Origin of the sequence: Stenotrophomonas sp. TWI700 (assembly GCF_039673645.1) — a bacterium.
Taxonomy (GTDB): domain Bacteria; phylum Pseudomonadota; class Gammaproteobacteria; order Xanthomonadales; family Xanthomonadaceae; genus Stenotrophomonas; species Stenotrophomonas maltophilia_AA.
This window is the reverse complement of sequence record NZ_JBDJMB010000012.1, coordinates 1-57,242: the sequence shown is the minus strand read 5'-3', so window position 1 is coordinate 57,242 and position 57,242 is coordinate 1. Positions and strand designations below refer to the sequence as shown.

At 65.0% G+C, this 57,242-nt stretch carries 51 protein-coding genes and 1 pseudogene (1 of these 52 running past the window's edge); 36 read left to right on the top strand and 16 right to left on the bottom strand.

The features are described from left to right. Together ABE473_RS10920 and ABE473_RS10915 are read right to left on the bottom strand one after the other, a co-directional pair. A protein-coding gene (locus tag ABE473_RS10920; protein WP_179458624.1) for a response regulator crosses the window boundary here: on the bottom strand, positions 1-283 show its 5' portion. The gene continues 191 nt to the left of window position 1, outside the view; only the first 283 of its 474 coding nucleotides appear in the window; it begins with the start codon at positions 281-283; its stop codon lies beyond the left edge, outside the window. Beyond that, complete coding sequence (locus ABE473_RS10915; protein ID WP_346489474.1) at positions 280-2,517, bottom strand: ATP-binding protein; 2,238 nt, start codon at positions 2,515-2,517, stop codon at positions 280-282. The genes ABE473_RS10920 and ABE473_RS10915 overlap by 4 nt, the downstream gene beginning before the upstream one ends. A gap of 327 nt (positions 2,518-2,844) precedes the next feature. Between ABE473_RS10915 and ABE473_RS10910 the strand changes: the two genes are divergently transcribed. The 9 genes from ABE473_RS10910 to ABE473_RS10870 all read left to right on the top strand — a co-directional run bounded on the left by ABE473_RS10910 (position 2,845) and on the right by ABE473_RS10870 (position 11,256). Further along, positions 2,845-3,453 (top strand): hypothetical protein, encoded by a 609-nt coding sequence (locus ABE473_RS10910; RefSeq protein WP_346489473.1) that lies wholly within the window; start codon positions 2,845-2,847, stop codon positions 3,451-3,453. A gap of 136 nt (positions 3,454-3,589) precedes the next feature. After that, complete coding sequence (locus ABE473_RS10905) at positions 3,590-4,630, top strand: hypothetical protein (RefSeq protein WP_346489472.1); 1,041 nt, start codon at positions 3,590-3,592, stop codon at positions 4,628-4,630. Between the two features lie 356 nt (positions 4,631-4,986). Next, complete coding sequence (locus tag ABE473_RS10900; RefSeq protein ID WP_346489471.1) at positions 4,987-5,847, top strand: STAS domain-containing protein; 861 nt, start codon at positions 4,987-4,989, stop codon at positions 5,845-5,847. A gap of 1 nt (position 5,848) precedes the next feature. Next, positions 5,849-6,220, top strand: coding sequence for an STAS domain-containing protein (locus ABE473_RS10895; protein WP_319207024.1), 372 nt, complete (start codon positions 5,849-5,851; stop codon positions 6,218-6,220). Next, positions 6,217-6,618, top strand: coding sequence for an anti-sigma regulatory factor (locus tag ABE473_RS10890; protein ID WP_176988606.1), 402 nt, complete (start codon positions 6,217-6,219; stop codon positions 6,616-6,618). The genes ABE473_RS10895 and ABE473_RS10890 overlap by 4 nt, the downstream gene beginning before the upstream one ends. Continuing rightward, the gene (locus tag ABE473_RS10885; RefSeq protein WP_346489470.1) at positions 6,609-7,625 is read left to right on the top strand and encodes an ATP-binding protein; all 1,017 of its coding nucleotides are present in this window, start codon (positions 6,609-6,611) and stop codon (positions 7,623-7,625) included. Before ABE473_RS10890 ends, ABE473_RS10885 begins: the two co-directional genes overlap by 10 nt. Beyond that, positions 7,622-8,482: an ATP-binding protein gene (locus ABE473_RS10880; protein WP_319207029.1), complete on the top strand. Its 861-nt coding sequence runs from the start codon at positions 7,622-7,624 to the stop codon at positions 8,480-8,482. The genes ABE473_RS10885 and ABE473_RS10880 overlap by 4 nt, the downstream gene beginning before the upstream one ends. Next, positions 8,469-10,412 (top strand): response regulator, encoded by a 1,944-nt coding sequence (locus ABE473_RS10875; RefSeq protein WP_346489469.1) that lies wholly within the window; start codon positions 8,469-8,471, stop codon positions 10,410-10,412. The genes ABE473_RS10880 and ABE473_RS10875 overlap by 14 nt, the downstream gene beginning before the upstream one ends. A 55-nt stretch (positions 10,413-10,467) precedes the next feature. Next, positions 10,468-11,256: a CHAD domain-containing protein gene (locus tag ABE473_RS10870; protein ID WP_346489468.1), complete on the top strand. Its 789-nt coding sequence runs from the start codon at positions 10,468-10,470 to the stop codon at positions 11,254-11,256. Between the two features lie 17 nt (positions 11,257-11,273). On the opposite strand, the gene ABE473_RS10865 is transcribed toward ABE473_RS10870, so the two are convergent. Both ABE473_RS10865 and ABE473_RS10860 read right to left on the bottom strand, forming a co-directional pair. Beyond that, entirely contained in the window at positions 11,274-14,021 is a 2,748-nt protein-coding gene (locus ABE473_RS10865) for a UvrD-helicase domain-containing protein (protein WP_346489467.1), read from the bottom strand. A gap of 106 nt (positions 14,022-14,127) precedes the next feature. Then, a complete protein-coding gene (locus ABE473_RS10860) occupies positions 14,128-15,342 on the bottom strand; it encodes an MFS transporter (protein ID WP_346489466.1) in 1,215 nt (404 codons plus the stop codon). Between the two features lie 385 nt (positions 15,343-15,727). Between ABE473_RS10860 and ABE473_RS10855 the strand changes: the two genes are divergently transcribed. From ABE473_RS10855 to ABE473_RS10780, 16 genes and pseudogenes are all read left to right on the top strand, one after another. Further along, positions 15,728-17,404, top strand: coding sequence for a type IV secretory system conjugative DNA transfer family protein (locus ABE473_RS10855; RefSeq protein ID WP_346489465.1), 1,677 nt, complete (start codon positions 15,728-15,730; stop codon positions 17,402-17,404). Positions 17,405-17,847: 443 nt separating this feature from the next. After that, positions 17,848-18,291 (top strand): hypothetical protein, encoded by a 444-nt coding sequence (locus tag ABE473_RS10850; RefSeq protein ID WP_176988614.1) that lies wholly within the window; start codon positions 17,848-17,850, stop codon positions 18,289-18,291. Positions 18,292-18,380: 89 nt separating this feature from the next. After that, a complete protein-coding gene (locus tag ABE473_RS10845; protein WP_346489464.1) occupies positions 18,381-19,472 on the top strand; it encodes a VirB8/TrbF family protein in 1,092 nt (363 codons plus the stop codon). Continuing rightward, the gene (locus ABE473_RS10840; protein ID WP_176988616.1) at positions 19,469-20,245 is read left to right on the top strand and encodes a TrbG/VirB9 family P-type conjugative transfer protein; all 777 of its coding nucleotides are present in this window, start codon (positions 19,469-19,471) and stop codon (positions 20,243-20,245) included. The genes ABE473_RS10845 and ABE473_RS10840 overlap by 4 nt, the downstream gene beginning before the upstream one ends. Beyond that, a complete protein-coding gene (locus tag ABE473_RS10835; RefSeq protein WP_346489463.1) occupies positions 20,242-21,495 on the top strand; it encodes a TrbI/VirB10 family protein in 1,254 nt (417 codons plus the stop codon). Before ABE473_RS10840 ends, ABE473_RS10835 begins: the two co-directional genes overlap by 4 nt. A gap of 15 nt (positions 21,496-21,510) precedes the next feature. Continuing rightward, on the top strand, positions 21,511-22,554 hold the full coding sequence (gene virB11 / locus ABE473_RS10830) for a P-type DNA transfer ATPase VirB11 (protein ID WP_176988618.1): 1,044 nt from the start codon (positions 21,511-21,513) through the stop codon (positions 22,552-22,554). 126 nt (positions 22,555-22,680) lie between these two features. Continuing rightward, the gene (locus ABE473_RS10825; RefSeq protein WP_176989119.1) at positions 22,681-23,601 is read left to right on the top strand and encodes a lytic transglycosylase domain-containing protein; all 921 of its coding nucleotides are present in this window, start codon (positions 22,681-22,683) and stop codon (positions 23,599-23,601) included. A gap of 71 nt (positions 23,602-23,672) precedes the next feature. Further along, positions 23,673-24,074 (top strand): TrbC/VirB2 family protein, encoded by a 402-nt coding sequence (locus ABE473_RS10820; protein ID WP_176988619.1) that lies wholly within the window; start codon positions 23,673-23,675, stop codon positions 24,072-24,074. After that, a complete protein-coding gene (locus ABE473_RS10815) occupies positions 24,067-24,375 on the top strand; it encodes a VirB3 family type IV secretion system protein (protein ID WP_346489462.1) in 309 nt (102 codons plus the stop codon). The genes ABE473_RS10820 and ABE473_RS10815 overlap by 8 nt, the downstream gene beginning before the upstream one ends. Positions 24,376-24,467: 92 nt before the next feature. Beyond that, complete coding sequence (locus ABE473_RS10810; RefSeq protein ID WP_346489461.1) at positions 24,468-26,912, top strand: VirB4 family type IV secretion/conjugal transfer ATPase; 2,445 nt, start codon at positions 24,468-24,470, stop codon at positions 26,910-26,912. A gap of 48 nt (positions 26,913-26,960) precedes the next feature. Then, the gene (locus ABE473_RS10805) at positions 26,961-27,746 is read left to right on the top strand and encodes a hypothetical protein (RefSeq protein ID WP_241696412.1); all 786 of its coding nucleotides are present in this window, start codon (positions 26,961-26,963) and stop codon (positions 27,744-27,746) included. Positions 27,747-27,824: 78 nt separating this feature from the next. Next, positions 27,825-28,982 carry a type IV secretion system protein gene (locus ABE473_RS10800; RefSeq protein ID WP_346489460.1) on the top strand — a complete coding sequence of 386 codons (1,158 nt, stop codon included), beginning with the start codon at positions 27,825-27,827 and terminating at the stop codon, positions 28,980-28,982. Between the two features lie 11 nt (positions 28,983-28,993). Then, positions 28,994-29,542 carry a DUF4189 domain-containing protein gene (locus ABE473_RS10795; protein WP_346489459.1) on the top strand — a complete coding sequence of 183 codons (549 nt, stop codon included), beginning with the start codon at positions 28,994-28,996 and terminating at the stop codon, positions 29,540-29,542. Positions 29,543-29,694: 152 nt separating this feature from the next. Further along, positions 29,695-30,246, top strand: a pseudogene (locus tag ABE473_RS10790) (type IV secretion system protein); the annotation flags it as partial. Between the two features lie 33 nt (positions 30,247-30,279). Further along, the gene (locus ABE473_RS10785; protein ID WP_346489458.1) at positions 30,280-30,807 is read left to right on the top strand and encodes a DUF4189 domain-containing protein; all 528 of its coding nucleotides are present in this window, start codon (positions 30,280-30,282) and stop codon (positions 30,805-30,807) included. Between the two features lie 488 nt (positions 30,808-31,295). Further along, on the top strand, positions 31,296-31,880 hold the full coding sequence (locus ABE473_RS10780) for a DUF4189 domain-containing protein (RefSeq protein ID WP_346489457.1): 585 nt from the start codon (positions 31,296-31,298) through the stop codon (positions 31,878-31,880). An 829-nt stretch (positions 31,881-32,709) separates the two neighbouring features. Here the strand turns inward: ABE473_RS10780 and ABE473_RS10775 are convergent. The 5 genes from ABE473_RS10775 to ABE473_RS10755 all read right to left on the bottom strand — a co-directional run bounded on the left by ABE473_RS10775 (position 32,710) and on the right by ABE473_RS10755 (position 37,974). After that, the gene (locus ABE473_RS10775; protein WP_346489456.1) at positions 32,710-34,077 is read right to left on the bottom strand and encodes an XVIPCD domain-containing protein; all 1,368 of its coding nucleotides are present in this window, start codon (positions 34,075-34,077) and stop codon (positions 32,710-32,712) included. Further along, a complete protein-coding gene (locus ABE473_RS10770; RefSeq protein ID WP_346489455.1) occupies positions 34,074-34,850 on the bottom strand; it encodes a hypothetical protein in 777 nt (258 codons plus the stop codon). The genes ABE473_RS10775 and ABE473_RS10770 overlap by 4 nt, the downstream gene beginning before the upstream one ends. 432 nt (positions 34,851-35,282) lie before the next feature. After that, the gene (locus tag ABE473_RS10765; protein ID WP_346489454.1) at positions 35,283-36,602 is read right to left on the bottom strand and encodes an XVIPCD domain-containing protein; all 1,320 of its coding nucleotides are present in this window, start codon (positions 36,600-36,602) and stop codon (positions 35,283-35,285) included. Continuing rightward, entirely contained in the window at positions 36,599-37,219 is a 621-nt protein-coding gene (locus ABE473_RS10760; protein ID WP_346489507.1) for a hypothetical protein, read from the bottom strand. Before ABE473_RS10760 ends, ABE473_RS10765 begins: the two co-directional genes overlap by 4 nt. Positions 37,220-37,674: 455 nt before the next feature. Next, positions 37,675-37,974, bottom strand: coding sequence for a hypothetical protein (locus ABE473_RS10755; RefSeq protein ID WP_346489453.1), 300 nt, complete (start codon positions 37,972-37,974; stop codon positions 37,675-37,677). Between the two features lie 155 nt (positions 37,975-38,129). On the opposite strand from ABE473_RS10755, the gene ABE473_RS10750 reads away from it, so the two are divergent. Then, positions 38,130-39,125: a GAF domain-containing protein gene (locus tag ABE473_RS10750; RefSeq protein ID WP_346489452.1), complete on the top strand. Its 996-nt coding sequence runs from the start codon at positions 38,130-38,132 to the stop codon at positions 39,123-39,125. Between the two features lie 44 nt (positions 39,126-39,169). Here the strand turns inward: ABE473_RS10750 and ABE473_RS10745 are convergent, their stop codons facing one another. From ABE473_RS10745 to ABE473_RS10730, 4 genes are all read right to left on the bottom strand, one after another. After that, positions 39,170-39,400 (bottom strand): DUF1653 domain-containing protein, encoded by a 231-nt coding sequence (locus tag ABE473_RS10745; protein ID WP_346489506.1) that lies wholly within the window; start codon positions 39,398-39,400, stop codon positions 39,170-39,172. A 69-nt stretch (positions 39,401-39,469) separates the two neighbouring features. Beyond that, positions 39,470-41,254 carry an EAL domain-containing protein gene (locus tag ABE473_RS10740; RefSeq protein ID WP_346489451.1) on the bottom strand — a complete coding sequence of 595 codons (1,785 nt, stop codon included), beginning with the start codon at positions 41,252-41,254 and terminating at the stop codon, positions 39,470-39,472. A gap of 110 nt (positions 41,255-41,364) precedes the next feature. Next, positions 41,365-41,733: a response regulator gene (locus ABE473_RS10735; protein WP_121037386.1), complete on the bottom strand. Its 369-nt coding sequence runs from the start codon at positions 41,731-41,733 to the stop codon at positions 41,365-41,367. Then, complete coding sequence (locus tag ABE473_RS10730; RefSeq protein ID WP_346489450.1) at positions 41,726-42,883, bottom strand: ATP-binding protein; 1,158 nt, start codon at positions 42,881-42,883, stop codon at positions 41,726-41,728. The genes ABE473_RS10735 and ABE473_RS10730 overlap by 8 nt, the downstream gene beginning before the upstream one ends. A 158-nt stretch (positions 42,884-43,041) precedes the next feature. Here ABE473_RS10730 and ABE473_RS10725 point away from each other — a divergent pair, with 158 nt between their 5' ends. Genes ABE473_RS10725 through ABE473_RS10710 form a run of 4 tightly spaced genes read left to right on the top strand, consistent with a single transcriptional unit; the run spans position 43,042 to position 48,672 of the window. Next, the gene (locus ABE473_RS10725) at positions 43,042-46,152 is read left to right on the top strand and encodes a response regulator (protein WP_346489449.1); all 3,111 of its coding nucleotides are present in this window, start codon (positions 43,042-43,044) and stop codon (positions 46,150-46,152) included. After that, a complete protein-coding gene (locus ABE473_RS10720; protein ID WP_346489448.1) occupies positions 46,125-46,973 on the top strand; it encodes a CheR family methyltransferase in 849 nt (282 codons plus the stop codon). Before ABE473_RS10725 ends, ABE473_RS10720 begins: the two co-directional genes overlap by 28 nt. Continuing rightward, positions 46,973-47,557: a chemotaxis protein CheB gene (locus ABE473_RS10715; protein ID WP_346489447.1), complete on the top strand. Its 585-nt coding sequence runs from the start codon at positions 46,973-46,975 to the stop codon at positions 47,555-47,557. Before ABE473_RS10720 ends, ABE473_RS10715 begins: the two co-directional genes overlap by 1 nt. Continuing rightward, complete coding sequence (locus ABE473_RS10710; protein WP_346489446.1) at positions 47,554-48,672, top strand: hybrid sensor histidine kinase/response regulator; 1,119 nt, start codon at positions 47,554-47,556, stop codon at positions 48,670-48,672. Before ABE473_RS10715 ends, ABE473_RS10710 begins: the two co-directional genes overlap by 4 nt. A gap of 48 nt (positions 48,673-48,720) precedes the next feature. Here ABE473_RS10710 and ABE473_RS10705 read toward each other — a convergent pair whose 3' ends face one another. Next, entirely contained in the window at positions 48,721-48,900 is a 180-nt protein-coding gene (locus ABE473_RS10705) for a hypothetical protein (RefSeq protein ID WP_346489445.1), read from the bottom strand. 132 nt (positions 48,901-49,032) lie between these two features. Continuing rightward, complete coding sequence (locus tag ABE473_RS10700) at positions 49,033-49,647, bottom strand: TlpA disulfide reductase family protein (RefSeq protein WP_346489444.1); 615 nt, start codon at positions 49,645-49,647, stop codon at positions 49,033-49,035. Positions 49,648-49,837: 190 nt separating this feature from the next. Here ABE473_RS10700 and mntR point away from each other — a divergent pair, with 190 nt between their 5' ends. The 5 genes from mntR (at position 49,838) to ABE473_RS10675 (ending at position 53,657) form a co-directional block, all read left to right on the top strand. After that, on the top strand, positions 49,838-50,296 hold the full coding sequence (mntR, locus tag ABE473_RS10695) for a manganese-binding transcriptional regulator MntR (protein ID WP_176988641.1): 459 nt from the start codon (positions 49,838-49,840) through the stop codon (positions 50,294-50,296). Next, complete coding sequence (gene tadA / locus ABE473_RS10690) at positions 50,289-50,813, top strand: tRNA adenosine(34) deaminase TadA (RefSeq protein WP_179458660.1); 525 nt, start codon at positions 50,289-50,291, stop codon at positions 50,811-50,813. The genes mntR and tadA overlap by 8 nt, the downstream gene beginning before the upstream one ends. Positions 50,814-50,913: 100 nt before the next feature. Beyond that, positions 50,914-51,483 carry an oligoribonuclease gene (orn, locus tag ABE473_RS10685; protein ID WP_346489443.1) on the top strand — a complete coding sequence of 190 codons (570 nt, stop codon included), beginning with the start codon at positions 50,914-50,916 and terminating at the stop codon, positions 51,481-51,483. 73 nt (positions 51,484-51,556) lie between these two features. Beyond that, positions 51,557-52,426 (top strand): EcsC family protein, encoded by an 870-nt coding sequence (locus ABE473_RS10680; RefSeq protein WP_346489442.1) that lies wholly within the window; start codon positions 51,557-51,559, stop codon positions 52,424-52,426. Between the two features lie 118 nt (positions 52,427-52,544). Then, positions 52,545-53,657 (top strand): alkene reductase, encoded by a 1,113-nt coding sequence (locus ABE473_RS10675; protein ID WP_346489441.1) that lies wholly within the window; start codon positions 52,545-52,547, stop codon positions 53,655-53,657. A 146-nt stretch (positions 53,658-53,803) separates the two neighbouring features. Here ABE473_RS10675 and ppsA read toward each other — a convergent pair whose 3' ends face one another. Continuing rightward, on the bottom strand, positions 53,804-56,182 hold the full coding sequence (ppsA, locus tag ABE473_RS10670; protein WP_346477531.1) for a phosphoenolpyruvate synthase: 2,379 nt from the start codon (positions 56,180-56,182) through the stop codon (positions 53,804-53,806). Positions 56,183-56,325: 143 nt separating this feature from the next. Between ppsA and ABE473_RS10665 the strand changes: the two genes are divergently transcribed. Beyond that, positions 56,326-57,147, top strand: a complete 822-nt coding sequence (locus ABE473_RS10665) for a pyruvate, water dikinase regulatory protein (protein WP_019184148.1) — start codon at positions 56,326-56,328, stop codon at positions 57,145-57,147. The last annotated feature ends 95 nt before the right edge of the window (positions 57,148-57,242 follow it).

Here is a 57,242-nt window from a genome sequence, read left to right as displayed (position 1 = left end):
GCATCACCACCGGGGTGCTGCTCAGGGCGCGGTCGGTGCGGATTTCCTTCAGCACTTCCAGGCCGTTGAGCTTGGGCAGCTTGAGGTCCAGCAGCACAACCACGGGCCCGCCGTGCATGGCCCCTTCGTAACGTCCCTGGCAGCGCAGATACTCCAGCGCTTCCACGCCGTCGCGCACATGGGTCACGTCGTTGAGCAGCTGGCAGCGCGCAAGCGCCGCCATCGTCAGTTCGGCGTCTTTCGGGTTGTCTTCTACGAGCAGGATCGGTCGCAGATCTCTCATAGGTGGTCTCCAGCAGTAAAGGGGATGGTGAAAAAGAAGGTCGCGCCGGCGCCAACCTGGCCCTGGGCCCAGGTGCGGCCGCCATGGCGGGTGATGATGCGGTGGACGTTGGCCAGGCCGATGCCGGTGCCTTCGTACTCATCGACGTGGTGCAGCCGCTGGAACACGCCGAACAGCTTGTCCACGTAGCGCATGTCGAAACCGCAGCCGTTGTCCTTCACGAAGAAGACATCCTCGGTGTCCGTGCGTTCGTGCCCGATTTCGATGCGGGGTTCGGGCGTGTCGCGGGTGAACTTGATCGCGTTGGCCAGCAGGTTCTGCCAGACCAGCCGCAGCATGCCGGGGTCGGCCAGCACCTTGGGCAGTGGTGCGATCTGCCAGTCGATGGCGCGGCCGGTGTATTCCATGTCGAGCTTGTGGCGCACGTCATCCACCAAGGCCGTCATCTCCATCGCGATCTGGCCCATGGTCGAGCGGCCCATCTGCGAAAAGCTGAGCAGGTCATCCACCAGCGTCCCGGCCGATTTTGCCGACTCCACGATGGTCTCGAGGAATCTCTTTTCTGAATCGTTCAATCGCTCGCCGGCCGAGGACCACAGCAGTTCCGAGTAGCCCACGATGTGGCGGAACGGCGCGCGCAGGTCATGGCTGACCGAATAGGAGAATGCTTCGAGCTCCTTGTTGCTGCGCAGCAGCTGCTCGTTCAACGCGGCCATTTCCTCGGCCTTGCGCAGCACGATGTCGACGATCGCGGCGCGCAGTTCCAGCGCGGCATCGCGATCCACCTCGTTCCAGGGCAGCGACTGCTCGCGCACGGTCTGCTTCCAGCCCTCGAACGAGGTGCGCGGCGACAGCGGCTGGCCGGTCTCTTCCTTGCGCGGATCGCCGCCCCAGCGTACGGTGCGGACCACCTCCGGCCGGAACCAGATCACGAAGCTGTCGTGGAGCTGCGAGATGGAGATGGCCAGCACGCCACTGGCGACGTCGGCGAAGGCCTGTGCCTCCTTCCATCGCTGCGGCAGCGTGTCGGTGCAGAAGATATCGCCCTCGATCTGCTGCGCCGTCAGCCACTGGACCAGCTGCATCACCTGGCGCTCGCTCGGGCAGTCGCCGTGCAGGATGCATTCGCCACGGTGCACGATCGCCGCGCCCGTGGATTGGGTCAGCGCGAGCAGGCTGTGCTGGTCGCGGCCGAGCGCGGCCATGAAATCGGTATCGCCGGCCATCCGCCCGAGCAGCCGGACCTGGATCGCCCGGCGCGCGATCCGCTCTTCGATCAGCACCGCGCGCTGCTTCAGCGCTATCTGCAGCGACAGGATCTGGCCGATGAACTCGCAGGCCGTGCGCACGTGGTACGGCACCCGGCGCGCGACCTGGTTGTGGCAGGAGATCAGGCCCCACAGCTCGCCCTCGCACAGCACCGAGACCGACATCGATGCACCGGTCCCCATGTTGCGCATGTACTGCAGGTGCACCGGCGAGACGCTGCGCAGCATCGCCGGGCCCAGGTCCGTGGGCGGCGCATCGGCGATGGCCGGCAGGCGCACCAGCGGCACGGGGGTGTACTGGCTGTCGGCGATGAGCCGGACCCGGTTCTGCCGGTACAACTCGCGTGCCTGCGCGGGGATGTCCGATTCCGGGAAGCGCAGGTCGAGGTAGGAGGGCAGCACGGTATTGCGGTCTTCGGCCACCACCGCGCCGTTCCAGTCCGGGTCGAACTGGTAGAGCATCGTGCGATCGAAGCCGGTCAAGGCGCGGATGTGCTCGGCGGCGAGCTCGCACAGCGCCTGGGTGGTGGGCGCACGCTCGATGGCGGCCATGAAGCGGCGGATCGAGGGGTACAGGTCCTCCAGCGAGCCCGGCTCACCCGGCACCGGCGCTTCCAGTTCGATGATGATCTCATCGCCGATCCGGTGCGCCACGGTGTGGTGATGTCCCGCGGTGCCCACCGGGTGCGTTCCCAGGAAATGCGAAGCGCCTTGCTCCAGCGCCTCCAGCAGCGGCCTGCAGTGGGCCAGGGTACCGCCGAGCACCGCCTCCAGAGAGTGCCCCAAGGGGTCGCCGAGCGCCTCGATCAGGTCCGGTTGCGCGACTGCACGGGCGTTGACCGTCAATGTCAGGTGATCGAGGACCAGGATCAATCCGTAAGGCTGGATTGCGCCGGGGGTACGGATCGGCTCACGCGCGCAGCTGGTCAGCTCCAAGGCGCTTGCGCCGGAATTCCTCGAGGACATTCATTGACTCCTGCTCGTTGCCAGTGGTGACCACCGCCCGAATGGCACGGTGTCGCCTGGTCGTCAGGAGCTCACACCGTCCACTGCGACGCGGTGTGCCACAGTTCCCTCATTTTTGCATAGGCGTGAGCCCCTATCTGTGAGGATGCGATGGCATTGTTCCGGACGCGACAATGGTAGGGCGATGCGGTTTTGATACCAGCGCCGGTTTGCCGCTGGCGCCGACATCGAAGACCATGGGGCAGGAAGCGCCCACTGGCCGGGCGCAAGGCCGGCCGCACGCCGCTCGATGCCGTCGCTGCGTGCCGATGGAGGAGGGAACCCAACATGAAACCCCTGCAGGGAATCCAGGTCTCGGTCTATACCCGCTGGCATCAACTGGCCGTGCCATTGGCCTTCGCACTGGCCGCCGGCAGTTTCATGTTCATCGTGCTCAATCGGGGACCGGTCGGCGTCGCGATCGTGGTCGCCCTGCTGTGCCTGGTGATTCCGCCCTTGCTCGCCTTCCAGGGATTTCCCACCCGCAACGAGGTGATGGTGATGCCCGACGGCCTGATGTTTTCCCGGCGCGATGCCGTGCGCTTTGCCGATCTGTCCCGCTGGGGAACCGACGACTACCTAACGCTGGTGCGCCCGGGCAGGCCGACACTATTGGTGAGCGCGGCGGACCTGCAGAGTCGCGACCGGCTGCTGCGCGAGTTCCAGCACGCACTGGACACCTGGCATCGGCAGCAGCCAGCGCTGACCGAGCCGATGCGACGCACCTGGTTTTATGGGTCCGTCCGTGCCCGCGCCATCGGTGCCTTGATCGTCGGGCTGGGAGCAATGTGTATTGTCATGGCGCTGCGGTTGCGTGAGCCGTCCATTGAGCTGGCCATTGTCGGGGCGCTGGGCGGAGTGTTCGGGGTTTTCATGCTGTTGGGCCGTCGCGTCTGAGCAGCGGGTGGGTGCCGCGACGATGCCATCGCGTCCACATCGTCTTGTTTTCAGCGTCTCGCGTATTTCACGACCGCAAGCGCAGCCTGCCGATGCGAGCTGCGTCCGCAGCGCATGAAAAGGAGTGCCATACGCTATGAATACCCGAGGCGATTACGCCCACCCAGAGCCCGTCGCTGCCGCGACCTTGGCCGTGGTCACCCCACCGCCGGTGGTGGATCTTCCGCGCGACAGCGCTGTGTCATGGGGTGCCATCCTGGCCGGTGCGATCGCTGCGGCGGCGCTCTCGCTGATTCTGGTGATACTCGGTGTAGGCCTCGGCCTGTCATCGGTGTCGCCGTGGTCGTTTGAAGGTGTGACCGCTGAAACGTTCGGCTGGTCCAGCATCGCCTGGCTGACCTTTACCGCCATCGCCGCGTCGGGTCTGGGTGGCTATCTGGCGGGGCGCCTGCGCACGAAGTGGAGCAACATCCACGGTGATGAGACCTATTTCCGCGACACCGCGCATGGTTTCGTCTCGTGGGCGGTGGCCACGCTGCTCACGGCCGCGCTGCTGACCTCGGCGATTGGCGGCATCCTCGGCGCGGGTGCCAAGGTGGCCGGTGCTACCGCAGGCGCCGCCGCCTCGACGGCAGGCGGTATCGCCGCAGCCGGCGCAGGTTCGGCTGCGATGGGCAACGACCAGGGTGACGTGCAGTACTGGGTGGATTCGCTGTTCCGTGCCAGCCCGACCGCTGCGCCGCCCGCGCCGCCGGCCGGTCCCGCCGATCCGGCCGCACCGCCCGCACCATCCGCAAACGGCGCAGTGCCGCCGCCGCATCCGATGCCCGGTGCCGACCGTCGCCCGGACAGCCGTGAGGTCCGTACCGAGGTCAACCGCATCATCGTCAACAGCCTGAAGTCCGACACAATGGATCCGGCCGATACGCAGTATCTGAGCCAGCTGGTGGCGGCGCAGACCGGCATGACCCAGGCCGAGGCACAGGCCCGCGTGACCGATGTCCAGACCCGCCTGCGTGCGGCGCTGGACAACGCCAAGGAGCAGGCCAAGCAGGCCGCAGACGATGCCCGCAAGGCCACCGCCTACGCCGCGCTCTGGCTGTTCATCACGCTGCTGATCGGTGCCTTCATCGCCAGCCTGAGTGCCACCTGGGGCGGCCGCCGCCGCGACCTGTGATCCTGACCACCTCAAGGGAGGAAACACCATGAAGTACATTCTGCTGTGGATGCTCGGCATTCCGATTCCGCTGCTGCTCCTGTTCGCGCTGCTGCGCTGACCGCTCCACCATCAGGCCGCCTCCGGGCGGCCTGATGCGTTGTGGCGGCGTGCCGTTGCGGGCTGCTGGACGCGCGCCGCACTGGCAGTATCTGAACGAGTCAGGGAGGTGCAGAGAGCCTTCACGCCGCTGGCATCCATTGTCATGCCCAATCTTCCTGAATTCATTTAAGCTTTGAAAATTGCGGCCCCCATTCATATCGGTGATGGGTCGCCAGCCCATCCGCGGGTTTCCCTTCTCTCTCAGGACCTTTTCCATGGCGGCTTTGCAGCAGCGCACGATCGATCTCATCCGCAGCCACCAGGAGCCCCTGCTTGCTGCATGGGCCGGTAATCTGGCCGGTTCCAGCCAGGCACAGGACGGCCGCCTTTCCTCGCGCGAGCTGGACAGCCAGGTCCGCGAGTTCTGGCGCCTGTTCCTGGACGCACTGTCGGCCACGGACGTCAGCTCCGTCGCGCGGGCAGAGTGGCAGGACATCCGCCGTTTCCTGGAGGAACTGTCGCGCGAGCGCGTCCTGAAGGGATTCAATTCCTCGGAAACCGCCAGCTTCATCTTCTCGCTGAAGCGCCCGCTGTTCGAGGTGATCCAGCAGGGCTACGCGAATGATCCGGCACTGCTGGGCGACCAGCTGTGGGCGATCTCCGAACTGATCGATCAGCTCGGGCTGCACACGGTCAGCGTGTTCCAGAAGACGCGCGAAGATGTGATCCAGCGCCAGCAGGAAGAAATGCTCGAACTGTCCACCCCCGTGGTGAAGCTGTGGGAGGGCGTGCTGGCGCTGCCGATGATCGGCACGCTGGATTCGCAGCGCACCCAGGTGGTGATGGAGTCGCTGCTGCAGCGCATCGTGGATACCGGGTCCGAAATCGCGATCATCGATATCACCGGCGTCCCCACCGTGGACACGCTGGTGGCCCAGCATCTGCTGAAGACCGTCACCGCCATCCGCCTGATGGGCGCCGATGCGATCATCAGCGGCGTGCGCCCGCAGATCGCCCAGACCATCGTGCACCTGGGGCTGGACCTCAATGGCATCGTGACCAAGGCCAATCTGGCCGACGCACTGGCGCTGGCGCTCAAGCGCACCGGCCAGACCGTCACCCGGACCGCCCGCTGAGATGGAGCGCATTCCGATCCTGCAGATGGGCGATCTGCTGCTGGTGACCATCCAGGTGGACATGCATGACCAGCTGGCGCTGACCCTGCAGGACGACCTCACCGAGAAGATCCGCAGTACCTCCGCGCGCGGTGTGCTGATCGACATTTCCGCACTGGACATCGTCGATTCGTTCATCGGGCGGATGATCGCCACCATTTCCTCGCTGGCCCGGATCATGGATGCCACCACGGTGGTGGTCGGCATGCAGCCGGCCGTGGCGATCACCCTGGTCGAGCTGGGCCTGACGCTCAGTGGCGTGCGCACCGCGCTCAATGTGGAGCGGGGCATGAAGCTGCTGCAGCGCACCGACGAAGACGAAGCCAGCTCATGACGGCGTCCAGTGGTTCGCTGCCGATCCGCATCGAGCAGGATGTGGTGCTGGCCCGCCAGGCCGCACGTCAGATCTGCGTGGCGTGCAAGCTGCGCTTGATCGACCAGACCAAGCTGGTGACCGCCGCCAGTGAACTGGCCCGCAATGCCGTCATCTACGGTGGCGGTGGGACCATGGACTGGGACGTGGTCGAGAAGGGACTGCGCAAGGGCGTACGGCTGGTCTTCGCCGACAACGGCCCGGGCATTCCGGATGTCGCACAGGCCCTGACCGACGGCTGGTCGTCCGGCTCCGGCATGGGCCTGGGCCTGTCCGGTTCGCGCCGGCTGGTGGATGAGTTCGAACTGGAGAGTGCACCGGGGCAGGGCACCCGTATCACGATCACCAAATGGAGCTGAACTTCGGCGGCCGGGTGACGCGGATCGTGGTGGTCGAGGAATCCTCACAGGTCGGCCAGGCCCGGCGCGAAGCGCTGGCGCTGGCCGATCTGATCGGGCTGGATGAAATGGACGCCGGCCGCGCGGCGTTGGTGGCCACGGAGATGGCCACCAATGTGCTCAAGCATGGGCGCGGTGGACGCATGTACCTGTCCGAGGTCTGTGGCCGCGGCGGCAAGGGTGTGGAGCTGTGCACCGTGGACACCGGTCCGGGCTTTTCCCTGGCCGAGTGCCTGCCGGACGGCTACTCGACCGGGGGCACGCAAGGGCTGGGGCTGGGGGCGATCCAGCGCCAGGCCACCGTGCTGGATGCCTGGTGCGACGGCAAAGGCGCGGTCGTGGTGGCGCGGATCTACGCCAGTCGTGCGCCTGGCGATATCGACGTGGCCTACGGTGCGCTGCGCATCCCCATGCGCCACGAGCTGGCCTGTGGCGATGCCTGGCATCTGCGCGCCGATGGACAGACCGTGGCGGTCACCGTGATCGATGGGCTGGGGCATGGATTGCCCGCCGCGGATGCAGCACAGGCCGGTGTGAATGCCGTCGCAGAATCGTCTGCGGTTGGCGCGCCGGCGTTGATCGGCGTCCTGCATTCAAGCATGTCGGGCACCCGCGGCGGTGCGGCGGCGGTGGCCTGCGTGGACGTGGCGAGTGCCCAGGTGGAGTTCGCCGGCATCGGCAACATCGCCGCCAGTCTGTGCGAGCCCACCGGCTCACGCGGGTTGGCCTCGCACCCGGGCATCGTCGGGGTGCAGTACCGCAAGGCACAACCATTCCATTTTCACGCGGCGGCAGGCACGCTGCTGGTCATGCACAGTGATGGACTGCAGGCGCGCTGGAGCCTGCGCGACTACCCCGGCCTGTTCCACCGCCACCCGGCCTTGATCGTGGCGGTGCTGCACCGTGATTTCGATCGTGGCCGGGATGACGCCGGCATCGTTGCCCTGCGTCTTGGAGACCTGCATTGAGCGCCACCCCCCACGACCAGGAGCTGCAACGGCTGCGCCTGGAAGCCGATGCGCTGCGCGCTGAGTTGGATGAAACCAACCAGGGTGTGCTGGCGCTGTATGCCGAGCTGGACGAGCAGGCCGAGCAGCTGCGCGAGGTGTCCGAGCTGAAAAGCCGGTTCCTGTCCTACATGAGCCATGAGTTCCGCACGCCGTTGGGCTCGATCCTGAGCATGACGCGGCTGCTGGAGGACGGCATGGATGGGCCGCTGACCGAGGAGCAGCGCCGGCAGGTCCGCTTCATCAGTACCTCGACCAGCGAACTGCGCGAGATGGTGGATGACCTGCTCGACCTGGCCAAGATCGAGGCGGGGCGGATCACCATCTCGCCCGCCTGGTTCGACCTGATGGACCTGTTCTCGGCGCTGCGCGGCATGTTCCGCCCCTTGGTGGAAGGCAACCAGGTGGACCTGCTGTTCGAGGATCCGCCGGTGATGCCGATGCTGTACACCGATGACAAGAAGCTGGCGCAGATCCTGCGCAACTTCATTTCCAATGCGCTGAAGTTCACCCCCAGCGGCCAGGTGGTGGTATCGACCCAACTGGAGGGGGAGAGCGCGGTGCGCTTCAGTGTCCGCGATACCGGCATCGGCATTCCGGCGGAGCTGCAGTCGACCCTGTTCGAGGATTTCGTGCAGGTCGATACCCCGCTGCAGAAGCGCCTGCGCGGCACCGGCCTCGGTCTGTCGCTGTGCAAACGCTTCGCCGAGCTGCTCGGTGGCCATGTCGGCGTGGAGAGCGAGATCGGCACCGGCTCGAATTTCTACGTGGTGCTGCCGCTGACCCTGGCCACGGAGACCGTGAATGCCGATTCCTGATCGCATCCTGGTGGTGGATGACAACGTGGCGACCCGTTACTCGGTGCGCCGCGTGCTCGAGCACCACGGGTTCCATGTGGAGGAGGCGGGTACCGGCGGTGAGGGCCTGGCGCGGCTGGCCGAGCATGATTTCGGCGCGCTGGTGCTGGATGTGAACCTGCCGGACATGAGCGGCTTCGATGTAGTCCGCCAACTACGCGAAGACCCCCGCCTGCAGTTGCTGCCCGTGGTGCATGTCTCCGCGGCGTCGATCGCCACCGGCGACATGATCACCGGCCTCAACGCTGGTGCGGATGGCTATCTGATCCATCCGGTCGATCCGGATGTGCTGCTGGCGACGCTGCGCAGCCTGCTGCGCGCCCGCCGCGCTGAAGAGGCGTTGCGCGAGACGGAAGCGCGCTTCCGGGAGATCTACCGTCACATCAATGCCCCGATCGCGGTCTTGGATGCGTCGCTCAACGCCCACGATGCCAACGATGCCTTCACCCGCCTGCTGGGCCAGCAGGCAGGACCTGGTCAACTCGAGCAGCTGCTGCAGGATCAGGTCGCTCCCCTCAGTGCGTTGAAAGTGGCGTTGGCCGAAGGTGAGCGCTGGCAGGGAACCTTCAGCCTTCGCGTCGGCGGGACGATCCGCATGACCGAATGGCGGGTGACGCCGTACCAGGCCGCCGGGCAGGGACTCGTCCACATCGAGGACACCACCGAACAGCATGCGCGTGCGAACGAGCAGCGGCAGGAACTGGAGAGTGCGACCTCCGAGCTCGCCTTCCAGATCGCCGAGCGCGAGCGCACCGAAATCGAGTTGATGCAGGCGCAGAAAATGGATGCGCTGGGCCAGCTCACCGGCGGTATCGCGCACGATTTCAACAATCTGCTGACCACGATCATCTCCGGGCTGGACATGATCGAGATCGCCGCGTCCAGCGGCAAATGGGACAAGGCCTCCCGCTACGTCGAGATCGCCACGGGCTCGGCACACCGCGCGGCCGCGCTGACCCAGCGCATGCTGGCGTTTGCCCGCAAGCAACCGCTCGATCCACAGACATTCGATGTCGTGGCGCGGGTGCGCTCGCTGGAAGACATGCTGCAGCGATCGATCGGTGAGAACATCGAACTCGAGCTGGAGCTTGGTCTTGAACCGCTGATCGCGGTCGCCGACCCGAACCAGTTCGAGAACGTGATCCTCAACCTGGTGATCAATGCCCGCGACGCGTTGGCCGGCCAAGGCCTGATCCGCATCCGCGCCGGGCGAGTCGAGATCGAGCGGGACCATGAGCTGGCGCCGGGTCACTACGTTACGGTGACCGTGCTCGACAACGGCGTCGGCATACCCGCAGAGCTGCTGACCAAGGTGTTCGAGCCGTTCTTCACCACCAAGCCGCAGGGCGAGGGAACCGGGCTGGGGCTGTCGATGACCTACGGGTTCGCACGCCAGTCCGGCGGCAGTGCGCGCATCGCCAGCGAGCGTGGCGAAGGCACCGAGATCGAACTCCTGCTGCCTGAGGGGCATCTCCAGCCTGCGGACCAGGCACCTGTCACCCAAGGGCAGCTGCCCCGTGGCAGCGCCGAGCGCATCCTGCTGGTCGACGATACCGACTCGGTGCGCATGATGGTGCGCGAGATGCTGGTCGAGGCCGGGTATCAGGTCGTCGAGGCCATCAACGCACAGCAGGCCCTGCTGGAGCTGCATTCGGACCGCGAGCTGGACCTGCTGCTGTCCGATGTGGGCCTGCCGGGCATGAACGGACGTGAGCTCGCCGATGCGGCACGCGTGCTGCGGCCCCATCTGCCGGTGCTGTTCGTGACCGGCTATACGGAGAGTGCAGCCGTCCGCAATGAGTTCCTGGGGCAGGGCATGTCATTGCTGCCCAAGCCGTTCAGCGTGAACGAGCTGCTTCGGGGCGTGCGGCAGATGTTCAACCCGGCCTGAGCCGGCGGCCCGCTGGCATGGGTACAATCCCCCGACGTCTCCGGGGGAAACCGCCATGTCGCCACCCGCCATCGGCCCTGCCGCCCGCGCACTGGCAGACCGTGAGTGCAGGGCCATCGCCGATGCGCTGGCGCTCCAGCCGGATGTCCACGACGCCGTGCATCGTGCACGCAAGACGATACGCCGCCTTCGCGCGCTGCTCGCGGTGCTGGCGAGCAGCGAACTTGAGACCGCCCGGACTGACGCGGCCCTGCGTCGGCTGGGGCAGGGATTGTCGGCATTGCGCGATGCCCATGTGGTGGTGGAGACCTGCCAGCACCTCGCCGCGCAGCATCCCGCCCGGCCGTGGAAGGACGTGTGCAGTCGGCTGACGGCGCGGCGCGACGTACTTCTCGCCCGGGCGCTGGCGCGGGACCCGGCGTTCGCACGCCGTCAGGCGGCACTGGTGCGTATCGCGGGTGACCTCCAGGCGCAGCCATGGGACGCGCTGAGAGCGCGTGATCTCCGCAAGGGTCTGGCGCGCAGCGAACGTCGTACCGTCAAGGCGGAGAAGCGCGCCGCCCATACCGGGGATCCGGAGGACCTGCATCGCTGGCGGCGCAGAGTGCGTCGCCTGCGGATGCAGTTGGAGGCGCTGCCCGCGCTGGACAGGGCGCTTGCGGCCTCGATCAAACGGAAAGGACCGGGTCACCAGGCGCGCGCCCTGCATGCGCTGGGTGATCAGCTTGGCAGGCAGCAGGACCAGCGGATGGTCCGCAATCTGGTGCGGGTGATGCCGGGCGTGCCGGAACGGCGTGCCTTGCTTGCGCAGATCGATGCCGCACTGGCCGCTTCACGCGGCTGAGCGGCACAGGCGCAGCGCTAGGCCCCCGCGACCGTACGCAGGCTGGCATGGCCGGCTGTCCTGGGCGGTTTGTACTCGCAGCGCGGATACCCCGAGCACGACTGGAACGCACCATACGGCCCGCTGCGCGGCACGATCACGCCCACCCTGCAGGCCGGGCACGCCTCCTCGTGGATCGTCTCGCCGGACATCGAGGTCACCCGCACCGCGCCGTCGTTGACCAGCTCGCTCAGGAAGGCGGAGCGGCGGCCCTGCACGGTGAACATCGCCACCGAGCGGCGCGCACGCGTCAGCGCGACATAGAACAGGCGGCGCTCCTCGCCGAGCGGATAGGGATCGCTGTCCGGCATCGCCAGGGTCAGGACCGGGTCATCGGCGCGGGTGTTGGGGAAGCGGCGATCCAGCATGCCGGGCAGGATCACGTAGTCCGCCTCGGCCCCCTTGGAGCGGTGCGCGGTGAGGAAGCTGACCTCCATGAGCTGCCCATGGCGTGCGCGCCACGTGGCCGGCAGCAGGGCGCGGTCGGCGTTGTAGCGGCCGAGCACGAAGACGGTGACCTTGCCATCGCGGCCCGGCGGAACCTGGCCGCTCAGCAGTTGCTGGTGCAGCTGCTGCAGATACTGCTCGACCGCGCCGGCCAGCCGGTCGCGCGAGGCTACCTGGAAGGCCTGCAGCACCGCGCCATACGCGGGCGTGACCGAGTGGACGTCCTTGGGGATCTGCGCCGGATTGCGTGACACGAAGGCACTGGAGACATCACACAGCGCCTGCGGGCAGCGGAAGGTCTGCTCGAGCTTGAGCACCTGGCCCTGCCCGAACCACGCCACGAAACCCGTCATCACCGACACGTCCGCACCGGCGAACCGGTTGATCGACTGCCAGTCATCGCCGACCGCGAACAGATGCCTGCCCGGTGCCTGCACCAGCGCACGGCACAGCCGCGCGCGGGCCCGCGAGGCATCCTGGAATTCGTCGGCCATCACCAGGTCGAACGGGGCCACGTAACGCCCCTGTTCCAGATGTTCGGCGGCCTGGTTGAGCATGTCCTCGAAGTCGATGCCGCCTTCGGCCACCAGCGCATCGTCCCAGCCCTCCAGGATCGGCAGGATCAGTTCGAGGAAGAGACGGTAACGGTGCTTGAAGTGATCGTCGGGCAGGCGGCGCAGGCGCTCGACCATGTCCTGCACGCCCAGCCCGTTGCTCTTGGCGTGGCTGATGAAGGTGCGCACCAGGCCGATCAGCTCGGTATCCGGCATCGGCGTCGCGCCGCCTTCGGGCAACGCGCGGTCCGGATTTGGATCGAGCACGACACCGTGCCGTGACAGCGCCTCGCCCAGCCGCACGAACAGTTCGCCGGTACGCAACTGGTGGGAGGTGGTTTCGATCCGCTCGTTGCCGTGACGGGTGCCTTGGCGGCCCTCATGATGCGCCGGCGCACGGCCGTGAACGTCCGGGGCGAGGTGATCGTGATGCAGCGCAATGCCTGGATAGTGGAAATCCGGGCGGTACTGGCGGTACTCGTCCGTCCCGGCATCGAATGTGTCGCGTCGTGCATAGACGTACTCCACGCCGCTGTAGAACAGCCAGTCGGCGATCACGCACTCCTCGATGCTGCGCGCGCGCTCGCCGCGCAGCGTACGCACGTACCCCTGGCCGTCCTTGTCCCATTCCTCGGCGTCCAGCGCACCGCCGATGACGGGCAGATCGCGGCCGAACACCAACCGGAACATGTCCCACTGCGTTCGGAAATGCAGGGAGCGGTCTTTCAGCGCATCGATGATCTCGGCCAGCCGATGGAAGCCCTGCGTCGGGTCGACCGCCCAGTCCGGCACCTGCGGCATCCGCCCGGTCGCCTGGGCGATGATGTGCCGGCCCAACGCATGGAACGTGCGTGCTTCCACCCGCACCCCATCCAGGCCGACGCGCGCGAAGGCCCGGTCGGCACGCGCCTGCAGTTCGGCCGCGGCGTCCTTGTTGAAGGCGAGCATGACGATACGTTCGGGTGCGACCAGGCCGCGTTCGATGGCGTAGGCCGCCTTGGCGACCATGGTCGAGGTCTTGCCCGAGCCGGCCGCGGCCACCACCTGGACGCGGTTGTCGAAGCAGATCACCGCGCGGGCCTGTTCATCGGTGAGGGGGCGGCTTTCGACACGGTCCAGCAGCGGGCGGCTGGCGATCCGCTCGCGCGCCTGATGGGCTTCATTGCGGCGCGCCCACATCGCTGGCCAATCGGCCAGCCACAGCATCAGCGCTTCCTCGATCACCGAGGGGTCGCCATCCAGTTCGCTGCGCAAGCCGGCGTCATCGAACACCGCCCACAGCGCTTCTTCATCGAGCGGCAGGGTGGGGCGCGCCTGCAGCAGGGCCTGCTGCTGCTCGTGGGTCAGCCACAGCGACTCCTCGTCGGCCAGACCGGTGGCGGTCTGCACCTGCGTGAGCCAGCGCTGGATCGCGGCGTGGGCCTGCCCGAACAAGGCGACATGGTCACGCTGGCGCTGCGCTCCACGCTGCGCGTCCAGTGCCGCCACCAAGCCGCGCGCGGACGCCGCTGAAAGGCCGCCGAGCGTCAACGGGGCGTGGCCCTCGCGGTGGAGGGTGAGGCGCGCCCAGGGCAGGCGCGGGTGCACCTGCAGCGCGTCCAGCGGCGCGTGATGCACCTGACCGTCGACGGTCAGGACCAGCTGTTCGTCTGCCAGGCGCAGCTGCCAGTGCGGCGATCGCGTCAGGCGTTGACCCCAGTGGCTCGGGGCCCATTCGTACGTCATCGGTGTTTCCAGGTGCGGCCCTCGTGGCGGCCGTGGCCGGGGCAGCACGAGTGGCGCGGTGTGAGCGGACACCCATGATAGGGGAAATAAAAAAATCCCCGCGCGCTTACGACTGCAGCACCGGCGCGCTGCGCGAGCGGCGGTCCACCAGCATCGCCACGCCCCACAGCAGCAGGCCACCCAGCGCGGTCGCCGCACCGACGTAGCCGGTCACGGCGGGGCTGAAGCCGGCGCCGATGGCCATGCCACCGAACCACGGGCCGAGCGCATTGGCGGTATTGAAGGCCGCATGGTTGGAGGCCGCGGCCAGCGTCTGCGCTTCACCGGCGACATCCATCAGGCGGGTCTGCAATACGGCCGCCAGTGCGCCCATGGTGCCGACCGCGATGATCATCGGGAACACGCTCCACACCGACTGCGCGGCGATCGGGAAAGCCAGCAGCACGAGGATCGACCAGACCAGCACCACCGCTGCGGCGCGGAACTGGAAGCGGTCCACCAGCCAGCCACCGGCCACGTTGCCGATGATCGCGCCGATGCCGAAGATGCCCACGGCCAGCGGCATCCACGATTCGGCCAGGCCGGTGACCTGCACCAGGGTCGGGGCGAGGTAGGTGAACACGCAGAACATGCCGGCAAAGCCGACCGAGCCGATCGCCAGTGCCAGCCACACCTGGGTGCGGTTGAAAGCACGCAGCTCGCGCATCGGCGAGGTCCGGACTTCATCCGGATCGGGCAGCAGGAAGCGCGCGATCATCGCCACGGTGGCGATCGCCAGCACGCTGACCAGGGCGAACGCGGTGCGCCAGCTGACCTGCTGGCCGAGCCAGGTGGTCAGCGGATTGCCGACCAGGATCGCGACCGACAGGCCGAGCAGCACCTTCGATACCGCCGCGCCGCGCTGGGCGGGCGGACTGATCGCGGCGGCCACCAGCATCGCCACGCCGAAGTAGGCGCCGTGCGGCAGGCCGGCGACGAAGCGCGCGAGCAGCATCGTGCCGTAGTTCGGCGCCAGTGCGCTGGCCAGGTTGCCGATCGCGTAGAAGCCCATCAGGGCGAGCAGCAGGCTGCGCCGGGCGAAACCGGCACCGGCGAAGGCCAGCACCGGCGCACCGACCACCACGCCGATGGCGTAGGCGCTGATCAGGTGGCCGACCTGGGTCTCGCTGATCGACAGCCCACGGCTGATCTCCAGCATCAGTCCCATGCTGGCGAACTCGCTGGTGCCGATGGCAAAGCCGCCCAGCGACAAGGCCAGCAGGATCAGGGTGCGCTCGCGCGGCGAGAGCCGGGCGGCCAGGGAAACGGGGGAGGAGCTCATGCGGGCAGGACGTGACCAGAAGGCGGCCGCCTATTGTACTGCTGCGGCGCAACATACTGCCGACCCCTGCGCTGGGATGCTGTGGTGCGTGAAGGTCGTGATCTCCCGCAGGCCCTGTCGGCGCAGCGCCATGTTGCAGGGTAGCCCTGACATATCCGCCCGTGTACAGTCCGGGCGATGGGTCCGGCTACGCCGTGTTCACGTCCGAACGGCAAGGATCACCCCCCGCTGCTGTCGCTGGAAACAGGCGCGCAGCGAGGGGTCGTTGTTGTGGCGACGCGACGACGGGGCGTATGCACGACGAAGTGAAAGAAACGCGTACGGTGCGACCCAGGCGCCGGCGCAGGCCGTAGCGCCCTGTGGGGCGCGTCATGGAGGATAGGGTTTGTCCACGCAGAAGATTGTTGTTCCCGCCGTCGTCATCGTGTTGACCGTGATTGCCGGCTACTGCCTTGCCGGGTATCTCACCTTGTTGTTGCTGGGCCTGGATACCGGGCTGTTCAAGTGGAACACCTATCTGCAGTACCTGCAGGCACTGGATCAGCCGGCCGTGGCGCCCTACGTCACCAAGATCAAGCTGGCCGGCGTGGTCGGTTTCGGGCTTCCGCTGCTGCTGTCCCTGGTGGCGATGTTCCTGATGTTCCGGTCGAAGAAGACCTCGCTGCACGGTGACGCGCGCTTTGCCCAGGCTGCGGATCTGGCCAGGCACGGGCTGTTCAAGAAGACCGGCAACGGCATCGTGGTGGGCCGCTTCGGCGGCAAGCTGGTGCGCCTGAGTGGCCAGCAGTTCGTGATCCTGGCCGCCCCGACCCGCTCGGGCAAGGGCGTGGGCGTGGTCATCCCCAACCTGCTCGAGTACGACGAGTCGGTGGTCGTGCTGGACATCAAGCAGGAAAACTTCGACCTGACCAGCGGCTGGCGTGCCAGCCAGGGCCAAGAGGTGTTCCTGTTCAATCCTTTCGCCGAAGACCGCCGTACCCATCGCTGGAACCCGCTCAGCTATGTTTCCGACGACCCGGCCTTCCGCGTCTCCGAGCTGATGAGCATCGCCGCGATGCTGTACCCGGACGGATCGGACGATCAGAAATTCTGGGTCAGCCAGGCGCGCAACGCGTTCATGGCGTTCAGCCTGTACCTGTTCGAGAACCGCGACGATGCGCGCAGCAACGGCTTCCCCGGCGAGGCGCAGGACATGCCCACCCTGGGGGCGCTGTTCCGCCTGTCCACCGGCGATGGCAGCGACCTCCGGAAGTACCTGCAACGCCTGGCCAGCCAGACCTACCTGAGTGGCAACGCCAAGTCGGCGTTCGCCAACCTGCTGTCCCAGGCCGATGAGACGTTCGCTTCGATCATGGGCACCTTCAAGGAGCCACTCAACGCCTGGATCAACCCGGTGCTGGACAAGGCCACCAGCGGCAACGACTTCCTGCTGACCGACCTGCGCAAGAAGAAGATGACCATCTATATCGGCATCCAGCCCAACAAGCTGGCCGAAAGCCGCCTGATCATCAACCTGTTCTTCAGCCAGATCATCAACCTCAACACCAAGGAACTGCCCAAGTCCAACCCGGACCTGAAGTACCAGTGCCTGCTGTTGATGGATGAATTCACTGCGATCGGCAAGGTCGACATCATTGCCTCGGCGGTGTCCTACATGGCCGGGTACAACGTGCGCCTGCTGCCGATCATCCAGAGCATGGCCCAGCTCGATGCCACGTATGGCCGGGATGTGTCGCGCACCATCATCACCAACCATGCCCTCCAGATCCTGTACGCGCCGCGGGAGCAGCAGGATGCCAACGACTACTCGGAGATGCTCGGCTACACGACCATCCGCAGGAAGAACGTCACCCACGCCCGCGAGAAGACCCATAGTTTCACCGAGGAACGACGCGCGCTGATGCTGCCGCAGGAGCTCAAGGCGATGGGCAACGATCACGAGGTGTTCCTGTACGAGGGCATCCCGCACCCCGTGAAATGCGACAAGATCAAGTACTACAAGGATCGCTATTTCACCTCGCGCCTGCTGCCGAAGACGTCCGTCCCGAATCTCGATATCTGATCAGCTTGGCATCAATTGTGTGATGCGCGTCAAAGAAATGACAATTGAAAACGTTTTTTTGCTCATGATTTGACGCGGAATTGACGCTCGGCTATGGCATCGTGTTCATGATGGCGAGCTGATTTCGTTTTCAATTTTTGTCTGGCATGCGACGCGAAAGCAACGCATAGAATCGTTGTAAGGAAGTCATGGACGGCATTGTCGAAGGGATGTGGATGTGGATGTGGGGCGATGGGGCCGGGCGATGCGCCCGGGACGCCTGCACATCGGGACATGCAACCATGGGCTGCACAGGCGGGCGGGGGCCGATCGCAGTAGTCCAGGAAGTTTCACCACTCTATCTGCCATAGCCAACTGGCTCCGGGTCGTCATCCACCCGGTGTAGCGAGTTGCTGCCAGTCAATCGAATCAAGCCGCGTTACGTACGTCATAGGGAAGTCCGTATGAAGCAAGCGTATCTGTCACAGGGATTCATCGCCGCCGCTGCCGCACTGATGCTGGCCGGTTGCGCCACCAAGCCGGCCCCGGATATCGGCGGCCGCTGGAAGCCGGTCAACCGCTTCGCCAGCACCACCATGGAAATTCCGCTGTACACGAGTTACGTGTACCAGGCCACGCCGATGGACGGCACGCTGAAGACCATGCTGGAACGCTGGGCCAAGGATTCGGGCATGACCCTGGATTACCGGATCAGCTCGGACTACACACTCTACGGTGCCGTCTCCGGCATCGGGACCACCAATCCACAGCAGGCGATGGTCGACCTCAGCTCCGCCTATGCGGCGCAGGGCGTGTCGGTGTCCATCGTCGGCAACCAGATTGTCGTGCAGGCCGCTGCGTCGCCCACCGTTTCGGCGGCTGCGGCCGACGCGTCCAGCGGCAGCTGACGCGGGTCGAGTATCGGTAAACGTGATGCTCCCCGCGTACCGCGCAGGGGTGCCGCGCCCATTGACGTTCCAGTAGTACGGATGAACCCATGTTCCGAAAGAAGGAAACAGGCAGCAGCCAGAAGGTCGACCAGGCGGTCGCCAAAGCGGTGAGCTACGAGCTGACCGTGGCCGACATGGCACGCCGCAGCGAGCGCCGCGCGTGGTGGGTGGCCACGGCCTCGCTGGTGATGTCGCTGGCCCTGGCCGGCGGCTACTACTACATGCTGCCGCTGAAGGAGAAGGTACCGTTCCTTGTGATGGCCGATGCCTATACCGGTACGGCGACCGTGGCGCGGCTGAGCGGTACCTTCCGCGGTGAGACCATCACGGCCAACGAGGCCGTGAACCGTAGCAACGTGGCGCAGTACGTCCTGGCGCGTGAGTCTTTCGACTCGGCGGTGATGGGACTGCGCGACTGGGAGCTGGTGTTCACCATGTCCTCGGAGCAGGTCGCGGCCACCCAGCGCCAGCGCTACGCCACCAATAACCCGCAAAACCCGGTGTTCGTGTATGGCACGAGCAAGGCTATACGGGTCAAGATTCTGAGCATAACGCCCTTGGGTGCCGAACCCAACGGCGGCTTCCGGGGTGCCTCGGTCCGCATCCAGCGCAGCCTGCTCGACAAGACCACGGGCGCCATGCAGTTCCTGGACAACCAGCTGGTGACGATGCGGTTCGAGTATCGCAATGATCTGGCGTTGTCCGAGCAGGACCGGGTGCTCAACCCGCTGGCCTTCCAGGTCACCGAATACCGCGTCGACAATGACTACGCGCGCGGCGTGCCGGTGCCCGACGATGCTGCGATGAGCAGCCAGGCGGCTCAGGCGGCTCAGGCTGCACAGGCCGCCAGCGTCTACGACCCGAACAATCCGGCTGCGGCAAATATGATCGATCCGGTGACAGGGCAACCCATGGCCGCTCCGTTGCCGGCAGCGCCGGGTCAGATGATGCCTGGGCAGGTCGTGCCCGGCCAGGTGGTTCCGGCGCAGCAGATGCCGGCGCAGCCGATGCAACAAGGTGTACCCGGGCAGCTCGTGCCGGGCCAGGCGATACCAGGACAAGTCGCGCCGCGGCAACCGGCACAGGTGCCGGGCCAACGTGTTTCCACCGGAACTGCTGAGGGAGCAAGCAACCGATGAGTAGTAGCAAGCTTTGGGGGACCGCCTTGGTTCTGTTGCCGATGTTGTCGGCGTTCTCTGCGCCCGTTGCGGCGCAGGCGGTGGATCAATACGAATATGAGAAGGACCGCATCTACCCGGTTCGTACCGGTCTGGGCCTTACCACCCAGATCGAACTGAGCCCGAACGAGAAGATCCTCGATTACAGCACCGGCTTCAGCAATGGCTGGGAGCTGACCCGTCGTGAGAACGTGTTCTATCTCAAGCCCAAGAACGTCGACGTCGACACCAACATGATGGTGCGCACGGAAACCCACTCTTACATCTTCGAACTGAAGGTGGTCGCCACTGACTGGCGCCAACTGGAACAGGCCCGTCGTGCGGGCGTGCAGTACAAGATCGCCTTCAGCTACCCCAGCGATACCGAGTTCGGTACGGCGCAGCAGGCGGTGGAGGAAGAGGTCAAGCCGCTGCTGAGTTCGGAACTGGCCAAGGATCGCCAGTACAACTTCGACTACTCCTACTCGACCCGCAGGGCCAAGAAGATGGGTTGGCTGATTCCGGTCAATGCCTACGATGACGGCCGTTTCACCTATCTGAAGCTGCCGGCCTCGCCGGAGTACAAGACCGGCATCTTCCCGGCGGTGTTCGGTCGTGAGTCCGAATACGGTGAGGATTTCGTGGTCAACACGACGGTGGAAGGCAATTCGCTGATCGTGCATGGCACCTATCCCTACCTGGTCATCCGCCACGGTGACAACGTCGTCGGCCTGCGAAGGAACGTGAAGAAATGAGCCAGCAAAACACTCCCGGCAACGAGCCCAACAACGGCGCGGACGATGGCGGATTCAACGCACGTCGCGGGCCGGATGAAACCCCGAACAATCCCTATTACGGCCAGGCGCAGGCCGAGCAGGTGCCGAATCTGGACGCGGGCGCGCCGCGCCTGCGTTCGCCTGAAGAACAACGCCTGAACCGCAAGGCCCTGCTGTTCCTTGGTGCGATTCTGGTGCTTGTGATCGCGATGGGCTTCCTGCTGCTGCGTAAGGGCCAGGACGATTCGGATACCCCGCCCAAGCTCAATGAAACCGCGCGTGTCACCACGCCCGAGCTGCCGACCGCCGCGCCGCCGTCGGTGCCGCCGCCGAGCGTGGCCGAGCCGATCCCGATGATTCCGCCGCTGCCGCCGCCGGAGGTGCCGACGCGATCCAGCTCGTCCTTCGGCGACAATTCGGCGCAGGACTTCAACCGTGGGCCGACGCTGCTGGACCGCCGGATTGGCGCCACCGGCAGCGTGTCGGGTGAGCAGGGCGCTGAAGGTGGCGTTGGCAGCAGCACCACGGACGAATACACCCGCGCCATGATCGCGCAGATGAACAACAACGCGCAGCCCCCGGCGCAGAAGACTCGTCGTGGCCCCGATGTCGAAGACGTTTCCAGCGCGTCCTTCATCCGCAGTCCGGATGCGCTGCTGGTGCGCGGCACCTACCTGCGCTGTGTGCTGGAAACGCGGATCATCACCGACGTGGCCGGCTTCACCTCCTGTCTGTTGACCGAGCCGGTGTACTCGATCAACGGACGTAGCCTGCTGCTGCCCAAGGGCTCGAAGATCTACGGTGCCTACAACAAGGGGCCGGAAGGCCGCCGCATCGCGGTGGTCTGGGATCGGATCACTACGCCGAACGGCATCGACGTGGCCATGTCCAGCCCGGGTATCGACCAGCTCGGTGGCGCAGGCCATCCGGGTGACTATTCCGCGCACTGGGGCAGCCGGATCGGCTCGGCGTTGATGATCAGCCTGATCGCCGACGCTTTCAAATATGCCGCCGCCGAGAACGGCCCGGAAACCACAACCATTACCGGTAGTGGCCTGGCTGTGCAGTCCCCATATGAAAGCGCCACCGCACGCAGCATGGAGCGGCTGGCCAACGAGGCGTTGAGCGAGCGTCGCCCGCCCACCGTCACCATCAATCAGGGCACCGTGGTCAGTGTCTATGTGGCCAAGGACGTCGATTTCAGCGACGTGCTGCCGCAGCGCCGCTGACCGCCTGGATCAACCATGGACGCCGAAGTGGCCCCTGTCGCCGATGTCTCCAGTGAGTTCCTGAGGTACCAGTACGAGGTGCTGGGAATCCATCAGTACATGGCATCGCCGGATGTGACGGAAATCTGCATCAACCGTCCCGGCGAGGTGTACCTGGAAACCCGCGACGGCTGGCAGCGGGTGGAAGTGCCGTCGCTCACCTTCGAGCGGGCGCGGCAGTTCTGCACGGCGGTGGTGAACGAGTCCAATACCGGCCAACGCATCACCGATGCCGATCCGGTGGTCTCGCTGACGTTCCCGACCGGGCAGCGCGCCCAGTTCGTGATCCCGCCGGCCTGCGACGCCGGCAAGGTGTCCATCACCATCCGTTTGCCGTCCAAGCACACCAAAACGCTGGAGCAGTACCAGGAAGACGGCTTCTTCAACCAGATCCTGGAGCAGGGCGCCGGGCTCAGCGAGCACGACAGTGAACTGGTGGAGCTGCGCCAGTCGCGAAACTACGCCGAGTTTTTCCGTCGCGCGGTGATCTACCGGAAGAACATCGTGGTGTCCGGCGCGACCGGCAGCGGCAAGACCACGTTCATGAAGTCGCTGGTGAACCACATCCCGGCCAGCGAACGCCTGGTCACGATCGAAGATGCGCGCGAACTGTTCATCAGCCAGCCCAACGCGGTGCACCTGCTGTATTCCAAGGGTGGGCAGAGCGCGAGCAATGTCACCGCGAAAAGCTGCATGGAAGCGTGTCTGCGCATGAAGCCGGAACGCATCATCCTGGCCGAACTTCGCGGCGATGAGGCGTTCTACTTCATTCGAAACTGCGCTTCCGGCCACCCCGGCTCGATCACCAGTTGCCACGCCGGCAGCCCGGAACAGACCTGGGACCAGTTGGCGCTGATGGTGAAGGCGTCCAGCGAGGGCTCCGGCCTGGAGTTCGCAGTGATCAAGCGGTTGTTGATGATGACGATCGACATCGTGGTCCACATCAAGGCGCATGCCGGCAACCGTTACATCACCGGCATCGATTTCAGTCCAGAACGCGCGCTTGCGCAGGCGGGGTGATGGGATGCCGATGCATTACACAAATTTGAATGGGATCTTCACGCAGGCCGAAGCCTCGCACTTTTACGGTGCGCGGGTGCCAAGCAGGCCCGCGTGCGCAGGGAGGTGGAACTGATGTTGCCTGGAATGGAAGTCCTGGCCTGTCCAGAGATGGCAGTGCCCATGGATGTGATGCAGCACGTGATCAGCGTGGAGTCCTCGCGCAACCCGTACGCCATCGGCGTCGTCGGCGGCGCGCTGGTTCGTCAGCCCAAAAGGCTCGATGAGGCGTTGGCCACCGTGCGCATGCTGGAGCAGAAAGGCTACAACTTCTCCATCGGCCTGGCCCAGGTGAATCGCTACAACCTGGAAAAATACGGACTGGATTCGTATGAGAAGGCGTTCCAGCAGTGCCCCAATCTGCAGGCTGGCTCACGCATCCTTGCCGAGTGCTACGGGCGCTCGGGCAATGACTGGGGCAAGTCGTTCAGCTGCTACTACTCCGGCAACTTCACGACGGGTTTCCGCCACGGCTATGTCCAGAAGGTGTTTGCCTCGATTGCGCGGCAGCGCGGTTCGATGCTCGCTTCCAACGACGGCGTAGCGCCGATCGAGGTCGTGAGCCGTTCACAGCGTCGTCCGGTCGAAGTGTCGCAACGTCCGCCCACCATCTCGCCGCGTGCGGCGGTGGTCAACGCGCGGATCGTGGATACGGTGCCCGCCGCGCAAGCCTACGCGCAGGCGGCCCTGGATCCGGCCCGCGCCTACGAGGTCTATCCATCGACCGGTGCCATGCTGCGTAGCGATCTGACACGCACCGCCGACGCGGCGCTGTCGCGCGTGGTCATGGGCGCGTTGGACCGTGCGATGCCGCCCCGGCAGGAGGCGCCGATGCCGGTTCCGGTTCCCGAGGCGCCCATGCCAGCAGTGCAGCAAGCCGGAGGACCGGTGCTGCTGCGTCCGTGGAGCGAGCGAAATTCACCCCAGGCAATGCCTGCGCAGGCGGCCCCGTCTGCGCCTTTGCCCGTACCGCACATTCCCGCAGGGGATGCAGCCTTCGTGTTCTGACGAAGTCGTCGCACGGCCAGCCAACTGGTGTGGCCGATCAAGTTGCTAGACCATCAACAAGGAAACCACCAATGAAGCGTACCAATCTCGATCTCGCCAACGCCCAGCGCACGCTGAAGAGCATGCTGATGGCCGCTGCATTCGCCGGTGCCATGTTCGTGCCTGATGTGTTCGCCCAAGCCACCAGCTTTGGCGGCACCGACCAAAAAGTCTGCGGCTTCTTCAGCAACATCAACGGCCTGCTGAACATCGCCTCCATCGCCGTGGTCACCATCGCGGTGATCTTTGCCGGTTACCAGATCGCCTTCGCGCACAAGCGCATCGGCGACGTAGCTCCGATCCTCATCGGTGGCCTGCTGATTGGTGCTGCCGGCCAGATCGCCAAGATGCTGCTGGGCAATGAGTCCACGTCGAGCTGCGGTGGCGGCGCCGCTGCGGCGGTGTACAACGCGTTCCAGTACTACAGTGCATAAGAACGTCCTGTTCCGCGGCTGTACGCGCCCGCCCATGTTCCTGGGTGTGCCGTATGTGCCTTTCTTCCTGGTTGCCGGCGGGCTGCTGCTAATCAGCATGTACTTCGACCTGCGGTTGCTGGTAACCATTCCGATCGCGATTTTCATCATGCGGCACATGGCCAAGCGCGATGAAATGATCTTCCGGTTGATCGGATTGCGCCTGCACTTCAAGTTCAAGGCGCGCAACCTGCAGGAACACGATGGCATGTGGGTGTTCACGCCCAATCACTATCGAGACAAACCGCCGCCGTCGGTCTGAGGTGGCAGGCAACAGGCCGGGCAGGCGATCAACCGATCGTCTGCCCGTTGCAGGACCCGCAGCATCCCCGTAGTACCCCAATGGAAGCCGTCATGTTCAGCCCCGATACTTCAATCAGCGAGTTCATTCCCCTGTCGAGCCATGTGGCGCCGACGGTCGTCAAGACCACGGGCGGGGACTTCCTGCTGACCTGGCACTTGGAAGGCTTGCCCTTCGTCGGGCGCGAAGATTGGGAGCTGGAACACAAGCACAACACCTTCAACCGGCTGCTGCAGACGCTGCGCGCCCCGGATTTCGTCAACGTGGCTTTCTGGGTCCACGACATTCGGCGCCGTCGCCAGCTCAAAGCCCGCAGCCAGTTCAGTCAACGCTTCAACCAGGACGTGTCTGATCAGTACATGGGCATGCTCTCGGCCCAGCGCATCATGCAGAACGAGCTGTACCTGACCATGCTGTACCGCCCGGTGGTCGCTGGCAAGCGGATGATGGACAAGTCGGCGAACGTGTCCAAGCTGCAGGCCGAGCAGGACCAGGCCGTGGCAACGCTGCTGGAAATGGCCGGCAACGTGGAGGCCGTGATCCGTGATTACGCGCCGTACCGCATGGGCATGTATGAAGCCAAGAACGGGCAGGTCTTCTCCGAGACGCTGGAATTCTTTGGCTACCTGCTCAACCGCATCGACGAGCCGGTGCCGGTGCTTTCGGCCCCGGTCAAGGACTACCTGGCAGTCAGCCGACACATGTTCTCAGCCAAGACCGGTGATTTCGTGGTCACCACGCCCAACGGCGTCAACCACTTCGGCGGTATCCTCAACATCAAGGAGTACGCAGAAGGCACCTACCCGGGCGTGCTCAACGGGCTGAAGTACCTGGATTTCGAGTACGTCATCACCCATTCGTTCAGCCCGATGGGGCGGCAGGACGCGCTCAAGGTTCTGGACCGGACGAAGGGCATGATGATTTCCTCCGGCGACAAGGCCGTGAGCCAGATCGTCGAGCTCGACCAGGCGATGGACCAGCTGTCTTCTGGCAACTTCGTGCTCGGTGAGTACCACTTCATCATGGCGGTGTATGCCGACACCCAGGAGAGGCTTTCGCACAACATCGCAGCGACCCGTGCAGAGTTGTCCAATGCGGGATTCGTGTCGACCAAGGAAGATCTGGCGGTGACGTCGGCGTTCTATTCGCAGCTTCCGGCGAACTGGCGCTACCGCACCCGGCTGGCCAATGTCAGTTCGCTGAACTTCCTGGGCCTGTCGCCGCTGCACAACTTCGCGACCGGCAAGCAGCACAACAACCCCTGGGGCGACTGCGTCACCACCCTGCAGACCACCAATGGGCAGCCGTATTATTTCAACTTCCACGCCACCCACCCGGCGGAGAACTCGCTGGGCGAAAAGGCCATCGCCAACACCATGGTGATCGGCAAGTCCGGTACCGGCAAGACCGCACTGATCAACTTCCTGCTCAGCCAGGTGCAGAAGTACGAGCCGTCGCCGACCATCTTCTTCTTCGACAAAGACCGCGGCGCGGAGATCTTCGTGCGCGCCTGCGGCGGCAATTACCTGGCGCTGGACAATGGCCAGGCGACCGGCTTCAACCCGTTCCAGTGCGAGAACAGCGAAAGCAACGTGCAGTTCCTGGCAGACCTGATCAAGGTGCTGGCTGGCAAGCGTGAATACAGTGCGCGCGAGGAAGAGGACATCTTCCGCGCCGTCGAGAACATGCTCGACACGCCGATGCACCTGCGCAGCATGACCAACTTCCAGAAGAGCCTGCCCAACATGGGCGATGACGGCCTGTACGCGCGGCTGCGGCGCTGGACAGCGGGCAACTCGCTGGGCTGGGTGTTCGACAACCCGGTCGACACGGTGGATCTGAGCCGGGCCAACATCATCGGCTTTGATTACACCGACATCATCGACAACCCCGAAGTGCGGGTGCCGGTGATCAACTATCTGCTGCACCGGCTGGAGTCACTGATCGACGGCCGCCCGCTGATCTATGTGATGGACGAGTTCTGGAAGATCCTGGACGGCGAGGGTGGCCTGAAGGAATTCGCCAAGAACAAGCAGAAGACGATCCGTAAGCAGAACGGCATGGGTATCTTCGCCACCCAGAGCCCCGAGGATGCGCTGAAGAGCGATATCGCCGCGGCACTGATCGAGCAGACCGCCACGCTGATCCTGCTGCCCAACCCCAACGCCAGCCGCTCGGATTACATGGACGGGCTGAAGTTGACCGAAGCGGAGTTCAAGGTGGTGACGGCGCTCGACGAGCGGTCGCGTTGTTTCCTGGTCAAGCAGGGGCATGCGGCCAATGTGTGCCAGCTCAACCTGCGCGGCATGGACGACATCCTGTCGGTTATTTCGGCCTCCACCGACAATATCGAGGTCATGCACCGCGTGCTGCAGGATGCGGCGCAGCGCGAGAAGGTGCCGCAGGCCGAGCTGACCCCGGAGCAGTGGTTGGGCGAGTTCTACAAGAAGCGCAAGGGATCGCGGCAATCCACGCCGAGCAAGGATGCAGTGACCTGAGGCAGCCTGCTGCCCACGTCCTGTAATGAACAGACCATGGAGACGACGATGAACAACGCACTGAAGACCCGAAACAGCCGCCGCGGCCCAGGCCGTGCACGCCTTGCCGCCCTGGCGCTGGGTGTCGTGCTCTCGCTGGGCGCAGGTACCACCGCGACCGCCAGTGGCGTGCTGGTGTATGACGGCGCGAACTGGTTCGAGAAGATGCTGGACCGCCTGCAGACGGCCGGCGAGTACGTCAAGGACAACACGCGCTGGATGAAGGTGCTCAAAGAGGTCTCCGACTCCATCATCAAGGCCCAGGGCATCTTCAAGTCGTTCGGACTGCCGCCCGGCGCGATCCTCACGCCGGTGCCCTCGGACTACATGGTCCAGCAGTCCTGTGGGCCGGTCACGGATATGAGTGTGGACAGTCTGTTCTCATACTTCGTGTTCAACCCCACCGGCGACGTCAAGGCGCAGCAACGTCAGATCTGCGTCAACATCAGGATGATGCAGAACCGCAAGTACAACGATTCCGTGACCTTCATCCAGCAGACGATCCCGCAGATGGATCAGCTGATGGAGGCGATCAATTCGCTGCGCAAGGTCAGCAGCCTGGCCGGCAACGTGGCGGCGGTCGACAGCGATTCGATGCGAACGGCAAACGAACTCGCAGTGCAGTCCCAGTCCTGGCAGGCGCGGATGCAGGCGTACGACGCGTACATCGAGGTGATGGAAGCCAATCAGAAGATTGTCGCTCAGGCAGCGCTGAAGGGCGATACGGCCGGGATGAAGTTCGCGAGCGACCTGGTCAAGACTGCCTCGCTGAAGGCGGCGCTCAGCGTCAAGTAAGCAGCCACGAACGTACACGGACGTTGCAATGCTCTGCGACGGCTCATGCAGTAACGGAATTACCAAGGGATTGTGGAAATGACGCTCAGGTCGATTGCCAACTTTGATTTTTCGGGCGGATTGCAGGATCTGCTGGGCTACGCAGTGCGTGTCCAGTCCATCGGCGATTTTGTCTTCTTCAAGCTGATCCTGGATTATCTGCGCGAACGCATCAATGGCTTCGGCATTGATCTGATGGGCCGCATGATGACATGGGTCGGGGGTATCGCCCTGGTACTGATGACACTCTGGGTCTTGATCCAGGGCTATCGGATCGTTACCGGCCGCAGCCGCGATTCAATGATGGTGCTGGTCACCAACATGGCGCGCGCCGCGCTGATTGTCACGGTTGCCACCAGCATGGCGATGTTCGGGAGCAGCGTGCAGAAGTTCCTGACTGACGACGTGAAAGGCTTGATCACCCATGTTGTGACCGGCAAGGATCAGAAGCCAGAAGACCAGATCGACAAGAGCCTGGCCTGGATGCAGGTCGCCCTGTCGAGCATCGATGGCATCAAGGTGCTGGACGATCCGGGACTGCAGTCTGACAAGACGCGGGCGCTGTGGTTCATCGGCCTCGGTACCGGCGGGCCGGCAGTGACCGCCGGCTCGATGCTGCTGCTTTATGAGGTGGCGATGGCGTTGTTCATCGGCATGGGACCATTGTTCATCCTGTGTCTGCTGTTCGACCAGACCAAACAGCTGTTCCAGCGATGGCTGTTCTACGGTATCGGTACGATGTTCTCCATGGCCGTGCTGGCTGCGATGGTGTCCATCGCACTGGATATGGTGATCCGTGTGTCTGCCGCGTTCTGGACCACCGCGCTGGTGAACAAGTATCTGTTGTGGGGTGCCTCCAGCGACGGCATGACCAGCCAAGCGATGCAGCAGGGCGGCATGGGTTTGATTCTCACGACTTTGATCCTGACTGCGCCCCCAATGGCGGCGATGTTCTTCCAGGGGACGTTGGGTAGCTTCATGGCATATTCGCAGATAGGTGGCTCGGCCGCTGGAGCGCAGCCGGGCCCGCAAGGGCAGCCGCCGGGTTCGTATACACCGCCGGCGCCGAGTGCCAGTGCGGCCCAGACTACGACAACACAGGCAGATGTATCCTCGCGAGTGTCGGGTCAGGGGGCATCCTCAGGTCAGTCTGAAGTTGATCCGGGTCGTTATGGCCTAGCAAACAAAGTTAAGTAAGGTGTATTCCTATGATTCAACGTCCCTATAGTGTTGCAATGCTGCAGAAAGTCATGCGGGTGTTCGCAATTGTTTGCGTTGCATCATTGGGTGCCTTCCCATTTGTCGCGAGCGCAGAAGGGCGTTGTCCTCCTGGCTCGTATCCCATTGGTGGACAAGGTGTTGGGGGTTGCGCGCCTATCGCCAGTGGTGGCGGCGATGCCCAGGAGGCTCGACCAACAGGGCGTTGGATCAAGACGTGGGGGGCAATTGCAACGTCCTCAACAGGCGAAGTGGGTGTGGCAATTGAGAAGCTCTCAAAGTCTGATGCAGCCAAGGAAGCAGTATCTCAATGCGTTAAGATTGGCGGTCGTGATTGCGAAGTAGCTCGGGCCTACAAAAACCAATGCATTGCGTTGATCTCGCCAGCTACATCTGAGCGAGGAGGCTCTGTGATCTCTAGTGCGGAAACCGAGCAGGTCGCTACTCAGTTGGCAATGAAGGACTGCACCACTCGTGGTAGTACGGGATGCAACAAACTGTACAGTGCTTGCACTAAGCCGCTTTTCGAGAGCTTTTGATCCAAGTAAACGCGAAAGACGGGCGGAGTGCGTTTCGCCGTGGATTTCGCTGCCGGTCACTGGACCTACTCAACAGATGCGTGCATGCCCCATGTGATTGCATGAGAGGTGCCGCGGACGTAGTGGGGCGCTGGTGGTGACCCGGGCTGTGGTTTATCGGCATGGGCCCGTTGTTCATCCTGTGTCTGCTGTTCGACCAGACCAAACAACTGTTCCAGCGATGGCTGTTCTACGGTATCGGCACGATGTTCTCCATGGCCGTGCTGGCTGCGATGGTATGCATCGCACTGGACATGGTGATTCGTGTGTCTGTCGCATTCTGGACCACCGCGCTGGTGAACAAGTATCTGTTGTGGGGTGCCTCCAGCGACGGCATGACCAGCCAGGCGATGCAGCAGAGTGGCATGGGTTTGATTCTCACGACTTTGATCCTGACTGCGCCCCCAATGGCGGCGATGTTCTTCCAGGGGACGTTGGGCGGTTTCATGGCATATTCGCAGATAGGCGGTTCCGCAGCAGCTCAGCCTGGCCCACAAGGTCAGCCGCCGGGGTCTTATGTACCGGCTGCGCCGGAGAGGAGTGCCGCCACAAATAACTCGGCAGATCAATCAGTTAGCACTGGCGCCGGTCGTTTAACAATCCCGCAGGGCAATTCTGAGTCGACCGTCCAGACCGGGTTGAGAGCCTCGCGACGTGATGAATGATGGCGCTGCTGACTCTGATAAAGGCTGGCAAGAATGACTAACAAATTTATTTTGGCGGCTCTGTTTTTTGCTTTTTGGGCATTGGTATATGGAAATTCTGCCTCGGCAGAGGGGCGGTGTCCGCCGGGTCAGTATCCAATCGGCGATAGTCGCGCTCCAGGTTGTGCGCCCATTCCCGGCGGCGGAGCAGGGTCGCAAGATAGCGGTCCTGTTCCCACGGGTAAGTGGTTACTAACTTGGGGGGCCGTGTCTACTTCTGGTTCAACCGGTGACGCGGGTGCTTCGGTTGGTAAACCCTCCAAAACAGAAGCATTGAAGGAGGCCCGGGTCCGTTGCGAAAAGTATGGCGCCAAGGACTGTTCGAAGGGATTTGCGTATAAAAATCAATGTGTGGCTCTCGCATTTCCACAGCGAGGCGTGAACGGGCGGATTTCAATCAGTTCGGCCGGGAGCAAGGAACTGGCTACGAGTAATGTGCTTGAGACATGCAAGAAGAATGGTGGCGGTGATTGCACTGTTTCCTACGCCGATTGCACTGAGCCGGTCTTCAAGTCTTTTTGAGTCGATGCTCGAGCTCTTGCGCGCCGTCCTTACCCTGTTGTATCCACGAGTCGTCGGCGATGGTGTCGAAAGCTCTGGAGTTGGTGATCCGTATCGCGGTGGCGTTCTGGGCCACGATATTGGCAACGAGCACCTGTTTGGAGTCGCTTCCAGCGATCGCATGACCGTCGGTAGGCGATTCGACAGGTCAGCATAGTCCGATCCTCACCGCCCCCCGCGATGGCGGCGATGTTCTTCCAGGTCACGCTGGGCAGCGTCATGGCGTACTCGCAGATTGGCGGCTCGGGCGTTGGAGCATGGCCGGGCCCGTAGCGGCAGCCGCCGGGTGCGGAGGGGTCGTATACACCGCCGCGGAGTGGTAACGCAAGCCAGGCGCCGAGCAACGCACCATCGATGCAGGAAGGTCGAACGGTGCTTGGTTCAGCACAGTCTTCGCCAGGGATATGAGTACCCCCGGAAAGTACGGCAATGCACCAATCAACTGAGTCATGTTTGGCCATGCCGTGAATTTTCCAATTTTGAGAATTGACGCCATGAGAGTGTTGCTTGCCCTCGCGCTGAGTCTGACTTCCCTTTCTTCATTTGCTGAAGGTAGGTGTCCGCCTGGCCAGTACCCAATCGGTGACCACAGAGCCCCTGGCTGCGCGCCAATTCCGACAGCGGGTGGAGGAGAAGCGTCTTCTCCTGTGCCAACCGGAAAATGGGAGAAGCGCTGGGGGGCTATTGCAGAAGACGTCAGTGCGAATGCCCGAAAGGTTGCGGGAGCAACAGGGGTATCCGAGTCGAGGGTAAGTAAACAGGACGCTATTGCGGTTGCGATGGAGCAGTGCATAAAAGGGGGGGGCGAAAAGTGTGAAGTCCGCATTGTTTACAATAATCAATGCGTGGCCCTGGCGGACCCGGCTAATAAGCAGGGCGGTGTGTCTGGTGAATCTGTTGCCTTCCGAGCACAGAGTGTGGAGCTCGCAAGTTCCAAAGCCTTGGAAAAGTGCGCGGCCGGCAACCGGGCGGTGGGAGGGGGGTGTCATATTGTTTACGCTGCATGCAGTATGTCCGAATTCAAATCATTCTAGTAATTGCTTTTGCTCCTGAGTGTTGCCCGTTCTGCCTCGGGGATGGTGGCTGGCTGGGGCGGAATAAGGATTAAGATGGCTGCGCGTTCGACGTATTTTCTTTAGCAACCAGCAAGAGGTTTTTCGGGTGACACCCTGATGGTGTGATTTCGATGGTGGTAACCGGCAGGGATGATCTGCTTGAGAAGTAGATCGATGAAGTACCTGGGTGGATGCAAGTCGCGGTGTCGAGCATCGACAGCATTAAGGCGCTGGATGATCCGGGCCTGGAGTCTGAAAGATGCGCGCGAAGGAGTTCGTCGGGATGGCTACGGCGTCCCCCGGCACGCGTAGCCGAGGCTTCACCACGATTACTACGTAAGCGCTGCAGCGCGGTCGTTGAGGTTCGATCAACAACAGCCATCCCATCACGGTGTTGGTTCTTACGGCTGTACGTCGCACATGGCTCGCCGACGTCACTCTGGCTTGAATAGTGGGTGAGTTTAGACCCTGGTGCTGATTGACCCGCCTCCGTTTCTCCGGGCAATCGCCATAGACAGAAGCAAATGCACGGAAAGCAATGCGGGAATTTTCCGATACAAAGGCAGCCCGCATTCCGGGTCGCGTTGCCAGCCATAGCCTGGTCTAGACCGGCCCGCCGATGGCGGCGATGTTCTTCCAGGGAACGCTGGGCAGCTTCATGGCGTATTCGCAGATTGGTGGCTCGGGCGCTGGAGCACAGCCGGGCCTGCAGGGGCAGCCGCCGGGTACAACGAGCATTACACCCTAAAGACTTCATATCTTCCCATCATGGCGATGGCTGCGGTCATGCCGCGCCTTGGCCTTACCCTTACCCCATCATGGTGCGGCCGCTGCTCTGAACCTGTTCCTGGTTGCGGTCCTGTTCCTGGTGCTGGTTGGTGGCCTGTTCTTCCACCTTGCGGCTGCTCTGTTCCAGCGGCGTGTTCATGGCCAGCATCGTACCTACCGTGACGCGGAGGTGGGCGGGATCGTCGATCTTGCCCTGCACAGCAAAAGTATTGGACGCGTCGTTGCTCATCAGCACATGATCGATGCGCTTGCCGCCTGCGGCGTGCATCTGCGCAGCCAGGCTGCCGGCGAGCTGGTCGCTGGACTGATCCGGGGTGCGGCCCACGCGGGTGTCCTGTGCATATACGCCACGCTGTGCATCGTTGAAGAGAGGATGGCCGGCGTGGCCGGCCTGGTCGATGCGCAGCGAGCTGATATGCCCGGCATCCTTCGGGCGCAGACTGACGTCCTTGTCCTTTTCGCTTTCTCCGGCGTGCGTCCCGGCCTCGCGCCGGGCCGGTTCACCGGCCGGCAGGGTGCCACGCAGGTTGTCGATCAGGTCTACCGCGCCACCGACGGTGCCGCGCGAGATGACGGTGGCCGTGCTGCGGCGTTCGCCGATGTCGTCGCGGTACTCGTTGATCATTCGGGCATTGGTGTTGGCCAGCGTCTTGGCCTGCTCGGAACCCAGTACCGAGCCGCTGTCGAGGAAGTTGCCCAGCTTGTGCGAGCCCAGCGATGCGGCGGCCGCGATCACGGGGCGGTCGGGAATCAGCGCGTTGTACCTGCTGTTGCTGAAGCCGGAGGCCTCCAGGGTCTTGATTTCCTGGGCACTGGCGTAAATGCGTACCTGGCCGTAATGCGGTGATGCCGCGCTGACCGGATCGGCGGCCATGACGTGGTTGACCATGGTGTCGCCACCCTCGGGAATCCGGCGGTTCATGCTGACAGCGCCGAAGGCATTGAAGGTTTCGCCTTTGAGATCGAAGTGGTGCGCGCTGATCTGGGCCAGGGTGCCGCCCAGCGAATGGCCTGTGACGGTGACCGGAGGGGTATGGCCCTCTCTGGCCCCCTGCTTGCTTGCATATTCCATCGCGCGTTCGGTCAGCGCGATCGCATCCTTAGCCTGCAGGTTGGTGCGCCCGGTGACCATCACACCGTCAGTGATCACGGCATCGAGCATGATCTGCTCGGTGCCGCGGTGCGATACCACGATTTCCTTGGTGTCTACACGTTGATAGACCGTGCCTTGATACCCATTGCGCGGGTTGTTGACGTGCTCCAGTACTTTGTACTGGTGGCCGTTTAGCGTGACCGGCTCCTGCTGGCCGGGCGCGCGACGTCCTACCGCTCGGTCCTGGTACGCGTCATCGGAGAGTGCAGCGTAGTCCTGGCTGGGAATGCTCATTGTCGGGCCTCTTTGGCGGACAACGAGATCGAGAACAGCGCGTCGCGCAGTTCAGGCACGTAGTCGGTGGGATCTTCATTGCCGCTGTCTGGGTAGTCCTCGATGGACGTCATGCCATACGGTCCCTTCACTGGTGCAGCGCGCGGATAATCCACGCGTGGGTAGTAGAGCGTGAGCGTATCGCCCGCAGTGAATCGGTCGGCATCGAGGAAGGTGAGAAAACGGGTTTCCTCATGCGCGCCCGTGGCCTTGAGCAGGGCACCCGTACCGCTGAATTTCCACTGGCATACGCCACGCCCGTAATAGTCCTCGTCCAGCATCCGGTCGAGGTAAACGGTGCCGTGATACTCATCGTCGGCGACGCGCTTGAGCGCGACCGGTTCCTGACTGGTGATGCGCCCAGCGGTGCCGGTGGCCGGGTTGATGCGGCCGCACTCTGCCTCGTTCGCGACGTCGTACTGCGCGACGGCTTCGATGCGTTCGAACGGGCCCGGCGCGTTGTGCAGTTTGAGGGCCACGTCAAAGGCTTGGCGCGGCTGTGGATTGAGCTTGGCGAGACCGCGTCCCCCGTTTTCGACATTGGCCTCAGCGGCGTCGGTGGAAAGGTCTTGGCTCATGGTGTTCTCCGTACGGCTGCAGGCGGTAATCAGAAGGGTGGCAAGGCAGATCTTGAGGACACGGTGCAAGGCCGGTCTCCGTTTGACGGTGGGGAACCACGCTTGGGGTGGTGCGGTGGTGTTGGATTGGCCGTATTGCTGGGCGGAGCGGGTCATGGTGCTTCTCCGTTATCGGTCAAGGATGTGGTCAGCGGCGCGCCGCGCGGAGCAGGCGGCAGCGCGCCCGGAGCCCGGGCCAGTAAAGCGGCACGCTGCATCGCCAACGCGTCCGTGCGGGAGTTCAGGCAGAGCGTGTTGCAGGTAGGCAGGGAGCAGGGGGACATCAAGTCTCCGTTCCATGGTGACGATCACCCGAGTATAGGAGGGGGGCGGGGACGGACTTGTTCAGAATGCGCAAAATGCGCCGGAAATGTGGTGATCGGAGGCACACCTCGGCGCGGCAGCAATCTCTCAGTCGTTTGTGGGTTGTACGCCGTGCTTGCGACAGATGTCGATTCCGGCAGCCTGCAGGTTGCAATGGTCGTTGCCCAAACAACAACAGCCATCCCGTCCCGGCGATGGCTGTTACGGTCGTGCCGTGGCGCGGCCTCACCCCATCATGGTGCGGCTGTTGCTCTGGACCTGTTCCTGGCTGCGCTCCTGTTGCTGACGCTGGCTGCTGGCCTGTTCTTCCACCTTGCGGCTGCTGTGTTCCAACGGCGTGTTCATGGCCAGCAGGGTGTCGACGGTGACGCGCAGGTGGGCCGGGTCGTTCTGGTTGCCCTGCACGGCGAAGGTGTTGGCCGCGTCGTTGCTCATCACCACTGTGTCGATGCGCTTGCCGCCTGCGGCGTGCATCTGCGCAGCCAGGCTGCCGGCGAGCTGGTCGCTGGACTGATCCGGGGTGCGGCCCACGCGGGTGTCCTGGGCATAGACGCCACGCTGTGCGTCGTTGAACAGGGGATTGCCCGGATGGCGGGCATCGTCCATGCGCAGACTGGTGTGGCTGTTCTGGTGTTTCTCAGCCTCGCGCCGGGCCGGTTCACCGGCCGGCAGCGGGCCGCGCAGGGTGTCGATCAGGTCTACCGCGCCACCGACCGTACCGCGCGATATGACGGTGGCCGCGCTGCGGCGTTCTCCGATGTCGTCGCGGTACTCGTCGATCATTCGGGCATTGGTGTTGGCCAGGGTCTTGGCCTGCTCCGAGCCCAGGACCGACCCGCTGTCGAGGAAGTTGCCCAGTTTGTGCGAGCCCAGCGATGCGGCGGCGGCGATCACGGGGCGATCCGGAATCAGCGCGTTGTACCTGCTGTTGCTGAAGCCGGAGGCCTCCAGGGTCTTGATTTCCTGGGGGCTGGCGTAGATGCGGACCTGGCCGTAATGCGGCGATGCGGCGCTGACCGGATCGGCGGCCATGACATGGTTGATCATCCTGTCGCCACCTTCGGGAATCCGGTAGTTCAGGCTGGCCGCGCCGAAGGCATTGAAGGTTTCGCCTTTGAGATCGAAGTGGTGCGCACTGATCTGGGCCAGGGTGCCGCCCAGCGAGTGGCCGGTGACGGTTACTTCCGGGGCGTGCCCAACGTCCTTGCCCTGTTTGATCGCATATTCCATGGCCCTCTCGGTCAGTGCGATCGCATCCTTGGCCTGCAGATTGGTGCGTCCAGTGACCATCGTGCCATCGGTAAGTACGGCATCGAGCAGGATCTGCTCGGTGCCGCGGTGCGATACCACGATCTCATTGGTGTCTACACGCTGGTAGACCGTGCCTTGATAGCCGTTGCGGGTGTTGTTGACATGTTCAAGCACCACGTACCGGTGGCCGTTGAGCGTGACCGGCTCTTCCTCGCCAGGTGCGCGACGTCCTACCGCTCGATCCTTGTACGCGTCATCGGAGATCGCCGCGTAATCCTGGCTGGGAATAGTCATTGTTTGGCCTCTTTGGCGGACAACGAGATCGAGAACAACGCGTTACGCAGTTCCGGCACGAATACGGTGGGATCTTCATTGCCCCTGGCCGGATAGTCTTCGATCGAGGTGATGCCCGATGGACCTTCCACGGGCGAGGCGCGCGGATAGTCCCTGGCCGGGTAGTGACGGGTCAGCGTATCGCCCGCAGTGAACCGGTCGGCATCGATGAAGGTGAGAAAACGGGTTTCCTCATGCGCACCGGTGGCCTTGAGCAGGGCACCCGTACCGCTGAATTTCCAGTGGCATACGCCACGCCCGTAGTAGTCCTCGTCCAGCATCCGGTCGAGGTAAACGGTGCCGTGGTACTCATCGTCGGCGACGCGCTTGAGCGCGAGCGGCTCCTGGCTGGTGATGCGCCCGGCGGTGCCGGTTTCCGGGTTGATGCGACCGCACTCTGCTTCGTTGGTGACGTCGTACTGCGCGACGCCTTCAATGCGTTCGAACGGGCCCGGGGCGTTGTGCAGTTTGAGGACCACATCAAATGCTTGGCGCGGCTGTGGATTGAGCTTGGCGAGACCGCGTCCGCCGTTTTCGACATCGGCCTCAGCGGCGGCGGTGGAAAGGTCTTGGCTCATGGTGTTCTCCGTACGGCTGCAGGCGGTGATCAGAAGGGTGACAAGGCAGATCTTGAGGACACGGTGCAAGGCCGGTCTCCGTTTGACAGGGGGGGAATGCGGCTGGGACGGTGCGGGGACGCCGCACAGAGCAGGCGGCAACGCGCAGGGAGCCGTTGCGCCAGCGTCGGGGGAATCCGTCTGTTCGGCGATGCCCGCGTACAGGGGGACGGTTCGCATGGCGACATGCGCCGCCGAGGCGGTGCGGACGATCAGGCCGAGCGTGTCGGGGGTCTGCAGGGAGCAGGGGGACATCAAGTCTCCGTTCCATGGTGACGAGGCCCGAGTATAGGGGGCGAGCGAGGGGGGATTTGTTCAAAATGCGCGAAATGCGTCGAAAATTTGACGGCCTTGTTCGCAAGGCCGGCATTACTCCGCACGGCAACCCATCAACGCCAGCAGCAGACTGCGGACCCTTACGGATACGGCCCGACCCGGAACGGCTGGGGTTCGGGGGACGCCGGCGGCAGGCGATCGCCGTGGACGCGGCTGAGAATCTCGTTGGTCCGGCGCTGTTCGGCCACGATCTGCTTGAGCAGGTCCTTGATCCCGAAGATGGCGAAGGGGACGAAGATCCAGAGCAGCCCGAGCAGCGCCCATAGGATCCCGACCAACACTGAAAAACCCTGACCCGTTGAGCCCATGAAGTACGTTCCTTGTTCTTGGCAGAGAGTGCATCCTGCGCCCGTCGGCGAAGCGATCAACACATCGATCACGACGAGCGGCGTCCGAATGATAACCGCTGCCGCTGTGGGCGCGTTCCGGCGGGCGGAGCAGCGTCCGCTCACGGCCAGTCTCGCTCATTCGTGCGACAATTTCGCTTCAAAGCCACCACCTGTCGATGGCTGCGCCAGGCCGCATAGGGGTTGTGATGTCTACCAGCACGGGCTTTCCAGCGCTCATCGGCTTTGATCTGCCCGGTCTCCCGGTCGGATCGGTGCCGTCGCGGGTGATCGTGACCGCACTTCTCGATGAAACGCCGCCCAGCGATTGGATGCGCATCCTGCACCGTCAGGCGTGGCCCTCCCTGCGCGTGGACCATGGCGTCGAGCAGATCCGCCTGGTCGGGCAGGGCATCCATTTCGTGGGCATCATCAAGGACGCGCGCGCGTTGTCGGCGGCCGTGCGTGGCCTGTTCAACGAGGTCAACGCCAAGGCGCTGGACCGCCGATTGGCGGCCATGGAGAACCCGCTGGAGGACGGCGGTCCGGGCTCGGCGCCAGTGGCGGAACCGACGGTCTCGACGGATCCACGCCTGGACGATATCGCGGCGCTGCTGGCGATGCCGGCCGTGCCGGGCATCCTGGAGCTGGCCAGTGCGATGACCGGCATGCGCTTCGTCGCGGTGGCGCGGGTGACTGCGGATCGCTGGACGGCCTGCGCCGTGCATGATCGCCTGGACTTCGGCCTGCGGCCGGGCGACGACCTCGTGCTGGAAACCACCATCTGCGATGAGATCCGCGAGCATCGCCATCTGGTCCAGTTCGACCAGGCCAGCACCCACCCGGTGTTCTCCCGCCATCCCACGCCTGCGCTGTACGGATTCGAGAGTTACATCTCGGTGCCGATGTTCCGCCGCGACGGTGGTTTCCACGGCACCCTGTGCGCGCTGGACCCGCAACCGTCCAAGCTCGACGCAGCCACGGTCAAAGCGTTCGAAGTCCTGGCGGGCGTCATCGGCGCGCATCTGGACGTGCCGGAGGCGGCCGTGGACGCTGGGCAGGACGTGGTCAGCGTGAGCGAGGCGCTGTCGCTGCTGTCGGGCCAGGTCGATGCCCTGGAGGCGGCGAGTCTGCCTGAGCCGTTCCGCGCGGTGACCGCGCGCCTGCGTGCACTGGTCGACGCGCGACAGACTGCGGCGAGCTGATCGCGCCGCAGCCGCGATGGGCGTCGCTGTCGCCGCTCAGCCGCTCATTCGACGCGCGCAAAGCGCGCCCGCCACTGGCCCTCCACCTCCACCTGCGCCACGAACATCTCGAACGGGCGCACCCACAGCCCGAAGTCCGTGTCCAGCGGCCGGTACAGCACCATCGGTGCCAGCGTTTCGCTGTGGCGCACGACGCCGATCACCTCGTAGTTGCCGCCCTTGAAGTGGCGGTAGTGGCCGGGCGGCAGGGTGGGCAGCGGGGCGAGATCGGACATGGTCGGCAGTGACTGGGGCGGGCCGGACATTATCGCGCGTGCTGCAGACTGCGTGGCGGCGTCGCAGCGTCAGCCCGCATCCGGCAGCGGACCGGCGCGGCAGGCGCTGACCAGCTGCAGCACCGCGTCGGGATGCATCGGGCGGGCGAGGTGATAGCCCTGCGCTTCATCGCATCCCCACAGGCGCAACAGGGACAGTTCGGCCTCGCTCTCCACCCCCTCGGCGACCGTGCGGTACCCCAGCTGCCGGGACAGCTTGATGATGGCTTCGACCTTCAGCCGCGCGGTACGCGAGCGCGCCAGTCCGGTGACCAGCGTCTGGTCGATCTTGATATGGCTGATCGGCACCTCGCTGAGGTAGCCGAAGTTGCTGTAGCCGCTGCCGAAATCATCGATGGCGATGCGCACGCCGGCGACGGCCATCTCCCGCAGCTGGGGTAGCGCTGCAGGATGGTGGTTGAGCCACTGCCCCTCGGTGATTTCGATCTCGACCAGGCCGGGTGCCAGCCCATGTGCGTCCAATCGTTCGGACAGCACGCTCCACACACACTGGTCGTCGAAGTCGCGCGGCGAGAGATTGAGCGACAGGCTGAACCCCGGCACGCTCTGCTGCCATTGCGCGGCCTGGGCCAGGGCGTGATCGATGACCCAGCGGCTGAGCGCAGGCATCAGCGCGGTGCGCTCCAGGACCGGAATGAACTCGCCCGGGCTGACCGGACCGAGCGTCGGATGGGTCCAGCGCAGCAGGGCTTCGGCCGAGACCGGCAGCCCGTCGATGAGATTGAATCGGGGTTGGTAGACCAGGCTGAACTGGTGCTGGGCCAGGCCGCGTCCGGCGTCCGAGGCCAGCCGGTAGCGACGGCGCAGTGCATCGTCGCGTTCCTGCGAGTACCAGCACAGGCACGCGTCGGTCTGCAGGGCGTGATGCATGGCGACCAGACACTTGCGGATCAGATCGGCCGCCTGTTCTGGAACGGCGCGGAAGTCGCAGACCCCGGCGTGGAACTGCGGGGACATCGGAATGCTGCCGGCCATCAGCGGCCGGCGCATGCGCACGCGCAGGCGATCAAGCAGGGCCTCAGTCTGGTCATGCGATTGCTCCGGCAGCAGGAAGGCAAACCGGGTCAGGCCCACGTGATACACCTGCGCGATATCGCGCAGCACATCCTGCACGCGCAGCGACGCCTGGCGCAGCAGGGTTTCTACCGGTTTCATGCCCAGCGCCTGGCCGGCATCGTTGGCGCTCTGCAGATCGAATACATCCAGCAGCACCGCCGTGAACGCGCGCGCCTCGCCGCCACGGGACAGGGCGTTGAGATCGGCCTGGAACTGCTGCCGGTTGGGCAGGCCGCTGACCTGCTCGCGGCGGCCCAGCGACATTTTCAGTTCCATCTGCGCGATCACCACACGTGACAGCGTCTGCAGCTGCAGCTGCTCTTCCGCGGACAGCCGGCGCGGCTCGCGGCCCATGATGCATACCGTGCCGAGCGCGATGCCCGCCTTGGTGATCAATGGGACGCCGGCGTAGAAACGCAGTTGTTCGGGACCGGTGACCAGCGCGTTGTCGGCGACGCGCGGGTCCAGGCGCAGGTCGGCCACCTGGAGCACGTCGGTGGCGCCCAACGCCAACGCGCAGATCGAGGCATGCCGCTCGTTACGGGTCAGCGCCAGGCCGACGCGCGAGATGATGTGCTGGTGGTCGGCATCGAAGATGGACACCAGCGCGATCGGCACGCCGAAGGTAAAGGCCACCAGTTCGGTGATCGGGTCCAGCGCCGTCCCCAATGCAGGGTCCATCACGTTGAGTGCTTCGATCAACGCGATCCGATTCAGATCATCAGTTCTGTCCTGCATGTACCGCACCCTGTTCCGACTTCACCGTCACTATCCGGGGTGGAATGCAGCACCGATGTGAAGCAGGGGCGACGCGGATGAAGCGTTCACGCTGCCGGCGGTGCGCCGGCTCAGCAGGGTGCGACGGGCGACTGCAGCAACGTCACCAGTTGGCGCAGGCGATACGGCTTGGGCAGGAACTCGACATGCTCGGGCAGCGGCGGCAGCTGCGAGCGTGCATAGCCGGAGGCCAGGATGATCCGCGCATTGGGCAGCACGTCGGCGACGTGCTCGCTCAGCTCCACGCCGCTCATGCCGTTGGGCATGCTGATATCGCTGAACACCACATCGAACCCGCCCGGATCCTGCATCAGGCGCAGCGCGGCCGGGCCGTCGTCGGCGGTGTGGATTTCGATGCCGAAGTCCTGCAGCGCCTGGCCGATCAGTTCACGCAGGTCCTGCTGGTCTTCGACCATCAATACGCGTAGGGGCTCAGACATGCTCGACTTCCTCAATGACAGGTAACAACAGGCGGACGGTGGTACCCCGGCCGGGGGCGGTTTGTACGTCGACGAAGCCGTCGCACTGGGAAACGAAGCCGAAGACCTGGCTCAGGCCCAGCCCGCTGCCCTTGCCGATTTCCTTGGTGGTGAAGAACGGCTCGCTGGCGCGCGCGGCGATGTCCGGGGGCATGCCATCGCCCTGGTCGGTCACCGAGATGGCGACATAGTGGCGGCGCATGGGCTGGGACAGATCCGGTGCCAGTCGCTGTTCGACCTCGGCCGTGATCGTGACCGTGCCGCCCTGGGGCATCGCTTCGCCACTATTGAGCACCAGATTCAGCACGGCGCTGTGCAACTGTACGCCATCGGTGACGATCGGGGGCAGATCCGGGGTTATGTCCAGCTGTACCTCGATGCCGGCCGGGCAGGCGCGAAGCAGCACGGGCAGGGCATCGCGCAGGAAATCCTGCACCACCACCGGCTCGCGCACCAGGGTCTGATCCGCGGAGAACGCAAGCAGTTGGCGGGTCAGCAAAGAGCCGCGGTCGGCGGCGGCCTGGGCGAGGTCCACCAGCTCCTGGGTGCGCCCGTCGGCGCGGGGGCGCAGGGCGATCAGGTCCAGCGCGTTGCCGATGGTGGTCAGCAGGTTGTTGAATTCATGGGCCAGGCCCCGGGTCAGCCGGCCGACATTGTCCAGCTGGCGCTGCTGCACGTGCGCGCGCTGCGCATCCTGCAGCAGGCGCTGGGCCTGGTAGCGCTCGGTGACATCCTGGGTGACCTTGACGAAGCCGAGCAGGCACCCGTCCTCGCGGACCGGCTCGATCACTTCGCCGGCCCGGAACCGCTCGCCGTTGCAGCGCACGCGCCAGCCTTCGCCGACAAAACGGCCATGGTCGCGGGCGTACTCGAGCGCCTGCTGGGGCACGCCCAGCTGCTGGTCTTCGGGGGTGTAGAACAGGCCGACGTGCTTGCCGATCACCGCTTCGGCGGAATAGCCCTTGACCCGTTCACAGCCGCGGTTCCAGCTGCAGATGCTGCCCTGCGTATCCAGCAGATAGATGGCGTGATCGCTCACGTTGTCGATCAACAGCTTCAGCTGCCGGCTTTCGTCGGCGAGCGGTGCAACGCTGGATACGGCCTGGACCACGACGGCTATCGACTCCCCCGATAAGGGACCGAACCGTAGGGGCCATGGTGTGAAGAAAGTGTCAAGAACGTGCGCCAAACGCGCTGACTTCTGGCGCTTAACACCCGTTTACCGCTCAGGTACCATCAGCCCCCTTTTTAGCTGAGCTGGAACACGGCATGAATTCTGCGCCTACCGCCCGTGACCGTTGGATCTGGCTTGCGTCGGCCGCCTTGATGGCGGCCACGCTGGGCACGGAGATGGTGGTGCCGCTGGGCTATGCGGTCTGGCTGACCTACTTCATGGCGGTCGGCATCACGCTGTTCCAGCGCCGCCTGGACGTACCCCTGTTGGTGGCGATCGGGTCCTGCATCCTGTTGGCGGTGGGCTACAACGTCGCGCCGGCCAGCAGCAATTCGGCGTTTTCCTTCGTCAACCGCAGCATCGGCGGCGTCGCCTTCCTCATGATGGCGTTGACCGTGATGAAGGCCATCGGCGCCCGCCGTGAAGCGGCCGATGCGCTGTGGCTGCAGGCCGGCGAGAACGTGGTCGGCACCAGCCTGCAAGGGGATCCCACCCCGCGTGAACTGGCCGAAGCAGCCATGCGCGCGCTGTGCGCGCAGCTCAATGCCGATGTCGGCGCGATGTACCGCCTGCAGGGCGAGCGGCTGGTGCTGGTCGGTGGCGCCGCGCTGCCGTCGCAGCTGCCGGAGACGCTGCCGGCGAATGCCGGGCAATGGGGCGAGATCATCCGTGAGGGCCGTGCCCGCCGGCTGGAGGACAGCGACAGCCCGCTGGATATCGACACCCCGCTGGGCCGCACCACCGTGCACCAGCGCCTGCTGGGACCGATCACCGCCGATGGCGTGGTGATCGGCGTCATCGAGCTGGGCCGTGCCGGCGTATCGCCCGCACGCAGCCTGGAGATGGCGCTGCTGCTGCAGTGCGCCGAGCCGATCGGCATCGCGCTGCGCGCGTCGCTGCTCAATGCCCAGCTGGTGGAACTGCTGGAGGAAACCCAGCGCCAGAGCGAAGAGCTGCAGACCCAGCAGGAAGAGCTGCGCGTGGCCAACGAGGAACTGGAGGAGCAGAGCCGCAGCCTGCTGCATTCCCAGGCCAACCTGGAGCAGCAGCAGGCCGAGCTGGAGCAGACCAATGTGCAGCTCGAAGAGCGTACCCACGAGCTGGAGTCGCGCCAACAGGCCCTGCTGCTGGCCCAGGCGCAGCTGGTGCAGAACAGCAACGAGCTGGAGGCCAGCTCGCGCTACAAGTCCGAATTCCTGGCCAACATGTCCCACGAGCTGCGTACGCCGCTCAACAGTGCGCTGATCCTGGCCAAGCTGCTGGCCGACAACAAGGACGGCACGCTGACCGCCGAGCAGGTCAAGTATGCCCAGGCGATCCACTCCTCCAACAACGACCTGCTGGCGCTCATCAACGACATCCTGGACCTGTCGCGGATCGAAGCTGGCCACGTCGAGCTGGTCGAGGAGAACCTGGCCGTTTCCAGCGTGCTGCAGCGGTTGAAGGAAACCTTCGAGCCGATGGCGGTGCAGAAGGGCCTGAGCCTGGAGATCAGCGCCGCGCCGGATGCGCCGAGCCAGCTGCTGGCCGACAGCCAGCGCCTGCAGCAGATCCTGAAGAACCTGCTGGCCAACGCGGTCAAGTTCACCGAGCACGGCAGCGTGTCGCTGAAGGTGCGCAGTGCCGGGGCAGGGCGGATCCAGTTCGCCGTGTCCGATACCGGCATCGGCATTCCCGACGAGCAGACCGCGGTGATCTTCGAAGCGTTCCGCCAGGCCGATGGCAGTACCCGCCGCCGTTATGGTGGCACCGGGCTGGGCCTGTCGATCTCGCGCGATCTGGCCGCCCGCATGGGCGGCAGCATCTCCGTTTCCAGCGAGCCGGGCCGCGGCAGCTGCTTCACCCTCGAACTGCCGCTGCTGGCTGACGGCAGCACCGGCAGTGCCCAGCACGTCGTGCACGACGTCCGCCCCGCGGCCGTCGCGGCGCCGGCGCTGCCCGCCGCCGCGCCGCTCGGCCGTGCACATGCCGGGTCGACGCCGTCGCCGGCGCCTGCGGCAAAGGTGATCGATGACCGCGGCCGTCGCAGCCGCGCGGGCCGGATGATCCTGGTGGTCGAAGACGATGCGACCTTCGCCAGCGCGCTGGTGTCGATGGCGCATGAACTGGACTTCGACTGTGTGGTCGCCGGCACCGCCGAGGAGGCGCTGGCCCTGGCGACCGAACTGCGGCCCAACGGCATCCTGCTCGATATCGGCCTGCCCGACGTCTCCGGGCTCAGCGTGCTGGAGCGCCTCAAGCGCGACCCGGCCACGCGCCACATCCCGGTGCACGTGGTGTCCGGGCTGGAGCGCTCGCAGGTAGCGATGGAGCTGGGCGCGATCGGCTATGTGATCAAGCCGGCCACGCGTGAGCGCCTGGTCGGGGCGATCCAGCAGCTGGAGGCCACCAGCCAGCGCGACATGCGCCGCCTGCTGATCGTCGAGGACGACAGTGAGCTGCGCTCCAACCTGCAGCTGCTGCTCGGCCGCGACCAGCTGGAGATCACCGCGGTGGGCACCATCACCGAGGCGATGGCGGAGCTGGCCGGATCGACCTTCGACTGCATGGTCACCGACCTGGCGCTGCCCGACGGCACCGGCTACGACCTGCTCGAGCGCATGGCCGGCAACGAGGCCGTGGCGTTCCCGCCGGTGATCGTCTACACCGGCCGCGCGCTGACCCGCGATGAGGAGCAGCGCCTGCGCCGCTATTCCAAGAGCATCATCATCAAGGGCGCGCGCTCGCCCGAGCGCCTGCTCGATGAAGTGACCCTGTTCCTGCACAGTGTCGAGGCCTCGCTGCCGACCGACCAGCAGCGCCTGCTGCGCGAGGCGCGCCGCCGCGATGCGGTGCTCGATGGCCGTACCGTGCTGCTGGCCGAGGACGACGTGCGCAACATCTTCGCACTGTCCAGCGTGCTCGAGCCGCTCGGCGTCACCCTGGACATCGCCCGCAACGGTCGCGAGGCGCTGGAGAAGCTGCGCCCGGAGATCGACCTGGTGCTGATGGACATCATGATGCCGGAGATGGACGGGCTGACCGCCATGCGCGAGATCCGCGCCGACAACCGCTGGCGTGACCTGCCGATCATCGCGCTGACCGCCAAGGCGATGCCCGATGACCGCGAGCATTGCCTGCAGGCCGGTGCCAACGACTACATCGCCAAGCCGATCGACGTGGACAAGCTGGTCTCGCTGTGCCGTGTGTGGTGCTCGCGCCGATGAACGAAACGGAGTTGTTCGACCTGGAGCTGAAGGTGTTGCTGGAGGCGGTCTACCAGCGCTACCACTACGACTTCCGTGACTACGCACTGGCGTCGCTGCGGCGGCGGATGCGGCATGCCATGGCGCGCTTCGACTGCCCGACCATGGGCGCGCTGCAGCACCGGCTGCTGCACGAGCCGGACACGTTCGCCCAGGCGATGCAGTACTTCACCGTGCAGGTCTCGGAGATGTTCCGCGACCCGCCGTATTTCCGGGTGCTGCGCGAGCATGCGGTGCCGGTGCTGCGCACGTATCCGTCGATCAAACTGTGGATCGCCGGCTGCAGCACCGGCGAAGAGGTCTGGTCACTGGCGATCCTGCTGCATGAGGAAGGCCTGCTCGACCGCGCGATCATCTACGCCACCGACATCAATCCCGAAGCGCTGCAGGCGGCCGAGTCCGGCGCTTTCGCGCTGGACCGGCTGGCGCAGTTCAGCCGCAATTATCTGGCCGCCGGCGGCACCGGATCGCTCTCCGACTACTACAGCAGCGGCTACGGCAGCGTGGTGTTCGACCGTCGCCTGAAGCGCAACATCGTGTTCGCCGACCACAGCCTGGCGACCGATACCGTGTTCTCGGAAGTGCACCTGGTGTCCTGCCGCAACGTGCTCATCTATTTCCAGCGGCCGCTGCAGGATCGTGCCATCGGCCTGTTCCATGAGGCGCTGGTGCACCGGGGCTTCCTCGGCCTGGGCAGCAAGGAGTCGCTGCAGTTCGGCGCGCACGCGGACCTGTTCGAAGCCTGTGCGCGCGAACAGCGCCTCTACCGGAAGCTGGCCTGATGAGCGCGGCATCGCAACGCAGCCGGTTCGACCTGGTGGTCGTCGGTGCGTCGGCCGGCGGCGTCAGTGCGCTGCAGGCCCTGTTGTCATCGCTGCCGTCGGCGCTGGCGCTGCCGGTGCTGGTGGTGCTGCATCTGCCGCGCGACCGCCCCAGCCGCATCGCCGACCTGCTCGACGCCGGCTGCCCGTTGCCGGTGCGCGAAGCCGAGGACAAACAACCCCTGCAGCCCGGCACGGTGACGTTTGCGCCGCCGGACTACCACCTGCTGGTCGAGGACCGCACCACGTTGGCGCTGTCGGTGGATCCGCCGGTGCTGTTCTCCCGCCCCGCGATCGATCCCCTGTTCGAAAGCGCTGCCGATGTGTTCGGTGATGGCGTGCTGGCGATCCTGCTCACCGGGGCCAGTACCGACGGCAGTGACGGTGTTGCGGCCGTGCGCCACGCAGGCGGCGAAGCCTGGATCCAATGCCCTGAGGAGGCCTATTCCTCGATGATGCCCGCCTCGGCCCTGGCGCACGCCGGTGCCGATGCGGTACTCCCGCTCACCTCCATCTGCACGCGTATGAAAGGTCTTACCCGATGAACCTGATCGAGCCCGCCGGGTCGACTGCCACCACCGATTGCGTGAAGCTGCTGATTGTCGATGACATTCCGCAGAACCTGGTCGCGATGGAAGCGCTGCTGCGTCGCCCGGGCCTGGAGATTCTGTGTGCACCCTCCGGCGCCGAGGCGCTGGAACTGCTGCTCGAGCATGAAGTCGCGCTGGCGCTGCTGGACGTGCACATGCCGGAGATCGACGGCTTTTCGCTCGCCGAACTGATGCGGGGCTCGCAGCGCAGCCGCGATGTGCCGATCATTTTCCTCACCGCCTCGCCGAACGACCCCGTGCGCGCGTTCAAGGGCTACGAAACCGGGGCGGTCGATTTCCTGCACAAGCCGATCGAGCCGCAGGTGATCATGAGCAAGGTCAATGTGTTCATCGAGCTCTACCAGCAGAAGCAGCTGCTCAAGACGCGCAACGAGGCGCTGGAGCATGCGCTCATGCTCAACGAAACGATGATGGCGGTGCTCACGCACGATCTGCGTACGCCGCTGGCCTCCATTCTGTTGTGCGCCGACAAGCTGGCGCTGGACCTGCCCGACGACAGCCAGGTCCAGCGCACGCTCGGCCACCTGGAGAACAGTGCCCAGCGCATGGCCCGGATGGTGGAACAGCTGCTGGACTTCTCGAAGATCCGTACCGGCGGGTTGCGCCTGTACAGCACCGAGTGCGATCTGGCCGACGTGGCCGCAACGGTCGTGGCCGAGATCGGGCGCGCGCATCCGCAGGCGCGCATCGAGCTGCAGGTCCAGGGCGATGCCCACCTGCAGGGCGATCCGGATCGGCTGGCGCAATTGTTGTCCAACCTGATCGGCAATGCGGTGCTGCATGGCGGCGATGCGCCCGTGCTGGTTCGCCTGGAGGGTGAGCGCAGCGCGCCGCTGCGCCTGCAGGTGCGCAATGCCGGGCAGATTCCCGAGGCATTGCTGCCGCGTCTGTTCGAGCCGTTCAAGGCCAGTTTCCACGACAGCCGCGGGCTGGGGCTGGGATTGTTCATCGCCAGCGAGTTCGCGCGCGCGCATGGCGGCACGCTGGTGGCCGCGAACCAGGACGGCACGGTCCTGTTTGAAACCCTGCTGCAGCGCAGGCCGCGCTGATCGCGGCGGAACCATCCCGGCAGTGTGCCGGGATGGTCGAGTGCTTGTTTACAGCGGATCGCAGCAGATATGCACGCCGTGCCCGCCATAGGTGCAGTTCGGCTGCTCGGCACACCCCGCCAACGGCGTGGGCTGGCTGGAGGTGGCCAGCGCTTGGCTGGAGGCGAACGCCAATGCGCAGACAACGGCGATACCACCAAAGACCGAGACGAGCTTCTTCGACTTCATGGTGCTTCTCCTTGAGTGGATGAGACGGATGCAGCGGGTGGTGCGCGAAGCGGTTGACGAAACTGCCGATCCGCGCCCGGGGACGGGGGCGGAGAGACCTGGGGGCGCCGTGCACGGGCGGCGCCTGGAGGGTCAGCCTGCCGGCGGCGGCACCGCGCTGCGCGCGGCGTTCACCACGAACGCGCCGGTGATCGCATTGACCGAGCTGTCCTTGAGTTGGCCCACGTACCGATAGATCACTTTGCCGTCCTGGATCACCACCACCATCGGCACCATCGTGGCGCTATAGCGCTGTGTGATCCGGTCATCGGTATCGTTCACCACCGGGAAGTGGAAGCCGTGCTGGCGTGCGTAGTCCGCGGCGGTTTCATGGGGCGGCAGGCTGACACCGACCATCTCGAAGGCGCGGTCGCCGTTGTTGCGGCCGGCGGCGTCCAGCGCCTGGATCTGCGGTACCGAGGCGAGGCAGAACCTGCAGGCAGGGGAGAAGAAATACAGGACCTGGCGGCCGCTGGCCGGGCCGGCCAGGGTCAGCGCCTTGCCGTCGAGTGCGGTGGCGTCGAATGCTTCCGGCCGGGCGCCTTCGGGCAGGCCGTGCACGGCTTTGGAAATCTGTTCGACCTTGCTCACCAGCACGGCCTGCTGCTGGCGGAGCTGGCGGTTCTGCACGGCCAGCGCGGTCATCAACGCGGCGAGGACGACGATCAGAGCGAGGGGGCCGTACTTCCGTAGTGCGGATGCGTCCATGCTGCTCCTTGGCCTTCGGCCGGGTCCATGGCTGAGTAGGTGGGGTATATATCCGGCAACAAAAATCATTTGTCAAACACGATCGGGGGCGTGCCGCACCCGCCGGACCGCCCCGGCCAGTCGCAAACCCCCGTGAGGTAAACTGTCCGGGCGCCGCAGCCCTTCGCCGCCGGCCATTGCTGGAGCCACCATGCCGTCGTCGAGCCGTAAAGCCACCACGCCCCTGATCGATGCCCAGGTGCACGTCGAGGGCTTCGTGCAGGTGCGCGAGGCGCGCCGGTCCGAGCTGGTCGAGGATTATGTGGAGCTGATCGCGGACCTGATCGCTGATGGCCGTGAGGCCCGCCAGGTGGACATCGCCAGTCGGCTCGGGGTGGCGCAGCCGACGGTCGCCAAGGCGCTCAAGCGCCTGGTCAAGGAGGGCTGGGCGATCCAGCGACCGTACCGTGGCGTGTTCCTGACCCCGGCCGGCGAGCAGCTGGCGGTGGAGATGCGTGCCCGCCACCAGACCGTGGAGCAGTTCCTGCTGGCATTGGGCGTGGACGCCGACTCGGCGCGCCGCGACGCCGAAGGCATCGAACACCACGTCAGCGAGGCCACCCTGGCCGCGTTCGAGGCATTCGTGCGCAAGGCCAACGGCCATGGTTGAGCGCCTCGCGCCGCCGCCCCCGCTGGGCGTGCCGGTGCACGACCAGGATGAGCACTGGATGCGCCATGCACTGGGCCTGGCCGAGCGTGCCGAGCGTGAGTTCAACGAGATTCCGGTCGGCGCGGTGCTGGTCGGTGCCGATGGCACCGTGCTCGGCGAAGGCTGGAACCTCAACATTGCCGACCACGACCCCAGCGCGCACGCCGAGATCGTGGCGATGCGGCAGGCGGGCAGGGCGCTGGCCAACCACCGGCTGATCGGCAGCACGCTGTACGTCACCCTGGAGCCGTGTGCGATGTGTGCCATGGCGATCGTGCATGCACGCGTGGCGCGGCTGGTGTATGCGGCGACCGACCCCAAGACCGGTGCCTGCGGCAGTGTGTTCGACCTGATCGGCGACCCGCGGCACAACCACCGTGTCGAGCTCCACGGCGGCGTGCTGGCCAAGGATGCCAGCACCCGCTTGACCAACTACTTCCGCGCCAAGCGCGGCAAGCCGCCGCTGCTGCTGGAGTAAGGGCGCCGCAGCGACAGGCTCGTGACGCGTTGGCGGTATCATGTGGGCCTTATCCATTCCCGGTCGCGGCGCAGGCGGCGACCCAGCACAAGGCGAACACATGGCGGACAACGGCGCAGAAGGCGAGCGACTGATCTGGATCGATCTGGAAATGACCGGTCTGGACACCGACAACGATGCCATCATCGAGATCGCCACGGTGGTGACCGATGCGCAGTTGAACGTGCTGGCCGAAGGTCCGGAGTTCGCGATCCATCATCCGGTCGAGCGGCTGGAGGCCATGGACGAATGGAACCGCAACCAGCATCGCCGATCCGGCCTGTGGCAGCGCGTGGTCGACAGCAGCGTGACGCTGGGCCAGGCCGAGGCGCAGACCATCGCGTTCCTGCAGCAGTGGATCAAGGCGGGCGCCTCGCCGATGTGCGGCAATTCGATCTGCCAGGATCGTCGCTTCCTGCACCGTGAAATGCCGCGCCTGGAGAAGTACTTCCACTACCGGAACCTGGACGTCTCCACGGTCAAGGAACTGGCCAAGCGCTGGGCCCCGGGCGTCGCCGCCGGCGTCGGCAAGACCGCCAGCCATACCGCGCTGAGCGACGTGCACGATTCCATCGCGGAGCTGCGCCATTACCGGCAGTTCATGGGCGCGCTGTCGGGCCTGCCGGCCTGAGCCCACCGGGGCATTCAGCCACCGGCAGGCGAGGCAACAAGCGCTAGACATCGGCGGCGCTATGATCGCGGCCATGAACGCCATCACCTCGCCGCAACCGCCGCCGCTGTCGTCCTCGATCCTGCCGACCTCCCAGGATTGGCGCGACCTGCAGCGTGCGGTGGACCTGCTTGAATCGCCCACGCTGACTGCCAAGATGGCGAACCTGATCGGCTCGCCGCTGGAGTTCGCGGTCAAGCGGCTGCCCGATTCGGTATCGCGCCGCATCCATGGCGCGGTCGAGGCGGCGTTGTTCAAATCCGCCCAGGCGGCGTTGTGGACGATGGACAACACGCCCGGCAAGGCGGCGTCCACGCGCTGGCACAAACTGGCGGCGGCCACCTCCGGTGCGGTCGGCGGCGCGTTCGGGTTCACCACGCTGTTCATCGAACTGCCGGTGTCGACCACGATCATGATGCGCTCGGTCGCCGACGTCGCCCGCAGCGAGGGCTTCGACCTGCGTGACATGAGCACCCGGCACGCCTGCCTGGAAGTGTTCGCGCTGGGCGGCAATTCGGGCAAGGACGACGCCAGCGAGACCGGCTACTACGTCACCCGTGGCTTCACTGCCGAGGTGATGCGCCACCTCTCTGCCGAGCTGGCCGGGCGCGCGGTCGGCGGCAGCCCGGTGATGATCGGGCTGACCCCGAAGGAGGCCGGCAAGTGGCTGGCCAAGCTCGTGGAGAAGGTCGCCGCGCGCTTCGGCGTGGTGGTCACCGAGAAGTTCGCCGCGCAGGCGGTGCCGATCGTGGGGGCGGTGGCCGGTGCAACGCTCAACACCATGTTCACCGACTACTACCAGGACGTCGCGCGCGGGCACTTCATCGTGCGCCGGCTGGAACGTACCTATGGCTACGAGACCGTGCGCGCGGCCTACTCGATGCTGGCGGCCGAGCGTACCTGATCGATCGTTGCACGGGCGGCACAACTGTTTTGCCGCGGCAGGGCTGTTGAGCGGGCAGCGCGGTCCCCATCCTTGTCGGCATCACCGCTTCGGCGGCGCCCCCCGATCAAGGATTCCCATGCTGTTCTCCCCCTACACCCGTGGCGCGTTGACGCTGCCCAACCGTATCGTGATGCCGCCGATGACCCGTTCGCGGGCCGGTGCGGGCAACGTTGCCACGCCGCTGATGGCCGAGTACTACGCCCAGCGCGCCTCGGCCGGCCTGATCGTCAGCGAAGGTACCCAGATCAGCCAGCAGGGCCAGGGCTACGCCTGGACCCCGGGCATCCATGACGAGGCCCAGATCGCCGGCTGGCGCGGCGTCACCGACGCGGTCCACGCGGCGGGTGGCCGCATCGTCGCCCAGCTCTGGCATGTCGGCCGCGTCTCGCATGTGGCCCTGCAGCCGGGTGGCGCCGCACCGGTATCCTCCTCGGCGCTGCTGGCCGAGGGCGTCAAGGTGTTCGTCGATCCAGAAGGGCGCGGCCCGCAGAGCGGCGTCGGCGAGATGGTGCAGCATTCGATGCCGCGCGCATTGGCCATCGATGAGATCGCCGGGATCGTGCGCGACTACGCGGCCGCCGCGCGCAATGCGATCGCGGCAGGCTTCGATGGCATCGAACTGCATGGCGCCAACGGCTACCTGATCAACCAGTTCATCGACTCGCAGGCCAACCAGCGCACGGATGCCTACGGTGGCGCGCTGCAGAACCGCCTGCGCTTCCTGCGCGAGGTGACCGAAGCGGTGGCTGCGGAGATCGGTGCCGAGCGCGTCGGCGTGCGTCTGGCCCCACTGACCACGCTGCAGGGCGCGGTGGACGACACCCCGCAGGCGACCTACCTGGCCGCCGCGCACCTGTTGGACCGGATCGGCGTGGGCTACCTGCATATCGCCGAAGCCGACTGGGAGGACGCGCCGGTGATGCCGGTGGCCTTCAAGGAAGCGCTGCGCATGATCTACCGGGGCACGCTGATCTACGCGGGCAAGTACACCGTGGCGCGTGCGGAGGAAGCGCTGGCCAAGGGCTGGGCCGACCTGATCGCGTTCGGCCGGCCGTTCATCGCCAACCCGGACCTGCCGGATCGCCTGCAGAAGGGCCTGCCGTTGAATCCGTCGGACAAGGCGACGTTCTTCGGGGGCGGGGCGGAAGGGTTTACCGATTACCCCGTAGCCGAGACCGCCGAAGCCTGACGGGTAGTGCCACGCCATGCGTGGCAACGCGGACCTTCCGGGATCTCGATGCCCAACGAAAGGCAGCCACGCATGGCGTGGCTCTACGCGCGAAAACAAAACCCCGCCTGAGCGGGGTTTTGTTCTTCATCTCACTGCCGAAAGGATCAACCCTTGGCTTTGAGCTTGGCCAGACGCAGCCAGGTATCCACCACGGTGTCCGGGTTCAGCGACACCGATTCAATGCCTTCCTGCATCAGCCACTCAGCCAGATCCGGATGATCGGACGGGCCCTGGCCGCAGATGCCGACGTACTTGCCCTTGGCGCGCGCGGACTTGATCGCCATCGACAGCAGCTTCTTCACCGCCGGGTTCCGCTCGTCGAACAGGTGCGCGACGATCGAGGAATCGCGGTCCAGGCCCAGGGTCAACTGGGTCAGGTCGTTGGAGCCGATCGAGAAGCCGTCGAAGATCTCGAGGAACTCATCGGCGAGCAGTGCGTTGGACGGCACTTCGCACATCATGATGATCTTCAGGCCGTTTTCGCCCTGCTTCAGGCCATTCTGTTCCAGCACCTCGACGACCTTGCGGCCTTCTTCCAGCGTGCGCACGAACGGGATCATGACCCACAGGTTGTCCAGGCCCATCTCGTTGCGCACGCGCAGCACGGCCTGGCATTCCAGCGCGAAGGCGGCCGAGAAGCTCGGGTCGACGTAACGGCTGGCGCCGCGGAAGCCGATCATCGGGTTCTCTTCGTGCGGCTCGTAGTTGCTGCCGCCGATCAGGTTGGCGTACTCGTTGGACTTGAAGTCCGACAGACGCACGATCACCGGGTTCGGGGCGACCGACGCGGTCAGCGTGGCGATGCCTTCGGCCAGGCGGCCCACATAGAAGCTGACCGGATCGGCGTAACCGGCGATCTTTTCGTCGATCTTCTTCTTGGTCGCCGCATCCTGGCGGTCGTACTCCAGCAGCGCGTTCGGGTGGATGCCGATGTGGCTGGCGATGATCATTTCCAGACGGGCCAGGCCGATGCCGGCGTTCGGCAGCTGGCCGAAGTCGAAGGCACGTTCCGGGTTGGCCACGTTCATCATGATCTTCAGCGGCGCGGGCGGCATGTTGCCCAGGTCCGTGGTGGTGCGCTCGAATTCGAGGATGCCGTCGTAGATGAAGCCGGTGTCGCCCTCGGCGCAGCTGACGGTCACCTCCTGGCCATCCTGGATCAGCTGGGTCGCGTTGCCCGAGCCGACCACGGCCGGTACGCCCAGCTCACGCGCGATGATCGCCGCGTGGCAGGTACGGCCGCCGCGGTTGGTCACGATGGCCGAGGCGCGCTTCATCACCGGCTCCCAATCGGGATCGGTCATGTCGGCGATCAGCACGTCGCCGGGCTGCACGCGCGCCATGTCGTCCAGGGTACGCACCACGCGGGCGGTACCGGCACCGATCTTGGCACCGACGGCGCGGCCTTCGGCCAGCACCTTGCCGTCCTTCTGGTTCAGTGCGAAACGTTCGATCTGGGTGGCATGGCCACGCGACTTCACCGTCTCCGGGCGCGCCTGCACGATGAACAGCTTGCCGCTGACGCCGTCCTTGGCCCACTCGATATCCATCGGGCGGCCGTAATGCTTTTCGATCACCAGCGCCTGCTTGGACAGTTCCTGCACGTCCTCATCGCTGATCGAGAAGGTGTTGCGCAGCTCGGCCGGGGTGTCTTCGATGCGCACGCGCTCACCGGGGACATCCGAATACACCATGCGGATCGCCTTGCTGCCGAGCGAGCGGCGCAGGATCGCCGGCTTGCCCGCGCTCAGGGTGGGCTTGTAGACGTAGAACTCGTCCGGGTTGACCGCACCCTGCACGACCATTTCGCCCAGGCCGAACGAGGAGGTGACGAACACCACGTCGCGGAAGCCGGACTCGGTGTCCAGGGTGAACAGCACGCCGGACGAACCGACGCCCGAGCGCACCATCAGCTGCACGCCGGCGGACAGGAACACGTCCTCGTGCTTGAAGCCGTGGTGGACGCGGTAGGCGATCGCGCGGTCGTTGTAGAGCGAGGCGAACACTTCCTTGACCTTGAGCACGACATCGTCGGCGCCGGTCACGTTGAGGAAGGTTTCCTGCTGGCCGGCGAAGGACGCATCGGGCAGATCTTCGGCGGTCGCCGAGGAACGCACCGCGACCGCGACGTCGCCGCCGCCGTTTTCGCTGCACAGCTTGGCGTAGGCGGTACGGATGTCCTGGTCCAGCGCCGGGTGAAGCGGGGCATCGATCACCCAGCCGCGGATTTCCTTGCCGGCGATCGTCAGGGCACCGACATCTTCCACGTCCAGCGTGGCCAGCTTGTCGAAGATGCGCTTGGACAGATCGTTATGGGCGATGAAGTCCTTGAAGGCTTCAGAGGTGGTTGCGTAACCGCCGGGGACAGACACCCCCAGACCGGCCAGATTGCCGATCATTTCGCCAAGCGACGAATTCTTGCCGCCTACGCGGGCCAGATCGGCCAGGCGCAGTTCGTGCAACCACAGGATGTTCTCGTTCAAGCGCGATGCTCCGTTTGGCCATCGCCCGAGGCGGGCTGGATGGCCACGTCCGTAGGAAGAAGCCGATATGATGCCGGGCAGACCGCTGTCGGCACAAGCTTGTATCGACAGCCTTTTTAAGCTTCGGAGGGGGTAAAAGCCGTATGTCGACGATCCGTCCGGTGTTCTACGTGTCCGATGGAACCGGTATCACCGCTGAAACCATTGGGCATAGCCTCCTGACCCAGTTCTCCGGGTTCAGCTTCATCACCGACCGAATGTCGTTCATCGATGATCCGGAAAAAGCGCGGGAAGCCTGTGAAAGGATCCGTGCAGCGGGGGAGCGGTACCAGGTTCGGCCCATCGTGGTCAGTTCCTGCGTGGACAGCGGGCTGAGCATCATCCTGGCCGAAAGCGGCGGGTTGATGCTGGACGTGTTCGCCCCCTTCATCGAGCCGCTGGAGCGCGAACTGGCGGTCAACCGGCATTCCCGGGTCGGCCAGGCGCACGGCATGGTCGACTTCGAGACCTACCACCGGCGCATCAACGCGATGAACTTCGCGCTGACCCATGACGACGGCATCGCCATCAACTACGACGATGCCGACGTGATCCTGGTGGCCGTGTCGCGGGCCGGCAAGACCCCCACCTGCATCTACCTGGCCCTGCATTACGGGGTCCGCGCGGCCAATTACCCGCTGACCGACGAGGATCTGGAGCAGGACCGGCTGCCGCCCCGGCTGCGTCCGTACCGCAAGAAGCTGTTCGGCCTGACCATCGACCCGGACCGTCTGCAGCAGATCCGCCAGGAGCGCCGCCCCAATTCGCGCTACGCCAATCTGGAGACCTGCCGCCGCGAGGTCGCCGCGGCCGAGACCATGTTCCGGATGGAGCGGATCCCGACCCTGAGCACCACCCACACCTCGATCGAGGAAATCTCGAGCAAGGTGCTGGGCACGCTGGGGCTGCAGCGCGAAATGTACTGATTCGGCACGCGAATCAGTACGCGCATTGCACCTCTCCGGGGGAGCGGTAGTGCCGGCCGCTGGCCGGCTCCTCCAGATGCCGGACCGCCCTGCCA

Bases quoted from the DNA above. Each gene is read 5' to 3' on its own strand.
- ABE473_RS10915 (WP_346489474.1), bottom strand. From the start codon at position 2,517: ATGTCCTCGAGGAATTCCGGCGCAAGCGCCTTGGAGCTGACCAGCTGC.
- ABE473_RS10910 (WP_346489473.1), top strand. From the start codon at position 2,845: ATGAAACCCCTGCAGGGAATCCAGGTCTCGGTCTATACCCGCTGGCAT.
- ABE473_RS10905 (WP_346489472.1), top strand. From the start codon at position 3,590: ATGAATACCCGAGGCGATTACGCCCACCCAGAGCCCGTCGCTGCCGCG.
- ABE473_RS10900 (WP_346489471.1), top strand. From the start codon at position 4,987: ATGGCGGCTTTGCAGCAGCGCACGATCGATCTCATCCGCAGCCACCAG.
- ABE473_RS10895 (WP_319207024.1), top strand. From the start codon at position 5,849: ATGGAGCGCATTCCGATCCTGCAGATGGGCGATCTGCTGCTGGTGACC.
- ABE473_RS10890 (WP_176988606.1), top strand. From the start codon at position 6,217: ATGACGGCGTCCAGTGGTTCGCTGCCGATCCGCATCGAGCAGGATGTG.
- ABE473_RS10885 (WP_346489470.1), top strand. From the start codon at position 6,609: ATGGAGCTGAACTTCGGCGGCCGGGTGACGCGGATCGTGGTGGTCGAG.
- ABE473_RS10875 (WP_346489469.1), top strand. From the start codon at position 8,469: ATGCCGATTCCTGATCGCATCCTGGTGGTGGATGACAACGTGGCGACC.
- ABE473_RS10870 (WP_346489468.1), top strand. From the start codon at position 10,468: ATGTCGCCACCCGCCATCGGCCCTGCCGCCCGCGCACTGGCAGACCGT.
- ABE473_RS10865 (WP_346489467.1), bottom strand. From the start codon at position 14,021: ATGACGTACGAATGGGCCCCGAGCCACTGGGGTCAACGCCTGACGCGA.
- ABE473_RS10860 (WP_346489466.1), bottom strand. From the start codon at position 15,342: ATGAGCTCCTCCCCCGTTTCCCTGGCCGCCCGGCTCTCGCCGCGCGAG.
- ABE473_RS10850 (WP_176988614.1), top strand. From the start codon at position 17,848: ATGAAGCAAGCGTATCTGTCACAGGGATTCATCGCCGCCGCTGCCGCA.
- ABE473_RS10845 (WP_346489464.1), top strand. From the start codon at position 18,381: ATGTTCCGAAAGAAGGAAACAGGCAGCAGCCAGAAGGTCGACCAGGCG.
- ABE473_RS10840 (WP_176988616.1), top strand. From the start codon at position 19,469: ATGAGTAGTAGCAAGCTTTGGGGGACCGCCTTGGTTCTGTTGCCGATG.
- ABE473_RS10835 (WP_346489463.1), top strand. From the start codon at position 20,242: ATGAGCCAGCAAAACACTCCCGGCAACGAGCCCAACAACGGCGCGGAC.
- virB11 (WP_176988618.1), top strand. From the start codon at position 21,511: ATGGACGCCGAAGTGGCCCCTGTCGCCGATGTCTCCAGTGAGTTCCTG.
- ABE473_RS10825 (WP_176989119.1), top strand. From the start codon at position 22,681: ATGGAAGTCCTGGCCTGTCCAGAGATGGCAGTGCCCATGGATGTGATG.
- ABE473_RS10820 (WP_176988619.1), top strand. From the start codon at position 23,673: ATGAAGCGTACCAATCTCGATCTCGCCAACGCCCAGCGCACGCTGAAG.
- ABE473_RS10810 (WP_346489461.1), top strand. From the start codon at position 24,468: ATGTTCAGCCCCGATACTTCAATCAGCGAGTTCATTCCCCTGTCGAGC.
- ABE473_RS10805 (WP_241696412.1), top strand. From the start codon at position 26,961: ATGAACAACGCACTGAAGACCCGAAACAGCCGCCGCGGCCCAGGCCGT.
- ABE473_RS10800 (WP_346489460.1), top strand. From the start codon at position 27,825: ATGACGCTCAGGTCGATTGCCAACTTTGATTTTTCGGGCGGATTGCAG.
- ABE473_RS10795 (WP_346489459.1), top strand. From the start codon at position 28,994: ATGATTCAACGTCCCTATAGTGTTGCAATGCTGCAGAAAGTCATGCGG.
- ABE473_RS10785 (WP_346489458.1), top strand. From the start codon at position 30,280: ATGACTAACAAATTTATTTTGGCGGCTCTGTTTTTTGCTTTTTGGGCA.
- ABE473_RS10780 (WP_346489457.1), top strand. From the start codon at position 31,296: ATGTTTGGCCATGCCGTGAATTTTCCAATTTTGAGAATTGACGCCATG.
- ABE473_RS10775 (WP_346489456.1), bottom strand. From the start codon at position 34,077: ATGAGCATTCCCAGCCAGGACTACGCTGCACTCTCCGATGACGCGTAC.
- ABE473_RS10770 (WP_346489455.1), bottom strand. From the start codon at position 34,850: ATGACCCGCTCCGCCCAGCAATACGGCCAATCCAACACCACCGCACCA.
- ABE473_RS10765 (WP_346489454.1), bottom strand. From the start codon at position 36,602: ATGACTATTCCCAGCCAGGATTACGCGGCGATCTCCGATGACGCGTAC.
- ABE473_RS10760 (WP_346489507.1), bottom strand. From the start codon at position 37,219: ATGAGCCAAGACCTTTCCACCGCCGCCGCTGAGGCCGATGTCGAAAAC.
- ABE473_RS10750 (WP_346489452.1), top strand. From the start codon at position 38,130: ATGTCTACCAGCACGGGCTTTCCAGCGCTCATCGGCTTTGATCTGCCC.
- ABE473_RS10745 (WP_346489506.1), bottom strand. From the start codon at position 39,400: ATGTCCGATCTCGCCCCGCTGCCCACCCTGCCGCCCGGCCACTACCGC.
- ABE473_RS10740 (WP_346489451.1), bottom strand. From the start codon at position 41,254: ATGCAGGACAGAACTGATGATCTGAATCGGATCGCGTTGATCGAAGCA.
- ABE473_RS10735 (WP_121037386.1), bottom strand. From the start codon at position 41,733: ATGTCTGAGCCCCTACGCGTATTGATGGTCGAAGACCAGCAGGACCTG.
- ABE473_RS10725 (WP_346489449.1), top strand. From the start codon at position 43,042: ATGAATTCTGCGCCTACCGCCCGTGACCGTTGGATCTGGCTTGCGTCG.
- ABE473_RS10715 (WP_346489447.1), top strand. From the start codon at position 46,973: ATGAGCGCGGCATCGCAACGCAGCCGGTTCGACCTGGTGGTCGTCGGT.
- ABE473_RS10710 (WP_346489446.1), top strand. From the start codon at position 47,554: ATGAACCTGATCGAGCCCGCCGGGTCGACTGCCACCACCGATTGCGTG.
- ABE473_RS10705 (WP_346489445.1), bottom strand. From the start codon at position 48,900: ATGAAGTCGAAGAAGCTCGTCTCGGTCTTTGGTGGTATCGCCGTTGTC.
- ABE473_RS10700 (WP_346489444.1), bottom strand. From the start codon at position 49,647: ATGGACGCATCCGCACTACGGAAGTACGGCCCCCTCGCTCTGATCGTC.
- mntR (WP_176988641.1), top strand. From the start codon at position 49,838: ATGCCGTCGTCGAGCCGTAAAGCCACCACGCCCCTGATCGATGCCCAG.
- tadA (WP_179458660.1), top strand. From the start codon at position 50,289: ATGGTTGAGCGCCTCGCGCCGCCGCCCCCGCTGGGCGTGCCGGTGCAC.
- orn (WP_346489443.1), top strand. From the start codon at position 50,914: ATGGCGGACAACGGCGCAGAAGGCGAGCGACTGATCTGGATCGATCTG.
- ABE473_RS10680 (WP_346489442.1), top strand. From the start codon at position 51,557: ATGAACGCCATCACCTCGCCGCAACCGCCGCCGCTGTCGTCCTCGATC.
- ABE473_RS10675 (WP_346489441.1), top strand. From the start codon at position 52,545: ATGCTGTTCTCCCCCTACACCCGTGGCGCGTTGACGCTGCCCAACCGT.
- ABE473_RS10665 (WP_019184148.1), top strand. From the start codon at position 56,326: ATGTCGACGATCCGTCCGGTGTTCTACGTGTCCGATGGAACCGGTATC.